Raw genomic sequence first — 57,349 nt, 5'->3', positions numbered from 1 at the left:
AATCGAAACGATGAAAGACATTGGTGTGGAAATTGTTCCTTTTGAGGAGAAGATTGTCAACCTTGATGGGAAGATATTAGACGTTGAAGTGACGGAAATCACTATCAATCATGAAGGGGCTCCTGCGTTTTTAATGATATTTCGAGATATTACCAGTCGAAAAAAAGCTGAGGAAGCACTTCAACAAAGTGAAGAGCAGTATCGATTAATTGCCGAAAATATGTCGGATTTAGTAGGAGTTGTAGACACGAAGGGTGTTATACTATATGCCTCTCCCTCACATGAGCATGTGTTAGGTTATTCTCCAAAAGAAATTGAAGGTAATCCTGGTATTGAATTAATGCATCCTGATGATATGGAAAAAATGAAAAGTAAATATAAAAAAAGAGTGACGGAAATGGAGGATCACTCTATAGAATTTCGAATGAAACATAAAAAGGGTCATTGGGTATGGATTGAAGCGCACATCAAGCAGCTTTTAGATGAGCGTAATTACGTGCTCAGAATCCAATTTGTCGGAAGAGATATTACAGAGAGAAAGATTTTTGAAGAGAAATTAAATTATATGGCCTTCTATGATGCATTAACAGGAATTCCGAATCGTAGACTTTTTCAAGAAAAGCTAATGCAAATTATAAAAGAGACAAACCGTTATGAACGGAAGTTTGCCATTATATATATGGATATAGATGATTTTAAGGGAATAAATGATATGTTAGGCCATGATGCTGGCGATGAATTGTTAAAGCAGTTTGCTAAAAGAGTTCAATTTTGTCTTCGAGAAAGTGATACATTTGCCAGACAGGGTGGAGATGAATTTACTATTCTTCTTTGTGAAATCAAGGAAGAGCAGGATGCGGTAATTATTGCAGAGCGAATACTTGCTGCTCTACAGAATCCCTGGACGATCAGTAATTATGAATTTACTACAACATCAAGTCTAGGTGTAGCGTTTTACCCTAAAGACGGTACCTCCTTTGCGGAACTAATGAAGTATGCAGATAAAGCAATGTATGAGGCCAAGGAAACGGGAAAAAATATGGTTAGGGTTTATGATAATAAGTAAAAATGAGTATTCACTTAAGACAAACACCATTCTGAGGAAAATCAAAAACGTGAAAATATGGAAACACAGAAATGTACGATTATTAAGTTGCACAGCTACATCCCTTTTGGATATGATTGTCCAAAAGGGTGTTTTATTTTGGGAGGGATTCATATAGAAGCAACTATAGAGTTTATGGAGAAAATTGATGACCCACAACATCGCGCGCGGGTGGAAGAGATTTTTGGCTGGATTACTGAGGAATTTCCTAATTTACAACTAGAAATAAAGTGGAATCAGCCTATGTTTACAGACCATGGGACCTATATCATTGGCTTTTCTACAGCGAAGCAGCATTTAAGCGTTTCACCAGAGGAATTTGGTATGGATCACTTTGCAGAAGATATTGCTCAAGCCGGATACAGTGCTACCAAGGGTCTGTTTCGCATTAAGTGGAATGAGCCCGTCAATTACGAGCTGCTAGAGAAAATGATTGCCTTTAACATCATCGATAAGGCAGAATGTACAACGTTTTGGCGGAAGTAAGATGTAGAATCTAAGTGTAGAAAGTTGGGCCTCCACAATTAGAGGAGCCAACTTTTTTTATTTATCCCAAATTATAAAACTTTATATTTATGAGCCTCGTCTAATTGTCGAAATGGAGGGGAGTATGTGGAAGAAATAATGAGTCCTTTAGTAACAGCAGTCAATCACGAAGAATTGATTGATGAACTAATGCGTACATATGGTCAGGAAATTCAACAGCTTGTTTATTCTTATGTTCATAATGAAACAATTGCTGAGGATTTGACGCAAGAAATATTTGTGAAATGTTTTAAATCATTAGACTCCTTTAAAGGAAAATCCTCCATCAAAACATGGCTTTGGAGAATCGCCATTAATCATTCCAAGGATTACTTGAAAAGCTGGTATAGCAGGAGTGTGAAGGCTGCAGATGATTTTAGTTATATTGCCAATGAAAGTAGCGATAGTATCGAGCAAACAATTATTCAGCAAGATGAGGATGTACAGCTTGCTTATGCTGTCATGCAGTTGCCTATTAAATATCGTGAGGTAATCTATTTATTTTACTACGAGGAATGCTCGATTAAAGAAATTGCAGCTGTACTCGAAGTAAATCAAAATACGATAAAATCTCGATTGCGTAAAGGGAAGTCGGTATTAAAAGAACGATTGGAGGGGTCCAGATGGAAGAACGATTAAAAGGGTTGAAAAAAGCAATGAACACGCATACATTTCGTCAAGTGAAATTTACAGATGAACATCGTCAAAAAGTAAACCAACAAATTGAAGAAATAGATCTTTCAGGGATTATATTTCCTTTATTGACTCAATCGAAAACTGGATTTGAATTAACACAGCTTCTGCATGTTAGGGGGATTAAAAGCATTCTCAATAATGAAGGTGCAATCTATACAACATTGCATGAAGAAGAGTTGCAAGGAATGTTGGAGTCTTACTGGTCCGATGAGGGTGAAAAGCATTATACATTAACTAAAAAAGGACTGAAGGTATTACAAAAGCAACAGCTTGCAAAAAGACGTGAAAATTCTTTAAAGCAATTATTCAATGAGGTGACGCCAAATGAAAATTAGTTACTTTCTGGAAAAGGTATCAGCTCAAATGCACTCTAAGGAAGCAAAGGAATACGTGAAAAGTGAGTTAAGCCAACATATGCAACAATCCAAACAATCCTGGGTAAAAAGAGGATATAGTGAAGTTGAAGCCGAGAAAAAGGCTGTAAAAGAAATGGGTAGTCCATTAACACTTGGGAAATCTCTAAATAAGCTACATAAACCCAAAATAGACTGGATGCTTGTTATCTTGTTAAGTGTTACTCTACTACTCAGTTTTTTACCTATACTGGCACTGGATAAAGGAATGTATTTGGAAATCACAAACTTCACTTTACCAACCATGTTACAAAATAAAACGATTTCTATAATCATTGGCTTTAGTATAGCAATAGGGTTCATGTTTATTGATTATCGAAAACTAAAGAGATACGGTTATTTGTTTTACGGTGTGGGGGTAGGACTGTTAATTGCAATTTCTCAATTTGCGAATAAGATTATAAACGGAGAGTCAATAATTTCTTTAGGGATTATTGATGTCCAGGCATGGGTGGCAATCCCGTTCTTATTAATGGCCTGGGCATCCTTTTTTAGTAATTCAGCCTTTAAATTATGGAAAGGTATAGCCCTATATGTATTTTCAATTTACTTTTTACTTTTTATTCCGAGTTTATCTATGATTTTTATCTATTCGGTCTTTGTGGCTGTTTTATTCCTGAAAAGTCGTTTTTCTCTTAAAGAGAAAATATGTACAGTGGGAGCAGTTATTCTAATTGTAATTGGAGTAGTATTTTACCATATTATAGCTTTTAGAAATGGTAGTCTTGCCAATTATCAGATCAGTAGAATATTGGGTTTTATAAGCCCGAACAAGTATGCTGATGAAAGCGGCTATATCTATGTAACTTTAGAAAATGCCATGAAAAGTGCAGGTTTATTTGGAGCAGAAAATTTGATGAATCTCCCTGATCCGCATACAAATCTTGTCCTTGGAAACATAATTCAAACATATGGTTTTTTAGCTGGAATAGTTTTATTTGCTATATTATCAATATTTCTCATAAGGTTTTGGTTGATATCAAGGGCTATCAAAGACCCTTTTGGAAAATTACTCACTATTGGAGGCGTAACGCTATTTGCTACCCAATTCCTTTATAGTGTAGCCATGAATTTTGGGTTAGTCCCTGTTAGCACAATGTCCTTGCCATTTATGAGCTATGGCATTATGCCGACTGTGTTAAATGCGTTTATCGTTGGGATAGTATTAAGCGTATATAGAAGAAAACATTTTATCCCCTTAAAAGAGGATTATCAGGCAAGTTAATCTAAATAAATAATAGTAACGCTAATCGGACAAAGACCGATTGGCGTTTTTTTGGAAGGAGGGTAATTATGAGACAAATCATAGCGATGGGCGGAGGAGGCTTCTCTATGGAACCCGACAATCTAGCCCTAGATGAGTATATTTTGAAGCAGGTAAACAAAGAGATTCCAAAGGTTTGTTTTGTTCCGACGGCTGGAGGAGATCAGGACAATTATATTGAGAGATTTTACAGAGCATTTCATAGCTTAAATTGTGAAACAAACCATTTATCTTTATTTGATGCAAACTTTGAGAAGCTTGAAGAATTTGTATTTGAACAGGATATCATTTATGTTGGTGGCGGGAGCACTAGAAATATGCTTGTGCTATGGAAGGAATGGGGCTTAGATGATATTTTGAGAAGGGCATATGAAAAAGGAATCGTTCTTGCTGGTTTAAGTGCAGGCTCAATTTGTTGGTTTGAGGAAGGCTTAACAGACCCATTGAATGGACCTTTATATAAAATAGATTGCTTGGGATTGTTAAAAGGGAGCAATTGCCCACATTACGATGGGGAAAATAAGCGCAGGCCATCCTATCAGCAATTAATCTTAGCCGATGAAATAAAAGCAGGCTATGGAGTGGATGATGGAGTAGCGTTACATTTTATCGATGAAGCTTTAACAAAAACAGTTAGCTCAAGACCAGAAGCAAGGGCATATTATGTGAAACATGAGGGCAGTGAAGTTGTAGAAAGTGAAATTACACCAATCTATTTAGGTGGGAATGGATAAGGTTAAATCTGTAATGTGAGATTTCTGAAATTTTAGTTTATAAAAATAGCTATATATGATATAGTGAAAAACAATTACATAACGTGTAAGAATAGGTGCTTATGAGAATAAGCTTAAAAGGGAAGCTTGGTGCAAATCCAACACTGTCCCGCAACTGTAATTCGGAGCGAATCTGTTAGCCACTGTGAAAACGGGAAGGCATGAGGAGCGTTGATGATAAGTCAGGAGACCTGCCTAATTCTAGTACACACCCAATGCCTACGTGGAAATAGGTGGTGTTCTGTGCGAAATAATCGTAAATTTCTTTTACGCTTTTTTAGTCATGCATAGATAAATCCGAAGCTATTTCTGAACATAGAAATAGCTTTTTTCTTTTGGGTTATGTAGAAAAAAGGAGGCGTATATATGAATGTCGTAAGTACAGTAGTTGGTTACCCTTATATAGGTGAAAACCGTGAATGGAAAAGGATTGTTGAAGGATTTTGGAAAAAAGAACTAACAGAGCAACAATTTGAACAGCAGATGAAAGCAATACGTTTGGAGCATATCCAGCGCCAGCAAGCTTTAGGCTTAGATTTAATACCTATCGGTGATTTTACCTATTACGATCGTATGCTTGATCTAGCGATGATGTTTAATATTATTCCAAACCGCTATAATAACTTGCTAGAAAAAGAATCTGCACTCACTTGTTATTATGCAATGGCAAGAGGAACAGAACAGGCTGTAGCTTGTGAAATGACTAAATGGTTTAATACCAATTATCACTATATTGTGCCTGAGTATGAAGGCCAGCATTTATATGTAACCGAAAATAGATTGTTAGCTTACTTTTTAGAGGCAAAAGAAGAGCTAGGCCTTCTAACAAAACCGACTTTAATTGGACCCTATACCTTTGTTGATTTATCAAAGGGATATGATGAGAAAACACGTGCAGCGTTTATATTAGCTCTCATTCCTCTTTATGCTCAGGTTTTAAAAGAGCTGGTAGACGCTGGAGCGGAGTGGATTCAACTAGAGGAGCCCTCACTAACGAAGAGTCTGTCATCTAAGGAAGCGCGGTTAGTAGAAGAAATCTATAAACAACTAACAGAGGCAGTCCCAGAGGCAAACATAATGCTGCAAACTTATTTTGAAGCGTTGACAAACTATGAAAATCTTATTCAATTGCCTGTTGCAGGGATTGGTCTTGACTTTGTTCATGGAAAAAAAGAAAACCTGGAGGCGCTTCGAAAATCAGGCTTCCCGAAAGACAAAGTATTAAATATCGGTATAGTAAATGGTCGAGATATTTGGTCTGCCAATTTAGCTGAAGTGGCAAGTGATGTCCAAGCCATCCTTAATTTAAGTAATGCTAACGATTTATGGGTTAGTAGTTCTTGTAGTTTGCAGCATGTACCTGTTACAACGGCTAATGAGCGAAAGCTGGATTCCGTTTTACTTAACGCCCTATCATTTGCCGATGAAAAGATAAACGAAATCGTTCATGTCGCACATTTCTTGAGCACTCAGCACTGGGCAAAAGAGGGGATTGTATCAGAAAGTATGGAATGCATTAGAGCCCTTGCTACACATCCGGTTAGAAACAATGCTCGTGTAAATGATTTAGTTAAATCAATTTCAAATCAGGATTTCGTAAGGTTAGAAAGCTTTGAAGAACGCCGTGAAATTCAAAAAACAGCATTAGGATTGCCTGATTTTCCAACGACGACAATTGGTAGTTTTCCGCAATCACCAGCAGTAAAGAAAACACGTGCAGCCTGGCGGAAAAATGAGCTTACAAATGAGGAATATGCAGCCTTTATAAAAGAGGAAACTGCGCGTTGGATTGCTATTCAGGAAGAAATCGGTCTAGATGTATTAGTCCATGGAGAATTTGAGAGAACAGATATGGTCGAGTATTTTGGGGAGCAGCTAACTGGATTCGCCTTTACTGAAAAAGCCTGGGTAGTTTCCTACGGGTCACGCTGTGTGAAGCCACCAATTATTTATGGGGATGTTGAGTGGTCAGAGGCAATGACCGTGAAGGAAGTAGTGGATGCTCAAAGCCTAACGTCTAAATATGTAAAAGGGATGTTAACGGGACCTGTTACGATTTTGAATTGGTCATTTGTTCGAAATGATATTCCTCGAGAAGCAGTTGCTAACCAAATTGCGCTAGCGCTACGCAAAGAAGTAGAGGCCTTGGAACAAGCGGGCATTCAAATTATTCAGGTAGATGAGCCAGCCCTGCGTGAAGGCCTGCCACTTCGAAGAGAAGATTGGTCAACTTATTTAGAGTGGGCGGTTAATGCGTTTAAACTGGCAACATCCAGTGTGAAAAATGAAACCCAGATTCATACACATATGTGCTATTGCGAGTTCAACGATTTTTTAGATCCGATTCGAGCTCTTGATGCAGATGTGATTTCATTGGAAACATCAAGAAGTCATGGAGAATTGATTGCCTCACTAAAAGAAAATCCATACGAGCTAGGAATAGGTCTAGGTGTTTATGATATTCACAGTCCACGTATACCTCAGGTTGAAGAGATGGAAACTATTTTAAAGGAAAGTCTGGAAGTCTTATCGAAGGAGCAGTTTTGGGTAAACCCTGATTGTGGTCTGAAAACTAGACAGGAATCGGAAACAATAGCGGCACTAAAAAGAATGGTTCAAGCAGCAAAACTACTACGAGATAGTTCTCGGAAAACGTTGGTAAACTAATCTAGGAGCTAAAATTCATGTCAATCCAAGCAATTCGGTATTATGAGGAAAAATTTAAAGAGTATATTATGAGCTCATTAGTAGTTGAACAATTTAGCTCCGTAAATCAATTACTGGAAGATTTAATAAACGAAAACCCAGAAGATCACAAAATCATCCATTATGCATATATCAATGTAAAAAAAGAATTAACAGGTTTTATAGAGGATAGTGGTAACGGGGAGGATTTATGCGAACAATCCAAGCACATTTAATTTTACCGCCAGATACAAATCACCATGGCACTATTTTTGGTGGTAAAGTACTTGCTTATATAGATGAGGTAGCGGCAATTACGTCTATGAAGTATTCAGGTGGCAATACAGTCACGGTATCCATCGACTCTGTGGATTTTCTATCTCCAGCTAGAGTAGGCGATATTTTGGAATTGGAAGGAACTGTCGTTTATACAGGTAAAACTTCTCTTACTGTATTTGTTAGAGTTACTGCTTTTCAAGTAGAAACCGGGGAAAGCACTTTAACAACCGAATCCTTTGTCACAATGGTGGCTGTTGATGAAGGCGGAAAACCTCGGGAGGTTCCACAGATTGTAATAGAAACAGAGGAACAAAGACTTCTTTACGAACAAGTAAAGCTTCGCCGAGAGCTAAAAGGGAAATAAAAGGGCATTAACTGTTTTAGCAAAAAGCGAATATAGAATCACTAGTAGAGCCAACATTAACTATAGGTTGGCTCTGTTTTTAATCAGCGATCAAGCCATGTCTCACAGCATACGCAGCAAGCTGAACACGGTTATCAAGCTGAAGTTTCTCGAGCAAATTTTTTATATGGTTTTTCACTGTATTCTCGGCTATGAAAAACGCTTGTGCAATTTGTTTGTTCGTGTCCCCGTTTGCTACCTTTGAAAGAATCTCACACTCTCTCGGCGTCAAAGTATTAGGGCTGGGTTCATCATCATAGCTACTGCCCGTGCGAAATCGATACAATAATCGACTGGCAATCTCTCGTGAAATTTCTGTTTGATTCCCTAGAAGTGCATGAAGATACTCAATCCAGTCATCAGGCTCCATATTTTTTAATAGATACCCCTGTGCACCAAACTGTATTGCTGTAAATAAGTCCTTTACATCATCAGATACCGTTAACATAACAACGTGGATTTGAGGATACGATAAGCGAATTTTCCTTACTGCTTCAAGTCCGTTCAATCTAGGCATATTGATATCTAATAGAAGTAAATCAGGCTGAAGCTCCCCACATAGCTCATAGGCCTCCAGTCCATCTGTCGCTTCGCCTACGATCGAAAATGATTCGTCAGCTTCCAGTACACTTCGAATTCCTTCCCTTGCTAGAGGATGGTCGTCCGCGATTATTAAACGATAGCACTCCATAATTATCACTCCTTTTTTACAATTATTTCCGTCCCATATGGGTGTCTATTTCTAATTTCAAGTACTCCACCAAGCTGCTTTGTGCGTTCTTCCATCATTGATAGACCGTATTGCTTGTTGGATTTCTTAGAGAAATTAATGCCACGACCATCATCAGAAATCTTTAATTGCCATCCATCTTTCATCTCCTCAATAATTACCTTCGCTTTTGAAGCATCTGCATGCTTTCGGATATTGGCAAAGGCTTCTTGAATAATGGCGAAGATTTGGATTTCCTCCTTGGTGGTAAAGAATCCTTGAGGAATTTGTATAGCTTCCTCTACCTCAACACCAGTCAACGAGCTCCATTCAGCTAGCCATTTATTTATCCTGGAATTTAGAGAATCATCAATTTCAGGCTCTGATCGCAAATTGAAAATTGCTTGGCGTACATGATTATCAATAGTGGAAAGGGCACGAGATGCAGCTTCTGTATCCCCTTTTTTTAGCTTGATATTCATAAAGAAAATAGATTGAGCAATCCCATCGTGAAGCTCTCGAGCCAGTCTTTCCCGTTCCTCATATACGGCACGTTTGGATTGTTCGTTAGCAAGTTTGTCATTCATGGCTTTAATCGTCCGGAACATCCAGATTGAAAATAACAGGGAGAGCACAAAGGTAAGAATCGTGATATATAAATTTCCGGTTTCCATTGATAGTGAATGTAGAAGGAAATCATGACGAATATATTCAAACCCACCAATTAACAAAGTAGGCAAAAGCACGCAAAGAAATTGTAAAAGGCGATAAGACAAGTGGGTTCTCTCCTTAATAAATATATCTCTTATAAGTATAACTAAAATGCCATTGTTTCTAATAGCCCATGTGAGCTATTTCAAAAAAAGAGCAGGGAATTTACAATAAGCATGAAAACAAGTCTAAAGGATTTTTCAAAATATATGGTTTATGGAGGTTTTTAACATGAAGAAAATATTCATTGCAGCGTTTTTATTTATATTTGCATCCACAACAAATGCATTTGCACATACGCACTTAGCTGGCTCAACACCAGAGAATGGGGAAGTCGTAACTGAGGAGCTTAGTGAAATTACTTTAACTTTTGAAGGCAAGATCGAACAAAGCAGCTCCTTTAAGTTAAGTGATAGTGAAGGGCAGGAAATTCCGATTGAAACGATTTCTATAAATGAAGAAATCATGACAGGAACTCTAGCAGCTCCATTAGAAAACGGGGAATACGTTGTTAATTCAAGCATTATTGGAGCAGATGGTCACCTGATAGAAGAAGAAATCTCTTTTACAGTAAATCTCGCTGAAACAGCAACATCCACAGAAGCAACTAACGACACTCAACAATCAGAGCAGGATACTACTGAAGAAGTAGAGCAAAATAGTGACCAAGCTGCTTCTGAAACAGTAGCAGAGGAAACGGAGAGCAATGAAGAATCATCAACATTCATTCCGGTTATCATCATTGTTTTATTGGTAGTAGTTATTGGGGCTTTCTTAATGATGAGAAGAAAGAAATAATAAGTTAAGCGAAACTTCTTTTAGATATAAAAAATCCCCATAAAGGGGACTGTGCAGTATTATTGTTTCCTTTTTAAATCCTGCAAATGGGGAGGAAGCTCAAAGGTCTTTTGGTGTTTAAATTGTTCAAGGGTAACATCAGATGGCGTAATCTTATAGGTAAGTTGATCTCTTCCTACAGGGTTGTGTGCACCCAGAACTGGAGTAATTTCAATCGTTACTGAAAAGATATATCCCCTATAATGGTTTGTTCTTTCCATTTTTAATATTTTAATTTCATATGGATATACCATAGGACACTCGATAAGTGAATCTGAATAGTATTTGCAAACTTCGTCTTGTACAGTCGGCAATAATAGTGAAAAAAACAAGTCCATCACAAGCTCCTCATCAGATTCCTTTGCAGGCTGATAATAACCTGATTTGGCAGATGTTAATAACGGAGACATAAACAGCAGCATTAAAAGAGCGGGAATTATAATAAATTTTTTCATTTTCATTCCACCTTTTAATGTTTAATTTGTTCACAAACGCTTAAACTATCTCAAGTAAATATTTCATGATGACATAAAAAAACGCATTTTACCTAATAACCGTAAAATGCGTTTTGCTTTTAGACCTTCGTTAAATCCAACATCATTTCAAGCTCATGGTGAGAAAGCTTATAAGATAGCGCTGTTGATGTATTCACTCCTTTATCGAACAAGATTTCTTCAACTAATACATTTGCCCGGATCAGGGGGGCAAATTTTTTGATTAAATTCTCGCATTCCTGGCTGCAGTCAATGTGAAGCGTAATATATTTCTCGATAGGGTAATTTAGTCTCTTACGATTATCCTGGATAAAGCGGATAAAATCGCGGATATGCCCCTCGGCAATTAGCTCTTCATTCAATGCTGTATAGAGCAGCACCTTTAACGATCCATCCTTAGCCAATTCATACCCGTCTTTTAACTGGGATTCAGTTAAAATATGCTCCTTAGTTAGTACAACACATTGTTCAGCTACATTCAGTTCTAGTAGGCCATCAGCTAGTAGCTTTTGTTTTTCAAGCTCTGTTAGGCTTTCAACAGACATTTTCACTTCGTTTACTTGCTTCCCAAATGCAGCTCCTGCAGTTTTAAAGTTTAGCTTCAGGTGAACTTCCTCCAGCCCATCTAAATTAGTTACCCAGCGAACATTCTTTACATTTAGCTCTTCCTGAATGATATTTTGATACTGTACTAAAGAGGTGTTTGAGCAAATAACCATTTCATAAAGAGGCTGTTTTACTTTTAGACTTTTGGCATTTCTTATACTTCGACCTAGCTCAACAATTTTCAGTACCGACTGCATCTCTTCTTCCAAGGTAGTATCAATCAGCACTTCTTTCGCCTTTGGATAGTCCTGTAAATGAACACTACCTCCATGTAACTGCTGGTAGATATCCTCTGAAATAAAAGGTGTGAAGGGGGCTAATAATTTGCAGACCTCACTTAGAATCTTATGCAGTGTATTGAAAGCGGCACGTTTGTCTTCCGAAAAGCCAGATGCCCAAAAGCGCTGCCTACTTCTTCGTACATACCAGTTACTAACGTCATCGACTAAATTAGCAATTTCGCGACTGGCCTGTGTTAGCTGATAATCATTCATAAAGCTAGTGACTTTATCGATTGTACTATGCAGTCTTGAAAGTACCCATGCATCCAGCTGAGTTGGTTGACCAGCTTGTTGTGAATCAAATGTAAATCCATCTATTGAGGCGTATAGCTCATAAAAATTGAATGTATTTTCGAGTGTATCAAGTAATTTGGATTTTGCTTCTTGCACAATTTTCGTGGAGAAGCGTTTTGGATTCCAGGGTGAGCTATCAACCAATAAGGAAAAGCGTAAAGCATCTGCACCAAAGGTTTGCATAAGTTCAAGGGGGTCTAATGCATTCCCTTTACTTTTGGACATTTTTTGCCCGTGCTCATCTAAAACATGACCTAAGGATAAGACATTTTTATACGGCGCCTTACCCGTGTAAAGAGTTGAAACAGCAAGCAAGCTATAGAAAAATCCTCTGGTTTGATCGATTCCCTCAATAACGACATCAGCAGGAAACTGTTTTTGGAAAGTTTCTTGCTTAAATGGATAATGATGCTGAGCGAATGGCATGGAGCCGCTGTCGAACCAGACATCAATAACTTCAGGTGTTCGCTGCATCTCGTCATGACATTTTGGACAAGTACATGTGACATCATCGATATAAGGCTTGTGAAGCTCAAGGCTTTCAGGAAGGGGCTTCGCTGCACGCATTCTTAATTCTTCAATACTAGCTGGTACAAATTCGTGATTACAGGAATTGCAAATCCAAACGTTTAATGGCGTACCCCAATAACGATTACGGCTAATATTCCAATCCACAACGTTTTCAAGGAAATTGCCAAAACGGCCATCTTTAATATGCGCGGGATACCAGGTTACGGTCTCGTTATTTTCAAGCAATTGTTTTTTTAGTGATGACATCTTGATAAACCAGCTATCTGTCGCGTAGTAGAGCAGAGGAGAATCACATCGCCAGCAGTGCGGGTAGCTATGTGTGTATTTCTCCTTATGGAAAAGGCAATTTGATGTAGCTAATAATTTAATGATTTCTACATCACACTCCTTCACAAATTTCCCTGCTAGCTCTGTAACTTCCTTCGTGTATCGACCTTGCTGGTTTACGACATTTACAAAGGAAAGTCCATTTTGCTGAATAGTCCTGTAATCATCTTCCCCATAAGCAGGTGCGATATGGACAATTCCCGTACCACTCGTTTCAGTAACATAATCAGCCATGACAACGAAATGCCCTTTTTCAACCGTTACATAGTCGAAAGGAGGGTGGTAGGCGAATCCTTCAAATTCTGTTCCCTTATGTTCACTGATCACAGCTGCCTGTGAGCCGAGAACTGTTGATAAAAGAGATTTTGCAACGATATAGATTTCTCCCTGAAATTCAGCCTTTACATAAGTGAGGCTAGGATTCATAGCGAGCGCCACATTTGCCGGTAATGTCCAAGGTGTTGTCGTCCATCCTAGGAAGAATTCATCTGCGTCTACGAGCTTGAATTTCACTGTGGCCGATAAATCCTTCACGTCTTTATAGCCTTGAGCAACTTCATGCGAGCTTAAAGAAGTTTGGCAGCTCGGGCAATACGGTGAAACGCGGTGTCCCTTATAAAGCAATTGATCCTGATGAACCTTGCTAAGAATATTCCAGACACTTTCGATATACTCATTACTTAGTGTGAGATAGGGATTGTCAAGGTCCACCCAATAAGCGAGCTCCTCCGTAAAGGAACGCCAAATCTTTTCATAGGTGAATACACTCCCCTTACATTTTTCGATAAAGTGGGAAATGCCATATCGTTCGATTTCCTGTTTGCCAGAAATGCCAAGCTGTTTTTCAACACCTAATTCAACAGGCAAGCCATGAGTATCCCAGCCTGCTTTTCGTTCAACTAAATAACCCTGCATGGTTTTGTAGCGGGCCACCACATCCTTAACCGTTCTCCCTAAAGCGTGACCAACATGGGGTAAGCCATTGGCAGTCGGCGGTCCCTCGTAAAATACAAAGGGTGTATTTTCTTTACGGTTTTGAATGGACTTCTCAAAAATCTTCTCTTTTTCCCAAAACTGTCGAATTCTTTGTTCTCGGTCTTGCAGCGATTCTTTACCCATAAAAGTCATTCCTCCTATACATTTTGTATAAAAGGCATACAAAAAACCCCGTCCCAAGTAAGGGACGGGGTTAACCGCGATACCACCCTAATTCTATTGAAGCCGGTCCAATAGCACTTAGCAACGTACAATCATACGTGTTCTTTTTAACGGTAGACACCCGGGCTCGCTTACTGATTTCAGCTAACCTTCTCAGAGAGGATTTTCATGCTACACTTGAACACTGACTTTCACCAAAATGTCAGCTCTCTGGGGAACAAGACGAAACACTACTCTTTCTCATCAACGAATTTGTATGCTTTTATTGAAACATATTGTATGCAAGTAATTGAATTTTGTCAATATTAAATTAATTTTATTTTGAGGAGATTGCGGGGGGATTTGTGGCAGGATTGCGGCGAAATAGCTTGGGCTCGGCGAGGATTGTGAGATTCGGTATCACGAAGAGGCGGTGTGACGAGTGGTATTGCTACAGGATGGTGGGGGAAATACTTCAGAAGGTAGTAAAGTGGGGGGAGATTACGACGATTGGACGAGGAAGTAGCTCGAAGGTTGTAGCAAAGCGAGCGGTATTGCGACGATGGAGAAGGGAGAACGCGGTGGAAGGTAGCAAAGAGGGTGAGATTGCGACGATGGGGCAGAGGAACCGCAATGGAAGGTAGCAAAGCGAGCGAGATTGCGCCGATGAGGCAGAGGAAACGCGGTGGAAGGTAGCAAAGAGGGTGGTATTGCGCCGATGGGGCAGAGGAACCGCGGCGGAAGGTAGCAAAGCGAGCGGTATTGCGACGACGAGGCAGGGGAACAGCGGCGGAAGGTAGCAAAGCGAGTGGTATTGCGACGATAGAGAAGGGAGAACGCGGTGGAAGGTAGCAAAGCGAGCGAGATTGCGCCGATGAGGCAGAGGAAACGCGGTGGAAGGTAGCAAAGAGGGTGGTATTGCGCCGATGGGGCAGAGGAACCGCAATGGAAGGTAGCAAAGCGAGTGGTATTGCGACGATTAGGCAGAGGAACCGCAAAGGAAGGTAGCAAAGTGAGCGGTATTGCGACGATGCGGCAGAGAAACCGCGCTCAAAGGTAGCAAAGTGAGCGGTATTACGACGATACAGCAACGCTACTACAAGTCATAAGTCAAATGAAAGTCAAAAAAATCAAACAAATAAAGCAAAATGAAGTTCATCCACCAAATGAAAACCTCCCCACCCAGAAGCCATCTTAAAAGTGGTATTCATTCCAAGAGTAAACGCTAAAAATATCTTACATACGGAAAATTCACGAGATTTCACGTCGCCAACACGCGATCGACTATAACGCAATAAGTTCATTAAAAAACGACACGTCAAATATCGTTTCCCTCCTGGATATTTATGTTAAAATTATCTATAAAATTTACGAGATTAGGGTGATGATTGTGAGGGATATACAGGCTTTTTTAAGTAGCTTTCAACGAGAGATGAATTGGGAAATTTCAGATGAAAATTATAGAGATTCCAAGGATTCAATTTTACATAACTATATGCTCCTAACTACAGAGGTCAGTGAGGTAGCTGAAGAGTTTAGAGGTATTTTCAATAAAACATACAAACTAGTAAATGATGAAGGAATGCATGAAAATGAGGCATTCAAAATAGCGAAAGACCTTCATAAGGAGGATATCGGTAAAGAGCTTTCGGATTGCATCGCATATTTACTGAAGTTCGCAAACTACCTGGATATTGATTTAGAAGATAGCTTCTATAAAAAAATGGACGAAATCAAAGCGAGAGTAAACAAAGATCATAGCTAGTCTATTGGGGAATGAAAAATTCCTCAATTATAGGTGGCTATTCCTAGTACATCAACTGTTACAAAGGAGAAGGGAGGTAGCTTTTACATGATTAAATCAGTGGTTTTTGATTTAGATGGCACTCTATTAAACAGAGATGCCTCTGTACAAAAATTTATAGAATACCAATATGAACGTTTAATACAATGGGTTGGTCATATTCCGAAAGAAAAATACATATCAAGATTTATTGAGCTGGATTGCCGAGGATATGTTTGGAAGGATAAAGTGTACCGACAGATGGTTGATGAATTTGAAATAATCGAAGTATCTTGGGAGAAGTTACTTCATGATTATTTAACTGAGTTCCACCATTGTTGTATCCCCTTTGGAAATTTAATAAGTATATTAGAAAGCTTAAAGGCTCATTCCATTAGGCTAGGTATGATAACAAATGGAAAAGGGCAGTTTCAAATGGATAACATAAAAGCTTTAGGGATAGAACATTATTTTGAAACAATTCTTATTTCAGAATGGGAAGGCATGAAAAAACCAAATCCCGAAATTTTTCTAAAAGCACTCAACCAAATAAATGTGGCACCTCACGAAACTATTTTCGTAGGTGATCATCCAGAGAATGATGTTAGGGCTTCAAAATCTGCAGGCATGGTAAGTGTATGGAAAAAAGATAAGCAATGGAACCAGAATCAGGTGAATGCTGATTTTATCATTGATGATTTGAAAGAACTGATATTAATTATTGAAGAGATAAATAGAGAAAAAAACTAGACGGAGGTAAAAAATGAGCATAAGAAATTCAGCAAAAGCAATTATTGTACAGGATAATAAACTGCTAGCTATTAAGAAAGAAGATAAAGATGGCTACTATTATATCTTACCAGGTGGTGGACAGGTGCATGGTGAAAATCTTCATGAAACATTAAAAAGAGAGTGCATTGAAGAAATAAATGCAGAAGTAGAAATAGGTGACCTACTCTTTTTAAGAGAATACATTGGGAAAAATCATGAGCATTTCGAATTTGATTCAAAGGTTCATCAGACTGAATATATGTTTTTATGTAGTCTGAGTGAAAAAAGCAATGATATCGGTAATGGAATTGTCCCAGATGAAGGACAAATTGGAGTGGAATGGTTACCTTTAAAAGAACTATTAAACTTTAGACTATATCCTCAGACTATGCGAAAGTACATTATTGAGCATATGGAGGGAAAAATCTTTCCTGTTTATTTAGGGGATATTAATTAAAAAGTGACTTACTTATAGTTAATGAAATTTCATAAAGGGGGACATTAAATGTTTATCGTAAATGTTGAAGGTGCAATTTATAGGGATGGAAATTGGCTATTAATTGAGCGTAGTAAGAAAGAAGAGCATGCAGGGGGAACACTTTCTTTGGTAGGCGGAAAGGTCGAAAAAGAAGGAGATTCAACTGATATCTTAGAAAGAACTCTTGAGCGTGAAATATTTGAAGAGGTGGGCATAAAGGTAAAAAATCTTGAATATGTAAATAGCACTTCTTTTGTGACTGATACAGGACTGCATGTAGTAGATGTAGTTTTTCTTTGTGAATATGAAACTGGTGAAGCCTTTGCAAAAAGTACTGAAGAGGTTGATGGAGTCATTTGGATGAGCACTAATCAAATATTATCTCATCCTGAAGTCCCGGATTATTTAAAAAGAAATCTTGAGCTTGCTCGGAAAGTCCTGAGTAAACGGATTTAGATTATTTCAAGTAAGGAGGGCTTCTATGAAAAGAATTGCAATAATCGGTTCAGGTGGTGCTGGTAAGTCGACTTTAGCAAGAAAGCTTGGGAAGCTCTTGAAGATTGAGGTTTTTCATTTGGATGCGTTGTTCTGGAAACCAGGCTGGGTGGGGGCTTCTAGAGAAGAGCAAAAAATGGTGCAAAGTGAATTAGTAGAAAATGAATATTGGATTTTTGATGGCAATTATGGTGGTACAATGGACATACGTTTAAACAAAGCCGATACTGTTATTTTTCTAGATTTCCCTCGAACACTTTGTGCGTATCGCATCATTAAAAGGAGATTCCAGTATCGAAATAAGACGCGACCTGATATGGGAGAAGGGTGCGATGAAAGACTAGATCTTGAATTCTTAAAGTGGGTCTGGAATTTTCCCAAAACAAAAAGGCTTGAGATATTGAGAAAGTTAGAATCATTTTCAAGTAATAAAGAGATTATTATCTTAACTTCCCCAAAAGAAATAAAAAGATTTTTACATACTATTGAAACAGCCGGAAATTTGAACGGCTGATGGTTTGATTATCCTTCTAATAGAATAGGTTATACCATTTATATTTATATTTATATTTATATTCTAGACTAAGCCATAAGACAAAAAGAAAGCAGCAACTATATGTGAATTAGTGATTGAAATAGCATGGGAGTGTACATTTCCCATGCTATTTTTTCATTTTAAAAGCAGTTTTACTTCCGCATAAAGTATTTCAATGCCCCGTTTTAGCTCAGCCTCGGAGCTATAGGCAAAGGAGAGGCGGATATGATGAGCGTCATTTGGTGCATAAATATAGCCGGGGTTAATAAGTACTTTTTTCTTGAGCAAGCGCATAAATAGCTCGGTCGTTACAAGAGGCTTATGGAATTTTAACCAAATATAAAATCCGCCCTTAGGTGATTCCCAAGAAGCAAGATTACTAAAATGCTGTTTTAGTAATTTCTCCGTATACGCTGCCCGCTTTTTAAGCTCAGCTTTTAAGTGGCCAATATGTTCTTCATATTTCCCTGTACGTAGCCAGTATTCGACGATTTGCTGTGAAATCGCACTTGAGCCATAATCCATTTGCATTTTTATATCAGCTAATCGTTTAATGACTGCTTTAGAAGCAATCACCCAACCAATTCGTAACCCAGGACTCAATGTTTTTGAAACGCTGCCAATGTATAGGACTTGTCCTGTCTGATCAAAGGATTTTATAGCTGGGGTAGGATTATCAAAAAGTAATTCAAAGTAAACATCATCTTCTATCATGGGTAATTGAAGTGCTTCGCTTAAATTATATAATCTTTTTTTCTCTTTTAAAGTCATACTTACACCAGTTGGGTTATGAAGACTAGGTATAGTATATAAAATGGCTTGGCGCTTTTTACGAATCCGTTCGATTGCTTCGGTAGTAAATTGGCTGTCAGTTAAAGAATAGAGATTCATGCCAAAGGATTGAAAGGTGTGAATCGAATTTAAATAAGAGAATTGATTTTGAAAAACGAATGATCCTGTTTCGAGTAACCCAAGAGCAATTAGCTGTAGTGCTTGAAGCCCTCCTGAGACAATACAAATGTTTTCAGGTGTTGTCTCAATACCACGCCTTTTAACGTATTGGCAAATCGACTGACGCAAACTAAGGCTTCCTTGGGGGGATGAATAGCCAATCGACTTCCCATCCAAATTCACCTCGCTAAGAGAGTTCTGTAGCTCAGCGGTAGGCAATAGAGAAGGACTTAGCTCACCTGTACCTAATCGTATTACGGTGTCATCTTGTTCAAATTCATTTATTAATTGAATGGTTTGGTAGTTTGCTTTGTGGATGCTAGTTTCTATGTAGTGCTGCCAATTTGTTTGTTTTTGCTTCACGAGTAAATTCCAGGAATCATTCGCTACATAAGTAGCCGAGCCAGCCTTAGAAGATAGAAGTCCATTAGCCTTCAGCTCGTCAATTGCTTCTTGAAGTGTACTGCGATTAACACCAAAAGATAGTGCGAGCTGGCGTTGGGGAGGTAATTTAGTTCCAAGTGGCCACTCACCGCTTTGTATTTGTTCTGTTATCCATTGAACGATTTGATTTGATAAGCTGGTTGCTAAGGAGCGATTTGGTTGCCAGTTCATTTGTTATCTCCTTTGAAATTGGGTGGGTAAAAATCCATCCAATTGGACCTTTTTTCTATTTATAGCACATGTATGATAGAGAGGAAAGGGGTTAGAGAGATGGAACCTTTGTTACATGGAATTTTACTTGCATTTGGACTTATTTTACCTTTAGGGGTGCAAAATATCTTCGTATTTACTCAGGGCGTTACCCAACCCAGCATAGTTAAAGCATTGCCTGCAACAATTACCGCTGCAATTTGCGATACTGTATTGATTGTACTTGCCATTTTGGGACTATCGCTCATTGTTTTGCAATTTGAATGGCTGCGTCTTGTTTTGTTAGTGGGAGGAATCCTTTTTCTTTTATATATGGGGAAGGTGACTTGGACTTCTCCCGCTGCTAATGTCGAAGGTGAAGAAGCCCTGCCGTTAAAAAAGCAAATCCTTTTTGCACTTTCTGTTTCATTGCTTAACCCTCATGCCTTATTAGATACAATTGGTGTAATAGGAACCAGTGCTATTAAGTACAGTGGGCAAGAGCAATTCTTGTTTACATTGGCTTGTGTAGTCGTGTCTTGGATTTGGTTTTTGGGCTTAGTAACTTTAGGAGCAATTTTGAAAAAATTCCACATTCCAAACAAAATTTTTATTTTATTTAATAAATGCTCAGCTCTTTTTATTTGGGGAACTGCTCTGTACTTGCTTATGGGTATTTTTAGTTAAACCCTAAAAAGGAAATCATAAAAATAAAAATGTATTTGAGCCTTTTAAAATCCTGTGTAAAAGCTACGCCTATAGGGTTTTCCACTACAAACTAGGCATTCTCACCAATACATTCGTCTAGAACACAATATCAAAGGTGCATATATTGATACTGAGTTCGACGAAATGAGGAGGTGTTTTAGAATGGGTAAAAGTGTTGGCGGTGATTTCGGTTACGGAACTGGTGAAAACGGTTCATGGTTCGCTTTATTAGTAGTACTATTCATTCTTCTAATTATTGTTGGTGCTTACTACTTCGGTGGTAGCGGTGGATACGGCTTCTAATATTTAACAAAGTAGAAAAAGCTAGCCCTCCAAATTTTTTGGAGGGCTTTAGTAATTAGTACCGTACTTTAAAGTGTCCATGATTCGGAACAGCTTTAGGGAAGCAAGCTTGTAAATAGCCCTTAAATAAAAAAGGAACTGTTTGAGTTGCTTCATAAAGGATTTCTCGATTTTTTAATAAAGGAAAATCAACCCCGGTTAAACGATAGCTGTTGAATACTACCTGATAATGTTGATGCATTCCAAGTGGCTTACCCTCGAAAACTATCTCCTGTACACGTTGCCCCACTGGCTCCTTCACATCAAATACATAAGAAATTCCGCCCCAGAAATCATATTGATAGGCTTGTTGGGTACCAGGGAAAACATTTGTACTAAAATCAATTTCGCCAGCTTTATTGAGTGCTAAAACGGCGGCACTTAACTCCATTAATTCTTTTATTTCAGCCCCTGAAAGTGAAATGACCTGTAACTTATGCTCTCGTGGAGAATTCTTAAGTAAAACCCGATTGGTTATGCTACCTTTGAACCCACCTTTCTCCAAATACAAAAGATCACAAACAGAAATTTCGGCATTTGTAGCTTTGAGCTGCATGTCATGAGTTAGCTGTATAAAAGGATGGCTAGAAAGCCTGGAGGACAATAAACCCTTATATGAATAGTCATCCTGTATGTATGTGAGCTCTTGATCTAACCATTCTTCAACTTCTGCTGGATAAGAAAATTGACTATCCTCTAGTTGATGGAAGATTGCATGACTATGTCCCTCTTCAAAATCGATTTGAACCTCGAAAAAACCATTGCTGTGAGAAGTCGGTTGAATAATCAAAGTGTTCTGCAGCCTTGTATTTATATATAAATGCTGGTGACCAGTGATAAGTAAATCAATATCCTGAATCGTTTCTAGAATTTCATTTGCTTGATTTTCACCGGTTCTCGCTTGGAATACAGCCTCTGTTGAAGGGTCCTCGGAAAAGCCTCCATGATAGGAAACGATGAGATAATCAGGTTTTTCATGCTCTTTTACATAATCTACCCAGAAATGCAGTGCTTTTAAAGCGTCCTCAAATATTAGCTCCTTCACATATCCATGCTCGTCCCACATAGGTGTAAAGTGAGTAGTAGCACCTACAATGACAAACTTTTTTTCGTTAATGTTTTGCACGTAATACGGTTTAGCGAAGTCTTTGATATTGCAGCTAATCCAAGGAAAACGACAATCAGAGCGTAATTTTTCTAGAGCTAGAAGACTGTTATGAAATTCATGATTTCCTAAAATCGCAATATCATAGATTTGATTTGCTAGCTCAATCATTGGATGCTGGCTTTTTTGGATGTGCTGATAATAAAAAGTGGCTGGACTACCATCAAGAAAATCTCCGTTATCAATTACTAAATCAGCATTTAAGGATTTCATTTGCTTGACTAATTTCTCAAAACGATCGAGTCGTCCATGGATATCACTCGTAACTAAGATGGAAAAGGACATATTTTTCACCACTAATTCTCTGTCTTTTTTTATCATATTTTTAGTATAGCAAATGAAGATTTACTCATTTACATAATATTAGAATTTATGCTACACTTATCTTCGTAAATTAAAACTATATATTGTGTTTGTTTTAACTAGGTACTACTACATGTAGTTTAATAGGGAAGTTCGGTGTAATTCCGACGCTGTCCCCGCAACTGTGATGCTGACAATGATTCGATACCACTGTGTTTTCATGGGAAGGGAATCAAAGGGTGAAGCTAAGCCAGGAGACCTGCCTAGTAAAACAGATCATTCATTTCTTCGGGGATTGAGAAATGGGGACGTACCCTTTTTCAATTCACTTAGGACGTTTCCATTTTTAGGCTATCTCTTTTCGAAGAGATAGCCTTTTTATTTTGAAAAATTACCACAAGGAGAGAGATTCGATGAAATTATATACAAAAACGGTATGTCCAAAATGCATGTGGGTAAAATCAGAGCTGGAAAAAGCGAAAGTTATAGTCGAAGAGGTCAATATCGATCATGAACCACATGAAAAAGAATTTCTTATTCAGTCAGGGTTACTAACAGTTCCAGTTTTAGAAATTGAAGGGCGCTTGATAGGGGACGTTAAAGAGATCATTTCGCAAATCGAGTTGGTTGCACAATGATTGCTTACGCAAGCAGAACTGGGAATGTACGTTATGTCGTTTCCAAAATACAGGGTGAAGCCGTGGAGATTAAAGAAGGACTTCAGCTGGACAAGCCTTATTTATTAATTACTTATACAGATGGGTTTGGAGATATTCCGACAAAGGTTGCCCAATTTTTAGAACATAATGGCTCTCTCTGTAAAGGTGTTGTAGTCAGTGGCAATAGCAACTTTGGTCATCACGTATTTGGTGGAGCAGGAGACAAAATAGTCTCACGCTATCAGGTGCCATTGGTACGGAAAATAGAATTGCGTGGATATCAAAAGGATTATGAAATGATTCAACAGTTTTATGAAACGAGGGTGATGTAATGAAGACGTATTTAAAGTTAAATAATGATGTGCTCAATCGCTATAACACAACGGGACAATTAGAGCTAGAAAAGGATCGTGAGGCTACACGACGTTACTTTTTAGAATATGTGAACGTTCGCTTGCGGTACTTTATCGATATTGAAGAAAAGCTTCGTTATTTAGTAGAGGAAGGTTATTACGAGAAAGAGTTTATTGAACTGTATGACTTAGAATTTATTAAACATTTATATAAAAAAGCATATGATTACAACTTTCGCTTTCCCTCTTTTATGAGTGCAAGTAAATTTTACGATAGTTATGCTATGAAGAGTCGTGATGGTGAAGAGATTCTTGAAAAATATGAGGATCGTATTGTGATAATTGCGTTGTATCTGGCTCAAGGAGATGCAGAATTAGCAGAACGAGCTGTGGAGGCGATGATGGAAGCCTATCAACCTGCTACACCAACAGCTTTAAATAGCGGGAAGAAGGCACGTGGGGAACTAGTAAGCTGCTTTAAGCTATCGATGGACGACTCTATGAATAGTATTGCTGAAAATATTGGCTATTGTTTGGAGCTTTCACGCCTTGGTGGTGGGGTGGGTGTTAACTTAACGGACTTGCGCCCATTAGGAGATCCAATTAAGGAAATCCAAAATCGGGCAAGTGGTGTAATACCGGTTGCTAAGCTTCTAGAAAATTCCTTTAGTTATTCTAATCAGCTCGGCCAACGTAACGGTTCGGGCGTTGTATACTTAAATATTTTCCATGCTGATATTGAGAATTTTATTTCTTCCAAAAAACCAAATGCAGATGACAAAATCCGTTTAGCGACATTGTCTACTGGGATAATTATTCCGAGTATTTTCTTTGAACTGATGAAGCGGGATAAGGATATTGTGCTCTTTAGTCCATACGATATTTACAAAGAATATGGAAAAAGAATGTCTGAAATTTCAATTTCGGAAATGTATCACGAGCTACTGGATAATCCAAGGGTTCGAAAAATTAAACGATTAAATGCGCGAAAGCTTTATACAGAAGTGAAAAAAGCGCAATTTGAATCTGGTTACCCTTTTGAAATTTTTGATGATAACGTGAATGAAGTGCACCCACTGAAAAATATTGGGCGCGTTCAAATGTCAAATCTATGTACGGAAATATTACAGGTGCAGCAAAAGAGTATTATCACAGATCAAGATGAACCGAATGACTATGGTTTGGATGTATCCTGTAATCTAGGCTCAATTGATATGCATGAGGCAAGTAAGGTAGCTGATTTTGGGAAGTTAGTTGATACGGCAATGAGGCTGTTAACGAATGTATCCCAAATGACTTATATCAAAAATGTACCATCTGTTGCTAAGGCAAATAAACTCATGCATTCAGTTGGTCTCGGTGTGATGAATTTGCACGGGCATTTAGTGACGCAAGGCATCATGTATGGCTCAAAGGAATCTATTGAATTTATAGATGGCTTTATGGAAGCTTTAAACTATTATTCTCTAAAAAGCTCGATGGAGATTGCGAAAGAGCGCGGAGAGACTTTTTATGGATTTGAAGAGAGTGAATATGCAAATGGAAACTATTTTGACTCGTATATCAATAAAGAGGAAAAGCCTTTCCAGACTGTTACAATACGAGCCCTAGGGAATGTGCCGATTATAACAGCAGCAATGTGGAAGGAGCTAGCTAAAGGTGTGAAAAAGTATGGTTTGTTCAATAGCTATAGAATGGCTGTTGCTCCTACTGGATCCATAAGTTATATAAGATCCTGCACGGCTTCCATCGCCCCCTCTACAGAACGCGTGGAGGTACGCGATTATGCCGATAGCCGCACCATTTACCCAATGCCATTCTTAAATAATGATAATGCTCACCTCTATGTTGAAGCATATGATGTCAATGCTTATGACCTAATCGATTTATATGCTGCTGCCCAAAAGCATGTGGACCAAGGGATTTCGATGACGCTCTATGTAACGGATGCGTGGACAACTGAACAGCTAGCCAAAATCTATATCTATGCTTGGATGCGCGGCATTAAATCAGTTTACTATGTACGTCAACGATTACAAACATTAGAGGAGTGTATAGCATGTCAAATATAATTTATGAGGCCGTCAATTGGAATAAACCGACAAGCGAGCTTGCACAAGTTTTTTGGGACCAACAATGGAAGCAGATTTGGTTCCCAGAAGAAATTGCAGTTAGTAAGGATGTGAAACAGTGGCAAAGCTTTGAGCATCAGGAAACATACAAAAAGGTATTTGCTGGGCTTACACTCCTTGATACCGTACAAACTAATATTGGCATGAACCAAATTGCTACCTATGCAACAGATTTACAGGAAAAAGCTGTTTTCACTGTTTTCGGGGCTTTTGAAGCCATCCATGCAAAATCTTACTCTTATATTTTCACTACTCTATGTACAAACACAGAAATTGACGAATTATTTGAGTGGGTAAAGAAAAACGAATATCTTCAGTACAAGGCAACTAAAATTGCGGATATCTACAACAATATAGAGGAAGGAAATTCAGAAAGCTTATGGAAGGCGATGTTCTCTTCCGTTATGCTAGAGTCCTTCTTATTCTATTCCGGCTTTTTCTATCCTCTCTATTTGGGCGGTCAAGGAATCCTGCGTAATTCAGCAGAGGTCATTTCGCTCATTTTACGAGATGAATCTATCCATGGAGTTGCAGTGGGCTTCTTTGCTCAGAATTTATTCAAGCAATTTTCGAAGCAGAAGCAAGAGGAGCTAACGGTTTGGGGATATGACCTTTTACTGGATTTATATCAAAATGAAATGGACTATACTGATGATTTATATGCAGAAACGGGCCTTTCCCCAGATGTAAAGGCATACGTACGCTATAACGCCAATAAGGCCTTGATGAATGTTGGCTTTGAAGCGATGTTCCCAGAGGAGGAAGTAAATCCAATTGTGATGAATGGGATTCGCAATGAAGGGTCTACTAATGACTTTTTTAGTCAAAAAGGCTCTTCCTATGCCAAAGCCAAAGTAGCATCTATTACTGATGAAACCTTTAATTTTAAAAATAGAATTTAAATATGAAACTCATAAAGGCTAAACTCTTGCTTTTGTGAGTTTTTCTTGCAATACATGTCTATATTTGTAGAACGATTTTTAAAGGAATGTAGTAATTTTTTGCGAACTGTATAGAGTAAGGGGTGATATGTATGTCAGATATAGCGGTAGTATCGGATACATCAACTGGTGAAGACCTTATTTATAATACGGTGGCAGTTAGTAAAATAGTAGGTGTTCAGGAAAGAACTCTAAGGAATTATTGCAGGCTAATGCAAAAGCATCATTACGACTTCCAAAAGAACAAAAATGGACATTTCATTTACTATAAAAAAGACATTGAAATGATTAAAAAAGTAGTCGATCTTAAAAACTCTAGCTCCCTGACGATCAAACAAGCTATAAGTGAAATCCTTGGTACAACTCCAGACGAACTAAAAGACAGTCTACAAAAAAAATTCACAGAAATGCACGACATAAACAATCTTCTAGAGGAATTTTCAGTATTTAAAAATGAGCAAATGGAATTCAATAAGAAGCTTCTTGAACAGTTAATTCAACAAGAGCAAACCTTCAAAACGAGTATTGAAGAGAGAGATAAGAAATTAATGTTTGCCATGAAGGAATCTATGGAAACAAGAAGGCAGCTTGCAGTAGCAACTGCTGAAGTAGAAGCGGTAAAGGAAAGGGAGAGAAAGAAAAAACGATGGTGGCAATTTTGGAAATGACAGAAAATCAATTTAATAGCGATTAGCGGTAGCTTGCGAATGATGATGACGCAGGCTATTTTTGTTTTTAAAGAACTATTTACCAACTACTGTAAATTGGAGTATAGTAAAGTTTATAGAATTTTTAGAAAGAAGGGCTTCGATGTTAGCTGATATTAATAAACGCCTCCAAAAACTCATGCCGATCCTAACACCCCTTAGCTTGATAATTGGTGTATTACTCGAGGATATAGGTGGGCAATTAGCATTTCTTGTTCCTGTGTTATTCGCTTTTATGACCTTTGCTGGTAGTTTAAGCATGAATTTTCAAGGCCTGCGAAGCTTCATGAAATACCCCTGGGTTATCCTCACTACCATTGCATTTTTACATATTCTTATGCCTGTTTGGGCGTATTTTATCTCAACCCTCTTATTTGATGATCATTTATTAATCATAGGCTTTATTCTTTCCGTTGCCGTTCCTACTGGAGTAACGAGCTTTATTTGGGCGAGTATTTGTAAGGGGCACCTACCGCTATGTTTATCAATCATTTTAATTGATACAATTCTTTCACCAATTATCCTACCAACCTTAGTTCATTTTGTAGTAGGGGAAAAAGTTGAAATTAACACAATGTCCATTATGCTAGATTTAATGTGGATGATTGTATTACCCTCGATTGCAGCTGTTTTACTGAATGAGTGGACTAAAGGAGAGATCAATCAAACACTGGGGAAAACACTAGCCCCTTTTCAGAAGCTGAGTTTGTTTTTAATCGTAGGTATCAATAGTAGCGCCATTGCACCTTATTTGAAAAATATAACATGGGAAATCATTTGGATTATAGTAGTAGTTTTATTACTAGCCATCTCAGGCTATATAATGTGTTTGCTATTGGGTCACTTCTTATTTAAAGACTTTGAGGTCATTACAACTATTGTATTTACAGGGGGGATGCGTAATATTGCCGTCGGAGTAGTAATCGCTAGTACTTACTTTCCACCAAAAGTGGTTATGCCGGTGGTCTTCGGAATGCTCTTCCAGCAAATACTCGCCTCACAATTTAGTAGAGTGCTAGAGAGGTATAAGGAAAAATATAATGAAAGATGTCTTTCAAAGGAAGAGCTGCTAAAACATGAGAGCTCCTCTGTCTAAGATTAGAGATTTATTAATTTAATAGTAAAGAGTGGGAGGTATGAACTAATATATCTCTCATTTTTGTTCAACAAAAGTCCTTGTTCGGCTACTTTTGTTCTATGGCTAAGTATTCAGAAAAATGTTACTTTTGTTATAGGAATAAATTTAGAAGGAGTTGTAAATCACATGGGCATAAAAGCAACAAGAGGACTTTATGTAGGAAATTTATTGGTAATTGTTCTTTTGATAGCTAATATTTTATTCACGGCATCAATGGAAATAGTGATCATAAGTGCGGTAGGAATCGGTATATTAGTAGTAGGTACACTCTATACATATAAATCTATTACAAGACCTTTAAAAGAAACGTTAAAGATAGCAAGACAAATTACAGCAAGAGAACTTGAAATAGATAAAGCACCAAAAGTGAAAAATGAATTTGGGGAGCTGTCTCAATTTTTACATGAGATGGGGGAAAATCTTAAATCAATCTTCGTTCAGTTAAATAGTGTGTCAGATCAATTAGTGACATCATCAAGTAGTTTAAAATCCTCAACTGAGCAAACGAATGTATCAACTAACCAAATGGCTGCATCTATTCAAGAGGTTGCTAGCAGTGTAGACATACAAGGTAAAAACATTCAGGAAAGTGCTACGGCAATGAGTGAAATCACTATCGGGATTGGTCGTGTTGCCCAAACTACAAATAATGTGGCTGAATCTGCTTCTGAAACGACAACACAAGCAAATCTAGGAAATAATTATATCCAAAAAATCGATGAACAAATGAACTCAATCTATAAGGTGAATCATGAAACGAATTCAGTTATGAAGGAGTTAGAGGATAAATCTACGAAGATTGGTAGTATTATCGGCGTTATTACTGGAATTGCTGACCAAACTAATTTATTAGCATTAAATGCAGCCATTGAATCGGCACGTGCAGGTGAGCATGGAAAGGGATTTGCGGTTGTTGCAAACGAAGTAAGGCTTTTAGCTGAACAATCAAAAGAGGCTTCAAAACAAATTGAAGAAATTATCAAGTTGATTCAAGAAGATACAAACCAGGCTTATGAAATGACGAACAAAGCAACAATAGAGACAAAAAATGGATTAGAGCTAGTGCAGATTACAGGGAAAACATTTACTCAAATCTTAACATCAATTGAAAATGTAAGTGCTCAAACTCAAGAATTATCTGCAGTAGTGGAAGAAATGTCTGCAAGTACGGAACAAGTGAATGCATCGTTCGAGGATGTGTCACAGCTAGCTCAAAACTCTACATCTAAAATGGCAGAAATTGCAGCAGCATCTGAACAAAATTCGTATGCATTAAATGAAGTATTCTCTTCGACTGGTGCCTTAGCAGAAGTTGCAGAGCAGTTGCAAGGAATGGTAAAGAAGTAAGAGGCTGATTAACTTAAAGGAGTGTCAAAGCCGGTACGTTCGGATGACACTCTTTTTTGTTTTAACTAAAAGGAATAGCAAAGTCATGATAATTCTAAAAATTCAAATAGTACTAAATACACTTTATTTTTAGATAGTTATTAGCTACAGTAGTGGAATAAATTGAGGTGTATATTTTGAAGGGGTTAAACTATTTCCATCCATTAGTATGGAGTATTTTACTTGGTACTATTTTTACAAGGGCAGCAAGCTTTATGACCATTCCATTTCTTGCTTTATATCTGCATAATGAGTTACATGCTACGCCATTAGTGATAGGAGTAACATTAGGTGCAGCCCAATTATTTGCCACCTTTGGAGGAATCTTTGGGGGATATTTAACAGATAAATTAGGCAGAAAGCTTGTCATTATTTTCACTATTTTTGTTTGGAGTGGCGTATTCATAGGCTTTGCTCTAGTTCAAAATGTGTTGTTGTTTATAATTCTTAGTAGTTTAAATGGCTTGTGTCGCTCCTTTTTTGAACCGGCCACACAAGCACTAATGATTGATTTCACAGAAAAAGAGAAACGTAGAAGACTATTCTCAATTCGATACACTAGTATCAATATTGCTGGTGTAATCGGTCCGGTTTTAGGAGTATGGATTTCAAGTTTGTCAAGCGCAGTGATGCCTTTTGTTATTACGGGAGTGATGTATGCTGCGTATGGATTTGTTCTTATCGGCTTATTGAATCATTTTGAAATGCGTCAACAACTTGCGTCTGGAAGGCAGACTCTTCCCCAAATGCTAAAAGTGGTAGGTAAAGATACGAAGCTTCTTCTATTACTTGCTGGCGGTGTGCTAATCAGTCTTGGTTACTCCCAATATGATTCTACCTTGCCACAGCTAGTTAATCTTTCGGTAGAAGAGGGAGTGAAATTATATTCTATTTTACTCGTTATCAATGCTGCCATCGTTTTATTGTTACAGCTACCAATAAGCGTGTATACGGAAAAAATCTCGTCCTTCAAAAGCTTGAGTTTTGGTATGTGTTTCTTCGCTGCAGGTTTTATCTTATTTAATATGGCATCGAGCTGGGCATTGTTTATTATTGCAATGATTGTTTTTTCGATAGGTGAGATTTTTGCCTTCCCTATGATGAATGCAATGATTGAAGAAATCGCACCAGATACACAAAAGGCTACATATTTAGGCGCATCCCAACTTAAAAATCTCGGCGGCTTTATCGGACCGATTTTTGGCGGGTGGCTTCTAACTCATTACATTGGAGAAATATACTATGTTATGGCAGTCATCGTATTGTTAAGTCTCGTATTTTATAAAAAGGCACTATCTATGAATAAAGCAATTTGATTGTGGAGGGGTTTAAGCGTGAATGACAGGTATCCAATTGGAAAGTTTTCGTGCAGTGAAAGTATTTCTTCTGAAGAGGTACAAGGATGGGTTGACGATATAAAAAGTTTGCCAGCTAAATTAAACGAAGCCTTAAAGGAATTAGATGTGAAAGTGCTTGAAAATACTTATCGTGAGGGTGGGTGGAGCATCCGCCAGCTTGTCCATCATATCGCGGATAGTCATTTGAACTCCTATATACGCTTTAAATTAGCTTTAACCGAGGATAATCCAACCATAAAACCTTATTCAGAAGAGAAATGGGCAGAGCTTTCAGATTCCACTCTCCCTTTAGAAGTATCCTTATCTTTGATTCAAGGCTTACACGAAAGGTGGGGATTCCTGCTTGAAAATCTCACACCAGCTGAACTGGAAAAAACCTTCACTCATCCAGAATCTGGTGTTATTACCTTAAAGGAAAACATCTGCCTCTACGCATGGCACGGGAATCACCATCTAGCTCATATCAAAATCGCACTTGAAAAATAAAAGTGTCACTCCTTATCGAAAGAGACAGGAGTGACACTTTTTTTGAATGAACTGAGTATGGAGCAGTTTATACGGGAGATGAAGTGGGTTACAAGTAGTGAATGCTGATGCGATGCAGTTCATATAGGAGATTATAAGTAGAAAATGCCGGTGTGATGCAGTTCATATGGGAGATGAAATGCATTGCGAGTAGAAAAAACAGCCACGATGCAGTTCAACCAGAGAATGAACTGCATCACAAGCAGAAAATCCCCCTGTACATTATTTATTACTCGGGTAAATTCTTTTTTGCTTTCGTTGCTGCTTTAACACCTGTGATAGGAGAAGCTGGACTAATTTTATTTCAGGGGTCTCGTGTAAAGGGTGCACTAAGTTACATTTTTCTAAAGGGTCCCTAGTTAGATTATATAATTCATATTCCTCTTCTACTGGTTCGGTTTTGGTTGAATTGACGAACATGCTTGCTTCTTTTGTATCTGAAAGCTTCGTTGTGAAAATTTTCGTTGTTTCAATATCCTCACAATTTGGAGAGCTCCAAAATTGTGGGTTATCAAAATAACGTACATATTTCCAAATCTCTTCTGTATCATTTTCACCGGTAGGCAGCTTTATAATGACACTCTCTATATGATTTGGCTGACATACAGGTGTATAGGGCTCACCATCTACTGTTGTTTGGTTTAAGCCTTTTGTCACCTCGTCATCTGTCATAAAGTAAAGGGGCTCATTTACCTGAATTAAAGGCTCTTCTCGCTTAATGAAAGGAGTAAGATTTTTGCCGACAAAAGGGTGTACCTCAGAGTGAGTTTTACGTAATTCATCCTGCACCTTATCTATATCGATGCCAGCTAGCCCTAACAATGTTGGAATAACATCTACATGACTAGTTAACATTTCTGCTTCACGAGGCTCGGCAAATAGCTTTGGACTATGGATGACGAAAGGTACATGCAGCGCTTCTTCATATGCGCTATGCCATTTTTGGAACTGGCCACCATGAGCCCCAAGTAAACTGCCGTGATCAGATGTGAAAATAATGATAGTATCTTCGTAGAAAATGGAATTTGCCAGGGCTGTATAAATTTTGAATAGTTCTTCGTCCACCCGTTTGTGAAGTGAATAGTATAGCTGTCTATAAAATTCTGAGTCAATTGTTGGCTGAAAGGCGTTCTGATAAACATCTCTATAGCTCATTTGAGCCTTTGGTTTTGTACGTAAATCCTCCTTTGATGTAGGAGAAGGTGGAATCTCTGGTATCGAAGGGTCAATTTCAAAATTATAGTGCGGGCTTAGTCTAGAAAGTGATCCGTAAAGAGTGATATCGTGCGGGTTTACCAAAGATGAGACTATGAGCCAAGGCTGGCTTGACTTCGGGTTCTGTTCCAATGATTGAATTAATTCCACAACCTCTTCTGCGTAAATTTCATCGCGTCCATTTAACCCGACTTTGGCTGAGGATCCAGAATTTCGAGGATCTGCTCCATGAGGTTCAGGTCCAATCCAATCATCAAAGCCATATGCATTCAATCGATTTGCCATTCCATAGAGCTTTACTTTTGAAGAATCAGAAATGCCACTTGAATCATAGCTTGGTAAGGCATTATGTGTACCAGGAATCAAAATGCCCTCGCTTGAAAGATGCCATTTTCCCTTCCAAAATGTTTGATAGCCTGCTGTACGAAAATAATTGCCTAAAGTCGGAACTGTATTTGCTCCAAGCCCAAATACGTTTGGGTCAAATGCTCCTTTGGCTGCCCCCGTAGTTTGCGTTACACCATGGAGAGAAGGGTATTGCCCGGTAAAAAGTGTCGTTCTGCTCGGAGAACACGCAGTACTGCCAATATAGTGGTTTAAAAAGGATAGTCCTTTTTCCCGTAAAATTTCTTGTGTAATTAAATTTTCCTTTCTCCATTCCTTTATAGCTTCGGTTTCATAACAGGGCGGGTAACGTTGCTCATCGACGATTAAAAAAAGAATATTAGGTCGTTTAAATTCTATAGGATCATTTGTCGAATACAAAATTTTCACCCCTTTAATGTATTATTATATGTAGCACTGCTTATAAGGGTTAGAATAATTGTATAGATTACTGTATGTCGAATCCTTTCAGTGCATGAACGCGTTAGTAATTAAATAGAAGAAAGGGAGGTTCTTATGTTTAATATTTACAGAATTATACATATTGTTTGGACAGCTATTTTTGCTTTTTTCATTTCCATACCAATTTTGGAAGGCGGCTTTGAAAGAGCTGTATATGATGATGCCTTTTTTGTAGGGCTTTGGATTATTGGAATCGTGTTCTTATTTATTAAGAAGCTGACGAAAATCGGTTTTATATTAACGATAATTCCATTACTATTTGCTATATTTATTTTCATTTTTTAAATACCAATTCCTGTTGAAGTTTGACATAACACCTTTAGGTTATATATAATCGGCAAATAACACCTAATAGTTATATATTGATTTAAAGGAGCACTTATCACATGTCAAATGAACATAAAAATCTACCGGATATTGTTCAAACAATAGCCATAAACGCACCGATTCAAAAGGTATGGGAATATGTATCAACAGCCCAAGGAATTGCTGAATGGTTTATGCCAAGTGATTTCAAATTGGAGGTTGGACACGAATTTACAGTTCAATCCCCATTTGGTCCTTCTCCTTGTAAAGTAATAGAAGTTGAAGAGCCGAACAAAATTTCGATTCAATGGGATACAGATGGCTGGGAGTTATCTTTCCTTCTAAAGGATTTGGGCAGTGAAACAGAATTTACTGTAATCCATGGCGGATGGAAAGAAGGAGATGCGATTGTTCCTAAAGCGCAGCGTCCACAATCAGCAATCCGCGAAACAATGAATCTAGGTTGGGCAGGTATTGTTCAAAAATTAAAACAAGTGGCTGAGGCTTAATGGGTTCTGAACTACAAAAAGGGGATATATTTCAGGCAATAGCCGATCCAACTAGGAGAGAAGTAATTCGACTACTTTCGGTAAAAAACCAATCTATTGCCGAACTCTCTTCTCATTTTGAAGTAAGTCGAAATGCAGTTGTGAAGCATCTCAATGTTTTAACGGAAGCAGGATTAGTACGTGGTGAAAAAAGCGGCAGAGAAAAAATCTATCAACTGCAACCCGAGCCCTTGAAGGAATTACAGGAGTGGCTCTCTTACTATGAGAAATTCTGGTATAACAAATTAACGAAATTAAAGTATGTAGTTGAAAATGATACTTTAAATAAGTAGAAAAGAATCTATTTTAGATGTGTGTGTCTAAAATAGATTCTTTTTTGACGGTTAAGGAATAACATTAACTCGTTTTATTCTAGCCGAGTTTTGTACTTCTACCTAGATTACCACCAAAATGCGTTTGCTAAAAAGATTCCCGCAATGGCACCGATTGCAATGCCAATCCCTAATCCGCCACCACCGAAGCCCCAAAAACCAAGTCCCAATCCACCAAAACCACTCTCTGGCATAATCCAAACCATGTTTCTTTCAACTCTAGTAATTGTTCCGACATGTCGACGGCCGGACGTTTCAACAATGCGAACTTTTTTTCCCATATGACGGCAGCAAAGCGCATATGCTTCTCTTGGATGCATCCTATTCCCTCCTTTTTAGTAGACTAATAATCAATATATGAAACTTATTTTTGCTGACACATGTTAGGAGTCTAATGGATATTTCTATTAAGCAATAAATTATAGAAATAATAGTTTTAAGAGGGAGAGAAATAGATGTCAGTAGAAGATACGGTTTCAATACTAAAAAACTTGAGTGAATTATCTAAAAACCTCCAGGGGAACTTAGAAGAAGTTCATCGAAAATTGATAGCCAGTCCGTTAAAGGATTTCTTTCCACAAGCTACACCAGAAGATATCCAGAGAGAGTTATTAACAAGGGGATTGTTTAATCCAGATGAGAGTCCGGCAATCGATGAGATATTGAGGGATCTTGAAAATGAGCAAGTATGGGAAACCATTAGGAGTGAATATAAGTACTTACAACAGGAATGGGGTGGACCGGATGTGCCTATTTTCATTTACCCTCTCACAAAACATCGACCGATAATGGAAGGTGTGGAAGTTAGGAAGAACGGTGTTTCCTATAATGGACTACTATTTTTATTTGTAGGTGCAAAACTAGAATCAGAAGAATTAAAGGCGTTGCTGGCACATGAGTATCATCATATTTGTAGAATGTCCTATTTAAATAAGTCCCCATATAAAACGGAGTTGCTTGATACATTAATTATGGAAGGGATGGCTGAATATGCTGTGGAAAACTTATATGGGGAGCAATGGCTATCCCCGTGGACAAAGAGATATTCACAGGAAAACTGTCTGGACCTGTGGACAAAATTCTTTGTGCCAGCATTAAAGGTGAAGGGTGTGGATAACCACTTCTCATTTTTATATGGTAATTTGGCAGAAGGAATCCCCCATTGGAGTGGCTATTGTATCGGCTACAGAATCGTCTGCTCATATATAGAGAATCAGGATATCAACGACATAACTGAATTGTTTAAAATGAGTGCAGCTGAAATTTTGAAGGGCTCAGCTTTTAAATTGAGTTAACCCGTCGTTATTTGCAAAGAAGTGCAATTTGCTAAGCTATATCAATCAAATCACCAGCATTTCAAACCCAAACTGCATCATCAACAGCCAAACGCTTTCAGATGAGCTTTATAAATTGATTTTCCCCCCTCAAAATTTGGAGCTTTACTCAGTGAGTTAGCGATAAGCGACTTCCTTTTAATTCGCGAAAGTGAAATAAATCTCTCCTTTTTTAATATTCGCGTTTTAACCTTCACTTTTAAGGGTATCTAATAAAAAAGTCGTATGGCTTTTTGTCAAGCCTCTAAAATTTTTTTATCCAAATAGCTTATTTTTAGCTTACTTGTATTTGAAATTTTTTGGAGGGGTTCTAAATGGCTTTGTATCAGTAGATTGAGAGGTTGTTTAATCTAATATATTTGTAGATAAATTGTCACAAAAATTACCTAAAAAGTTCGTTAATTTGTCACAATTATATATTGCAATTAATCTAGTTCTTTGTTTTGTTGTGAATTCCGTGTAACATTAATAGTGAGGAAGGTGATTGAGAATGTTAAAAATTGAAAATTTAACGAAGGTATATCGAGGTGGCAAGGTTGCTGTCGATAAGTTAAACCTTGATATCCAAGAGGGAGAGTTTATTGCTTTTATCGGTACAAGTGGAAGTGGTAAAACGACTGCACTGAGGATGCTTAACCGAATGGTTGAACCGTCAAGTGGGAAGATGACCTTGAACGGAAAAGATCTGACCAAGATGAATGCCGTTACTTTAAGGAGAAGTATTGGCTACGTAATTCAGCAAATTGGTTTAATGCCACATATGACGATACGGGATAATATCACGTTAGTTCCACAGCTTTTAAAATGGTCAAAAGAGAAGAAGGATGAGACGGCTCGCCGTTTGATTGAACTTGTCAATTTACCCCAATCCTACTTAGATTATTACCCAGCCCAACTATCAGGTGGTCAGCAACAGCGTATAGGTGTATTGCGTGCCCTTGCTGCAAACCAAGACATTATCTTAATGGATGAACCATTTGGAGCACTTGACCCGATAACCCGAGATACACTTCAAGATTTGATTAAGGATATTCAACAGCGACTGAAAAAGACGATTATTTTCGTTACGCATGATATGGATGAAGCTATTAAACTAGCAGACCGAATTGCAATTATGCATGAAGGGAAATTGATTCAATTTGATACCCCCGATAATATATTAGCAGCCCCAGCTAATGATTTTGTAAAAGAATTTATCGGTTCACATCGCCTCATTCAACAAAAACCAAATGTTAAAACCGTTGATGAAGTAATGATCAAACCTATCTCCATAACAATCGAAAAAAGTCTTGATGAAGCAATTCGTTTAATGGTGGAAAAACGAGTAGATACGCTATTTGTGACTGATGGCGACAATCGACTACAAGGATATTTAGATGTAGAGAGCTTTACCGGTGCACGTAAGACGAAAAAAAGTGTTTCAGAATGCTATGAAAAAGAAGTCTTCTACGTAAAAACTGGTTCTAAATTACAAGATTCTGTTCGCAGAATTTTAAAGCGAAACTTAAAAAATATCCCTGTCGTCGATGAGGAGCACCGCTTGGTCGGGTTAGTTACTCGTGCAAATATAGTTGATATCGTATATGACACAATCTGGGGAGATGAAGAGCAAGAAGTCTCAGTTGAAGGTCAGATTGGTTCGGAAGACTTGAAGGAGTTGATTAGTGGATGATTTCCTTTTTCACTGAAAACAGCTCAGATATCTTATTGAAAACATGGGAGCATTTTTATATTTCGATGATTGCTTTAGCCTTAGGTGTCATTATTGCAGTTCCAGTTGGAATTATTTTATCGAAATCAAAATTTCTCTCTAAAATCGTTTTAAGCATCACGAGTGTTTTGCAAACTGTCCCATCCCTTGCACTACTAGCTATAATGATTCCGTTATTCGGCGTGGGGAAGGTGCCGGCAGTTGTGGCATTATGTATTTATTCGTTATTGCCAATCTTGAATAACACATTTATCGGTATGCGCTCTGTGAATGGAAATACAAAGGGTGCAGGAATTGCCATGGGGATGACAACATTGCAGTCGGTATTGTTAGTTGAGCTTCCGTTAGCAATCCCTGTCATTATGTCTGGGATACGACTATCAGCAGTGTATGTTATCTCATGGGCAACGCTAGCTTCCTATATTGGTGCAGGTGGCCTAGGGGATTATATATTTAATGGTTTAAATTTATATCAAGCCGAATTGATCATTGGTGGAGCAGTGATTGTTACTCTTTTAGCATTGCTAGCTGACTTCCTATTATCAAAATTAGAAAAAGTAGTAACACCTAAGGGCTTAAGAATTGAAGGGAGTCGTGCTTCATGAGAATAAAACTCCTACTAGTTGGTGTCATTATTTTGTCTTTAGTAATAGGTGGTTGCTCGCTAACAGGAAATAAAAGCAATGGCACAATTAAAATCGCTTCTGTTGTAACAACAGAGAGCCAGATATTGGCCTATATGTTGAAGTATATGATTGAGCATTATACAGAGGAAGAAGCAGAGGTTATAAATAATCTCGGTACGAGTACGGTAGTCCATCAGGCAATGGTTAATAGGGATGCCAATGTATCAGCAGTCAGATATACAGGTACAGATTTGACTGGGGCATTACAGGCAGAGCCTATTAAAGATGCAGATGAAGCCTTGGCTTACGTACAAAAGGAATTTACAAGCCAATACAACCAAACCTTCTTTGATTCGTATGGGTTTGAAAATACCTATGCCTTTATGGTGACGAAAGAAACGGCAGAAAAATACAAATTAAAAACCGTAAGTGATTTAGCTTCTGTAGCAGGTGAACTCGAAGCTGGAGTAGATACTTCATGGATGAATCGTGAAGGGGATGGCTATAAGGGGTTCGTTGAAGAGTACGGATTCGATTTCTCTCGTACCTACCCTATGCAGATTGGTTTAGTTTACGATGCAGTCGATTCTGGAGAATTGGATGTTGTATTAGGCTATACAACAGATGGCCGTATCGCTTCCTATGATTTAGTCGTATTGGAGGATGATTTGAACTTCTTCCCACCATATGATGCGAGTCCGTTTGCAGATAATGAATTACTTGAGAAAAATCCAGAAGTCAAAGCTGCAATGGAAAGATTAGTTGGAAAAATTTCAACAAAAACAATGCAGGAGTTAAACTTCCTAGCAGATAATAATTTAATCGAACCAGCTGTTGTAGCAGAGGACTTCTTGAATGAGCATGATTACTTTTCAGGAGGTGATGAGTAATGCAGGATATGACACAGATGTCTACAACAGAGCAATTTTTGTTTTATATACAGGAGAATGGCTGGTATGTATTTAATCAGTTTTTAGATCACTTTTTAATTTCTATTTATGGTGTATTACTTGCTGCACTTATAGGAATTCCACTAGGAGTCCTTATTTCAAAATATGGAAAGCTCTCTAATGTGGTCATCACCTTAGCAAATATTATTCAAACAATACCGGCACTAGCTTTAATGGCTATTTTAATGCTTGTGCTGGGGCTAGGCAAAACTACTGTTATCGTGACGGTATTCTTTTACTCATTACTGCCTATCATTAAAAACACATATGTCGGTATTACAACCATTAATAAAAGTGTTACAGATGCAGGGCGTGGTATGGGGATGACTAAGATTCAGGTGCTTTATATGGTTGAATTGCCATTGTCACTCTCCGTTATTATCACAGGTATTCGAATTGCGCTTGTAGTAGCCATAGGTATTACGGCAATCGGTGCATTCATTGGTGCTGGTGGATTAGGGGATATTATTATCCGAGGTACAAACGCAACGGACGGTACAGCCATTATTTTAGCGGGTGCCTTGCCAACAGCCTTAATGGCAATTTTGTCTGACATCATACTTGGAATTATAGAACGCAGATTAGACCCGGTGAAGCGTCAGCAAAAGAGAATAAGTGCAACGGTTTAATATAAAAATGCCTGGTCTCATATAAATAGAGACTAGGCATTTTTTAGACCTTAAAGCTAAGTTTTCTAATCCGATGAAGATTAACCACTTTCACTCAGTCACATACTATTACTTATAAAAGTTTCTCCTTCTTGTTTGTTCAAAAGAGTACATGTCCAGTTCTTAAGTTTATTTTCTCGTCAAAAAGGGAATATCCTTTTACTATTGAATGTTTTGAAAGGGTTTAATCCAATGATAAATTTTATAGGCATTACAAATGACAATCATTTAGAAAAAAATATCGCCATTAATCAAGCGGTTCTATCGGATTATAAATGGTTTTGGGTAGACTTTAGTGAGCCTACAGAGGATGAAATAAAACATCTTTCCGAAACATTTCACTTCCATCCACTTGCCATTGAAGACTGTGTACATGATTTTCAGCGTCCTAAATTAGACTATTATAAAAGCTATACATTTTATGTAACTCACATTCTCAGAGAACAAGACGAGCGTATTATCAAGGATGAATTAGATTTTTTTGTTGGTGAAAGCTGTATCGTTACCTTTCATAAGGTACCTTCTGAAGAGGTATCGAAAGTATGGAGCAGGTTTTTATCACAAGAATCCTTAACAGGCTGGGATCCGTATTATATTTTTTATGAGATATTAGATAAACTCGTCGATAATTATTTCCCACTTATTTATAAGATAGAAGATGAATTAGAAAAAATGATTGAGAATACAAACAAGAAATCAATGAATCATCTCATGGATGAGCTGTTTGAAACAAGAAATATGCTATTAAATCTATTGCATTCCGTGAATCCAATGCGGGATTTACTTTACCGGATATTAAATTCTCATCATTTAAATGTTAATCGGATTGGGGAAAGAAGAGAATACTTTTCCGATATATACGATCATCTACTTAAGCTTTCGGAAATGGTTATGTCAAACCGAGAAGTCACGGCCGATATTCGGGATAGTTATTTATCATTAAACTCTCATCAAACCAATAATGTCATGAAGCTACTTACCATTATTACATCTATATTTGCACCATTGACCTTTATAGCGGGTATTTATGGAATGAACTTTGAGAATATGCCGGAGCTGTCGTGGAGATATGGGTATATATTTTCACTATTCTTAATGCTGTTAATCGGTGCTGCTATGTTACTTTGGTTTAGAAAAAAAGGCTGGTTTAAATAAGGGGATAATTAAATTATTTCATTTTTAAGCTCAGTAAAATTAACAAAACACCGCTAAATATGCAAATGATTTTAGGGAAAGAAATCTTATCTCCTAATCCAGCAACGCCTAGTCCAGTCGTAAGAATTAGAACGCAGGGTCCCACTAAAGCCAGCATGGAATTTAGTGCTAAAGCTTTTTCCAAATCATGAGTTTTATACATTAGTCCAGCAACTGTAAGCTCTAAACTTCCAGATATTACGCGAATCAATACCATATAAAGTAATGCAGACGCCACATACACCATCCTTTCGCTTTGATAAGGAAAGTCTATGCTTGTCCGGAAGTGAATATTTGTTAATTTATTTTAAAATATAGAGCTAAGAACATATAAAAGAGTCGCTCCTTTTAAATAAGCGACTCTTTTATATGTGGGAATTATAATTTATTAATTGTAGCGTGAAGAGTTTCTGTAAGCTCTTCATCATATTTAGCAAGTTCGATAAGGTTTGCTAAACGTTCACGTAAAATATGACGTTCGATAACTAATTGTTCATCTAATACACTAACTAATAGTTCAATAATTAAGTTATTACGAATAGCCAATGCTTCACTTTCGCGTTCTGGACTAATTTTAGCATTTGGTTTTATAACTGAGTTACCCATTGAATATTCTCCCCCTAATGTGGTTTCGCTTTATCGATTTGATTTTAACACATTATTGATGAATTATAAATGTTGGACATGGAGATAAAAAGGATATAGTGAGTTTTAAGAAATAAAAATAGAGACGTCAATTCATAAGAACGTCTCTATTTAATTAAGAAGCTTTTTCGGAGGATGTTTTGATTTCGTTATACTTTCTTGTACGGTAAGGGTTTTTTCGTTCTGGATACATAATTTTATCGATAAAGTTCATGGTTTCATCCACATTGGTTACATTTCTTATATCATTATCTCCGTGTGTTGCATTAATGTGAAGTTTTAACGATGCTTGTTTTTTTTCGGTTACTTGATTGATTTTCTTTGCGAAGTCAACAGATTGCTCGAAGGGGACGATTCGGTCGTTTGTGCCATGTATCATATATATTGGCGGGAAGTCCTTTGTTACATGATAAATAGGGCTAGCAACCTTTGCTTCATCTGTTTTTTCTCGAACATTGAACCCCATAAGCCTGTTTGCAATATTGATACTGGCATCTGGAAGGGTTGTAATGTCTGAAATTCCGTACCAGGATACAACTCCTTGTACCTCAGAGGAAGCTTTAGGATTGCCCATTGAAAGATCCTCCATCTCTTCCATCCCATTGGTTGCAGCGAGCATACTCGCCAAATGTCCTCCGGCTGAATTCCCCCATACGACGATATTCCGTGTGTCAAATCGATATTGCTTTGCATTGGCCCGTATATATCGGATGGCAGCTTTTACATCATAAAGCTGAGCTGGCCATTTTGCTTGGTCTGATAGACGATAACCAACATTTACTACTACATAACCTTGTTGTGCAGCCATTTGAATATTCCTAAGAGATGCGGATTTACGGTCTCCGCTTGACCATCCACCTCCATGAAGTGCCACGATTACTTTATAAGGCGGATTCCCGAATGGCGGAAATACAATGTCTAATTGTTGTCTGTCGTTATCTGATTCAGTATAAGGAATGTCAAGATATCTTTTTCTAAATTGGTCCATATCGATGTATTGATTTGACCCTCTAATGGATTCCTCTGCATCGATTTCCTCTTCGCTTTCAGCTTTTAAATTTGTAGTAAGTTGATCGAGGAGCTGTTCATCTGCCTCACCTGTAATGGTTATATCTACATTGGGGGATTTGGATTCAACGGCGTCGGTTTCTTGATTTTCTTGTGCAAGAATTAGAACGGTACTTCCTAAACTAAAAAAAAGTATGAAACTAATTATGATTTTAGGAAATTTTTTCATAGTTTCACCCCTGTTAACCTAATTTTGAGATTGGATTTATTTTAACCGTTAAAATTTTGGCTATACGGTGAGAAATATCTTGTTATAGCTTATTTTTTTCAATATGAAGAACGAAAAAGACCCGAGAATATAATTTTCTCAGGTCTTTTTGTTAAATCATCATTTTTAATGCGTCTTCACCGACTGTACCTTTTACAATACCTAATTTTTCTGCTTCATGAGTAACGGACTCTAGTGGCGCTTTTAATAACTCATCGATTGTTTTTACTCCGACAGCACGACCAGCAATAATTTTACGATCGGCCAGCTTGCTATTTAGCAAACCAACATCCAATGCCCCGCACATAATGTAGCCGTTTTCGTTTGAAACAGTTAAAAGTGTCGTTTTTGGTAACCGTACAGTAACAGCAGTAAACATGTGTCCGTCTATTTCAAGTGGTTCTATCGAAACCATATTTATCGCCCCTTTCCTTTATAAAATATGGAAGGGGGAAAAAAGTGTTCCCCTACGATTGAGATTTTCTAAAGAAAGTGGGCAAAGAAGTATTATTTTTTTAGAGGAATAAAAAATAAAAAACATTCCATACTAATTACAGCTTCACAAAGATATAAAACATGATGAACAGGGGTGTTACCGTTGCAGCATTAGGATGCAAGTCCAAATGTCTCTAGAACACTAAAGCTAATTTAGCGTAAAGGCTTTTTTAGTTTTATGCATCATGGAAGTTTTGTGAACATGCCCGGAATTTATATTCCGGGTTTTTTCTTTTATTAAAATAAATAGTTCCCATGAAAAAATAAAAATAACGCATGATTTACGGTGACTGCATCATACTAATTTTGATTTCACGTTAGAAATCTACTATCTTAAAACAGGGGTGTGACCGATGGGAAAAAAGGGCATTTTAGATCCTAATTCTTCAAAGAATCACCGTAACTGGGAAAAGCCGAAGTTTCATAAATCTCAGATGAATGGTGAAACGAAGATATCTCTTCATAACCAATTATTGAGAACGGCGGCGAAAGTTAGCAGATTTACGTAAAATCGAAAGCCCGGATTATTCCGGGTTTTTTCATTTATCTACATATATCTAAAAATCCTCGATATTAATGTGCTATTTATAATGTTTACTTCTGAAGCAATAGGGGAATATAAGTTAAGTTATCCGTTATGAGGAGTTGTTTTTTTGTGAAGGAAATTATAAAAAATCCTGTATTTACTATCGCCGCCTTAGTTATTTTATTATTAGTTATTTTAGGTGCGTTGTTTCCAGTCCGTTTTGGTGAAGTTGCTAGTAATATATTTGATATGACAACACGTAATTTCTCATGGTTCTATTTACTGGCAGTTTTTGTCATTATTCTCTTCTTACTATTCCTAGCAATCAGTAGATTTGGATCAATCCGTCTAGGGGGAAACGATGCAAAGCCTGATTTCTCCTATATGACTTGGATTTCAATGCTGTTTTCAGCAGGTCTAGGAGTAGGGCTAGTCTTTTGGGGAGTAGCTGAACCAATGAGTCACTTTTTCACGACACCAAATGATAATGTGGAGCCTTTAACAACAGATGCAGCAAGACTTGCTATGGGCTATTCGTTCTTCCACTGGGGGATCAGTCAATGGTCTGTTTATGCATTGATGGGACTTATCATGTGCTATATGCAATTTAACAGAAAGAAGGATTTGCTTATCTCGACGTCTTTAGAGCCGATAGTAGGCTCAAAAAAGGGGATAAAGAATCTTATCGATATTTTTGCAGTAATAGCAACAGTTATGGGAGTAGCAACCTCTATAGGATTAGGGGTTTTACAGACGAATGGTGGGTTGAATGCGGTATTTGGTGTGCCTATTAATTTTTTAGTACAGGTCGGAATCATTGGGCTGATGTTTATTGGCTATATGCTATCCTCCACAACTGGTTTACAAAAGGGTATTAAAATTTTAAGTAACGTCAATATGGGATTAGCCATACTTTTACTCGCCTTTGTATTTATTATGGGACCAACAGTGTTTATCATGGAAACCTTTACGTTAGCGGTAGGAGATTATATATCGCATTTCGTTGAATACAGTTTGCGCCTGCAGCCTTATAAAGAGGATACTTGGGTTAAGGATTGGACAGTGTTTTATTGGGCTTGGGCTATTTCTTGGTCACCGTTCGTGGGAGCCTTTATTGCGAGGGTTTCAAGAGGGAGAACAATACGAGAATTTATATTCGGTGTACTAATTGTACCTCCAGTAATTTCTTGTTTTTGGATTGCAACATTTGGTGGGACAGCGCTGTGGTACGATTTACATGAAAATACGGGTATTGCGACATTGGTAAATGAAGATGTTACTGTTGCTCTATTTCAAACCTTAAATAATCTACCCTTATCGATGATTGCATCTGTTATTGGAATCATTCTTATTTTCACATTCCTAATAACATCAGCCGATTCAGCAACTTTTATCATGGCTAGCATGACCTCGAATGGTGCTATTAATCCGGCAGTTATTACGAAATTAACATGGGGAGTATTAATGGCGGCAATTTCTGGTGTTTTACTATATGCGGGTGGATTAGATGCCCTGCAAACAGCTTCCTTGATAGCTGCTTTGCCATTTATCTTTATCATTTTATTACTTGGTATCACCCTATGGAAAATGCTAAGCAAGGAAATGATCCCGATTAAAAAACACGAAATTAAACGATTAAAGAAAATGCGCGAACATATTGAGCGCGAGAACGAACAGCAGAAATTCCGTAAGTAATAAATATAGAATTATGTCCCGGAGATATATGCTCCGGGATTATTTTTTTAGCTTTCTTTAGTAGGAGGGGCGATTAATGCCTTAGCATCTGAACTTAAAGCATCATAAATTTTAGGATTTGATAATAACTCCTTCTGTAAAAAAGAGAAGCGTTTTATCTCAGCAAATCTAAAATCTCTTGCAAGCTTATTGATATGCTGAATGATCAGCAGTGTTTCTCTTGAGTACACATCTTTGTTATCCGCATCGCCATGAAAATTCAAAACAACATTTACCAAGGCTAGTGCTTCCATACTTAATGTTGAACGGACAAACTGTTTTTTAAATTTATCGATATGTAGTTCGATAATTTTGCGAGCTTGTGGATAATCGCTTTGTGAAATTGCTCGTTCTAACAATTGGACTTCTCGGTCTATTTTCATATAGTCTTCTCCTTAAAAATAAAAGGTAAATATAATTAGTCTTAAGATATTATATAGTAACTAAAGTTCTGAATCAGCAGATATGTTTTTGGATTAAAAATTTCTTTTAAAAGGGTTCTATTATCAGAACTCTTTTCATAAAAACAACTATGCTATTGTTTAGCTTTTATGCACGGTTATTATAGGACTCTTATCAATGAAAACAGTGAAACTACGTCTTAGGTCTTATACTTAACTATTTCCTCAGTCGGTTAACAGAACAAAGTCGGTATTCTATTATTAATAGTGAGATATAAACGAAGGGGTAATAGGATGGAAAGGAAGAAGGTATATTTATTACTGACTGATACAGGTACGATGTTTACAAGGATGGTTAAGCTATATACAAAAAAGCCTTATAACCATGCATCGATTGTATTTGATGAAAATTTCAACGAAGTCTACAGTTTTGGACGTAAAAGACCTCGGAATCCTTTTATTGGTGGATTTGTAAATGAGGATGTAAGACAAGGATTATTTAAAAATGCGAGATGTGCTATTTATAGTTTTGACGTATCGGAAATTCAAATTAATAGAATGAAATCTTTTATCTATAAAATTGAGATGGAAAAACATCTTTATCGTTATAATCTTATAGGACTTATTACTTTTATAATCAATAAACCGTATCAAAGAAAACATGCTTTCTTTTGCTCAGAATTTGTTGCTCAGGTTTTAAATGAAGGCGGAATTAGTCAAATCCATAAGCCCATTTCCCTTGTGTCACCAAATGATTTGCGAAATATGAAGAACCTTCGATTAGAATTTGAAGGACAATTAGCAGACCTGCTTGAAAATGATGCTTCAAATCAGGTTTATCCTATTATTTATTAATTTCGCTAACACCAAATTGCTGTATCAGAAGCATTTTGGTGTTTTTTAGTAGATAAAAAAGGCTTGGCGATAAGTCATGTTTTCTAATATTGTGTGAGGGTAAGTATAAACAATAATGGTTTACAAAGACTAAAAGAAGCGAACGGAAAAAGAGGTGACAAATATGGAAAATCAAATGCCAAAAGATGAAGGAATCGATCATAGTATTGCGCTTTTAAAAGAAGGATATCACTTCATCCTAAATAGAAGTGAAAAGCTTAGTTCTAATGTATTTGAGACAAGGCTTTTAGGAAGAAAAGCGATTTGTATGATCGGAGAAGAGGCTGCACAAATTTTTTACGACCCGCAAAAATTTCAAAGGAAAGATGCTGCCCCTAATCGAGTAGTCCAAACCTTATTTGGAAAGAATGCTGTGCAAACCTTAGATGATGAGGAACACCAAAACCGTAAAAAAATGCTGATGTCGGTAATGACTGAAGAGCATTTGAATCATTTACTTGAGCTAACAGAGATGCAATGGGAGCAATCTATTGTTAAATGGAGCAAGATGAAATCCATCGTCTTTTATGAAGAAGTAAAAGAGTTGCTTTGTAATGTAGCGTTCAAATGGATAGGGTATCCCATACATGAAAATGATGTTAAAAAAATGACGAAAGAGCTCGCCTCCATGTTTGAAACAGCTGCAGCAATCGGTCCAAACCATTGGGCTGGAAGAACCTATAGAAACCAAGCAGAAAAAATGATTCAACAGCTTATACAAGATACGCGTGATGGAAAAATAAAGTTTCCTCAGAATACAGTTCTACATCAATTTGCATTTTATAAGGATACAAAAGGAAATCTTTTAGATATTGAAACGGTTGCAGTTGAAGTCATCAATATGCTAAGACCAATCGTTGCTATTTCAATCTATATTAATTTTTCTCTTCTCGCACTCCACGAATTCCCAGAGGAAAAAGAGAAATTGCAATCCTTTAATGACTACTCCAAACTTTTTGTGCAAGAGGTAAGAAGGTTTTATCCATTCTTCCCGTTTGTAGTGGCAAAAGTTAAATCTGATTTTGTTTGGAATAGCTATGAGTTTAAAAAAGGCACATTAACACTATTGGATCTTTATGGGACAAATCACGATCCAGTGAAATGGGAAGACCCACACAAATTTAACCCTGAACGATTTGCACATTGGCCAGGAAGTCCATTTGGCTTTATTCCACAGGGTGGTGGTGATTACTATTTAGGTCATCGCTGTGCAGGGGAACAAATTACACTTGATGTAATGAAGGTAAGCCTTGATTACTTAGTAAACCGAATGGAATTCACATTACCTGAACAGGATTTGAGCTTTGAAATTGATGATATCCCTAGCATACCAAAAAGCAAGATTATCCTTGAGCATATTGTAAGAAGCCGAAGTCATTAGTGATTTCGGTCTTTTGTTTTTCTTTTTACTGAAAAATGTCGAATAAGGAAGGAGTTTTTTAAATCTTCCACGAATAATAGAAAGTAAAAGAAAACCTATAGGAGCTGAAATTCTTGCACCAAAACAAAGAGGAAATCTTAATGCATTATGAGAATTCTGTCGAGTGGGTAAGGAATTTGGATAATTTAAGTGAGGAGCAGTGGAGAACCCCGATTGCAGAAGGGAAATGGACAATCGCAGAAGTTATTGGTCATTTACCAGCATGGGACCAATTTATTTTAGATAGTCGCCTACCTTATTTATTTAAGAATAGGGCACTTCCAGAAGGACCAGAAGTAGATGAATTAAATCAACAGTGTTCCTTGGAAAGTCAATCAAAGACAAAGGAAGAAATCATTTCAAAATTCATTAAAGTAAGAAGAAGTCTAATCATTGCAGTAAATAATATTGAAGATGACTTATGGGAAACGAAAGTTAACATTGGTTCAACGGCTTTAATATTGACAGACTACTTAAAGGGTTCGATTGAGCATGATCATCATCATTTCAAGCAAATTGAGAATATATTAGAGGGTTCTAAGAAAGTTACATGAGCTAAAAGCAGATAGAAGAAACTTATCTAAGTAAAGAGACTTTAGCAGCTAGAACTACATAAAATGATAGCCCCCATTCGAAAAATAGTTCTTTTTCAAATGGGGGTAAATAATATTAGGAGGATAGAAAAATGAACTCAAGGCTAGTAAGGGTAGGGACTATCTATTTACCAGTAAAGGAAGTTGAAGTATCAGCCAGGTGGTATAAGGAAAAGCTAGGAGCTGAAATTTCCTATATTGATAATACCAAAGCAATTCTAAACTTTGCTGATCAAAGCTTCTTTCTAGTGCAGGCTCCACCGAGTGAAAGTGCTAACTTTAAAGATAGTGATGGTGAAGAACGATTTTCAATAACCTTTGAAGTGGACGGGATAGAAGAGCTGCAGCAAATTTATGAGGAGTTCAATAGAAAACAAATTAAAGTGGGTAAGATAGAGGATCGTGGACATGCGGGAAGGAACTTTATATTTCAAGATTTAGATGACAATAAATTCGATGTATGGAGTGAGCTAAGTCCGAAGTATAAAGAGCGTCTAGTTTCTAAGAACGTATAGGAGGATAACGATGAATCGACTAAATTTACTAACATTAGGTGTAAAAGATATGAAGGAATCTCTTCAATTTTACAGGGATGGCTTAGGGTTTGAGGTAGTTGTGTATGGGGAGGAATCAAACCCAGATGTAATATTCTTTAATAATAACGGGACAAAAATATCTTTATTCCCACTTGAAAGATTAGCCAAGGATATAAGTGAACAGCAACCACCAGAAATAGGTACTGGCTTCAGTGGGATTACTTTAGCTTACAACGGGAAATCGAAGGAAGAGGTCGACGAAGTATTCACTTTGGCTGAAAAAGCAGGAGCTAAAATAGTTAAAAAGCCAGAAACAGTGTTTTGGGGTGGATATAGTGGCTATTTTCAGGATCCGAATGGTTTCTACTGGGAAGTGGCTTACGGCGAAATGTGGGAATTTGATGAAAATGAAATGCTTATTATAAAGAAATCATAATAGTAATTTTTCATAAAACGATAGCTATGCTATAATTTAGATTAACTTACAACGAAGGGAAGATGGGTGGCCGATGATTAAATAATCTTATTTTTATTTTTGAAATTTAAATTCAAGAATCTAAAATAGGATTAGTCTGCCCATTTTTCAAAGAACGTTCAACTACTATTGCTCTCAATAGCTTTTTTGATATTGGTAAAAGCTGAGTTTTTTACTAATATAGTAGTTGCACTTTATGTATAGGAAAGCATGAAGCTTCTCTATCTGTCAAAATGAGACTAATCCTTCCACGAAATTTGGGAGGATTTTTATTTTTTTAAATTATCAATTCTCCCTATAACGAAGGGATGCGTATATAAATGCAAGAGCTACTAAAGCTAAAGGACATTACATTTGAAATTTTAGATAATATTATTTTTAAGAATGTTAACGGGACAGTCCATGATGGAGATGTAATTGGGATTATAGGTAAGAATGGGGTGGGTAAGACAACACTGCTACAGATAATTTCAGGAAATCTTTCATTGTCTAATGGAAAGATAAATTGGCTTAAGCCACAAGTATCAGTCGAAATGGTCGAACAGGAAACAGAAGATTTTGCAAGCGAGCATACCGGAACAAAAGAAGCACAAATGTTAGCTAAGTGGAACGTGCTTACCAATAGCTATAGTAAGCTTAGTGGTGGAGAGAAGCTTAAGGTAAGACTAGCAAAGGGCTTCTCAAGAAATGCACAGCTTTTACTATTAGATGAACCGACGAATCATCTAGATGAACAATCAACTGAAATTTTGATAGAGCATATTAAACAATACAAAGGAACAATCATTCTCATATCCCATGATCGCTATTTCTTAGACAAAGTAGTCACGAAAATTTGGTCATTAGAAGACCAGCAATTAATAGAGCACAAAGGAAATTATACGAGCTACATGAAAGCGAGAGAGCAAAGACGGTTGACGCAGAAGAGGGATTATGAAAAACAGCAGCAAATGATTCAAACCATTGAAGGACAATTAAAAGAGTTGACTTCATGGTCTCAAAAAGCTCATGCAGATTCAACGAAACAAGAAGGAATGAAAGAGTACCATCGCGTAAAAGCGAAACGTACAGATGCCCAAATAAAGTCAAAAAGAAAACGCCTTGAAAAAGAATTAGAGAAGTCAAAGGTAGAACAAGTAAAACCAGAATATGAGGTGCAGTTTACTCTTAAAGCAAATGACAAACGAGGGAAACGATTTTTAGAGGTGAAAACCCTGCAAAAATCGTTAAACAAGCGTGTACTATTTAAAGACGTTAGCTTTACCATTCAGCATGGTGAAAAGCTTGCATTAGTTGGACCAAATGGTAGTGGGAAAACTACTTTTTTAAAAATTGTAATGGGTGAAGTAATGGCAGATGCCGGCGAAGTTTGGATTTCTCCAGCAGCTAAAATCGGATATTTAACACAAGAAGTGTTTGATCTACCACTTTTAAAAACGCCAGAAGAGCTGTTTTATAGAGAAACCTTTGAGGAGCGTGGAAAAGTACAAAATCTAATGAAGCACTTAGGTTTTTCAACTGCTGCCTGGAAAGAACCGATAGGGAATATGAGCATGGGAGAAAGAGTGAAGTGTAAGCTAATGGTTTACATTCTAGAAGAGAAGGACGTGCTAATGTTAGATGAACCAACGAATCATTTAGACCTGCCTTCACGTGAACAGCTAGAAGAGACTTTATCAACCTACAATGGAACGTTACTCATCGTTTCCCATGATCGCTATTTCCTCGAAAAAACAACGAATAGTAGCTTGGAGATAAAAAATAAGAGCATTCATAAACAGTTAAAAGAAATGCCAGCTCAAAAGGATACACAAAAAGAGGCACTATTAAAGCTAGAAACAGAGAGACAGGAGGTTTTAGGAAAACTAAGCTTTATGACTGTTAAAGATTCACAATACCCCGAGCTTGACGCCAAATTTAGTGAAATAACAAAGCAAATTAATCAGTTAAAGAAAAATATGTGAGAAATGAGCCCTAAAGGATTCTGTAAAGATTCTTTAGGGTTTTTATGTTGTAAAAATTATGTATGGCAATTCTTGAGCATCACATACTAACTTTACGATTGCCTAAAATTATAGGAAGAAGGTGATTCGATGTCACCGTTCTTTAAAAAGAGAACGAAAAGTGAACAACCAACAGAAACAGTAACAATACCAGATAGCGAAATCTTAAAAGACAAAGAGGGAGAGAGGGTTTCGTCTGATTTAGAAGAGAACATTGAAGGGTTTAATAAGATTTTTAAAAATGATATTGATTTTCTTATTCGGCGATTTGCTCTTTTTGGTACACAGCCGGCAGCACTTCTATGTTTGAAGACATTAGTTGGAAAAGAAGACATCGAAAGAGATATAGTGAAGCCTTTGCAAGAAAGTAACTACCCAATTGATCAATCGATGAATGAAATTGATTATATTTTAAACAATGTTCTCTATTATTCAGATGTGAAAACAATTACTGATAGTGCGGAATTAATTCAATCACTTACTTTAGGCAAAGCAGTCATTTTCGTAGACGGAATTGAAAAAAGTCTTGAATTAGATGCAAAGAAACCTGAAAAACGTGCAATTGAACAGCCTGAAACAGAACGAGTGGTTCGCGGAGCTAGAGATGGGTTCATTGAACAAATCGGTACAAATGTAGCATTACTAAGATATCGGCTACCTGTTCCGGAATTTCGAATAGAATCCACAGAGGTTGGAACAAGAACGAGGACGAAAGTGGTCGTTTGTTATATGGAGGATATAGTAAACGAAAACTTACTTGTAGAAGTTAAGAAGCGAATCGATGCTATTAAAATGGATGGCATTTTAGATGCTGGCTAAATTGAGCAGTTTATACAAGAAAATCCTTGGTCTCCCTTTCCTCAAATTCAAAATACAGAACGGCCAGATAAAGTAATAGGAAATATATTAGAGGGGAGAGTAGCAATTTTAGTAGAAGGAAGCCCTTTTGCCTTAATAGCACCAGCAACATTTAATCAATTTTATCAAACAAGTGAAGATTACAATGATCGTTGGATAATCGCCTCTATTATTAGATTAATTAGGATTATTGCACTGGTATTTTCACTACTCTTTTCATCTTTTTACGTGACAGTCCTTTCGTTCCATCCTGAATTAATACCAGCCAAATTTGTTGTGGCCGCATCAAGTGGTAGACAGGGCGTACCGTTTCCTGTTTTTATAGAAGTTTTAATAATGGAGATAGCGATGGAAATCTTGAGAGAGGCGACCGTCAGAATGCCACAGCAAGTTGGTGGTGCTTTATCTATTGTTGGTGTGTTAGTAGTGGGACAAGCGGCTGTACAAGCTGGTTTTGTAAGTCCGATTACGGTGGTAATCATTGCAATGTCAACAATTGGATCCTTTGCAACACCTTCTTACAATGCGGCAACGGCATTCAGAATGCTACGCTTTATACTGATTATTTTAGCAGGTACTTTGGGATTATTAGGAATGGCTGTAGGAATAATTATTATTCTGAACCATATGATTGGGTTGCGTTCTTTTGGAGTGCCTTATATGTACCCGTTTTCTCCAGGAAATGCGCATGCCTTAAGAGATTCCGTGATACGTTCGCCTTTTAATTGGTTAAAAAATCGCTCGGATAGTATTAAGCCAAAAGATACGAAGAGAGTAGGGAAGCGGGTCAAAGATAAAACGACCTATAATTTCTTGGAAGAGGATGGAGGAAATCGTGATGAAACATAGTGATTCTATTTCCTCAATTCAATTAGCAGTAATCCTCATTAGTACGATGCTTGGTGTATCTTTATTAATCCTGCCTAAGATGGTAACAGAGTTTGTAGGGGTTGCTGCTCCACTCGCTACTTTAATGGGTCTTTTCATTTCATTTTTGGGAATGATGGCTTTTGCATTATTAGGTAAAAGATTCCCTAAAGAAACGTTAATTGGCTACAATAAAACCATTTTGGGAAAAGTCTTCGGAAATATATTCAATATAATTTTTATGGTAATAACTCTTGTTTTATTTGGTTTGGAAGCAAGGCAATTTGCTGAAGTGCTAGCAGGAGCACTTCTTCCCAATACACCAATCTATGTTTCCATATTCTTAATGATTGTGATTTGTGCATCTATAAATTTTAGTAATGTATCCACTTTTGCATATATTCATTTTTTTATCTTCCATTTATGATTATTCCGTTATTCATCGTGATTGGACCATCCTTTGCGGATGCAGAAATGTACCATGTATTTCCGATTGTTGGCCATGATGTATCAGGGAAAGAGTTTTATGAAGGGGCAAAGATAATCTGTCAGGGGATTACAAATTATATTATCATCTCGATGATAATTCCTTATATGAAAAATGCGAAAAGCGTTGTGAGAAGTAGTATATGGGGATTTTTGGTTGCTAGTATGTTTGTTTTTAGTACGGTTACTATTTGTTTAGCTGTTTTTGGAGAAATAAAAATTCTTGATATGTATTGGCCAACATTGGTTTTAGCACGAATGGTTCATGTACCAAGTGAGCTTCTCTCCAGAGTGGATGCGATATTTCTTATTGCTTGGATATTTGCAGTTTTTACTACAGTGCTTTCTTATTATTTTATGTTTGTACGGGGCATGGCTGAGCTTTTTAAGACTAAAAAGTTTCAGCGCATTTCATTTATAGGGATACCGATTGCTATGTTAATCGCTCTAATTCCCCAAGATACGTATGAGTTGTATCGTTATATTAAAAATACAGCTTTTATCGATATCTTTCTTGTTATTGTTTATCCCATATTGTTGCTGGTAATTGCAAAAATCAGGCGTAAAAAAGGGAGTGCAACATGAAGAAACTATTTCTACTTACCCTTATGATAATGACCTTACTTTTTTTAACAGCATGCTGGGACCGTTATGAACTAGAAGAGCGTGCCAATATATTGGGCATTGCAATAGATTATGCAGATGAATCAACTGAAGATTTTACAATTCCAGAGGTCTCGCATCAAAAAGATAAATTTCCAGGGAATAATAAGAAATTATATAAAATAACTGCACAATTGGCGGTACCTGGAAAAATTAAATTAGGCCCAGAAGGTGATAGTAGTGGAGGATCAGGGGAGACATCTTGGGTATTGGAAACAGTAGGGTATACCATGAAAGATGCGCTACTGAATCTGCAACAGCAGTTAGCAGAAAAACTCTACTTAGGACATCTTCAAATTGTAATTGTAAATAGTGAAATAGCGAAGGACGGTCTCGAAGATATTAATGACTTTTTAAGAAGGGATTACGAAGTTAGAAGAACGGCATGGATGGCAATTACTGAACAAAAGGCATCAAAGGTACTCCAAACGGCACCGCCAATGCAAACTGTTCCAGCACTTTATTTAAGCCAAACATTAGATAATGCCATGCGTTTTGGGAAGTTGCCCAAAGGTTATTTGGGGAAGTTTTGGGTGGATTTGGATGATATGGGTATAGATGGCAATCTCCCGCTAATAAAAGTGATAGAACGGGATCGTATTATGGTAACTGGGGTTGCCTACTTTATAGACGATAACATGGTTAGCAAAATGTCTCCAATAGAATTGGGTGGATACCTAGCGATGAGAGAAAGGAATCCTGGGGGATATACAGTTGCTGTATCAACAGATGATGGTGGTGTCTATCTTGTAGAATCATTACGAAGAGATTCTAAAATCAACATTACTATTGAAGATGGAAAACCTAATGCTGTTATTAATGTTGAAATCGAAGCGCAGATAGAGGAAGAAACAAAAGCGAATGACTTAGGCTTGAAAAAGTTAGAAGAAGTAGAACTGAAAGTGAATGATTTAGCGAATCAAGTTTTCAATGAGGAGATAAAAAGTTGGCAGGAAAAAGGTGCAGATTTACTTGGCATCGGGGCAAGGGTTAGAGCCTTCCATTCTAAATATTGGCATCAGGAAGTTGAAACAGAAGAACGTTGGAGAGAAATTTACAAGGAAATGGATATCCAGGTTAAAGTAGATTTTAAAATTGAACGTACAGGAATGGATTGGAAATAAGATGTATATAAAAGAGTCTTAAAAGTTATATTTAACAAGCTTTTGGGACTTTTTCTATGTCAAAAGTATGGAAAATTTACCTCTGTTCATGGGCATTTACAAATGGTTAATAAAGGATTAATAGTACATTAACATAAGAAGCATATGATAGGTATTAATCCCCTGTTATAACAAGGAGTAATTATGAATTCAGTATCATATTCAAGAGAGCATTCTCTTAATTTATTTTCGTATTTAAAGTATTTATATAATAAAAGGCAAGAAGATATTTTGTACTATAAAAGATATAACGAATTGAAAAAAATTATGCAAAATGAGTCGCTAGAAACATTCTTTCAGCCAATTGTGAATCTACAAACGGGACAGACCTTTGGGTTTGAAGCTTTGAATAGACCAGGGCAACCAGAGTTTTTTAGTAGTGTAGATCATTTCTATGAATTTGTTGGTCAAACAGACATGGTATTTGAGTTTGAAAAATTTTGCAGAAATCTATCATTAAAAAGGTATATTGCAGGGTTAAACGAAAAGCTTCAAGACGAGGATTTTAATCTATTTATCAATATTCATCCACATGTTTTGCTGGATAAGCATTATCACAGTGGGGATACATTGCAGCTATTAATTGATATTGGAATTCGCCCCGACCAGGTCGTGTTTGAGTTAACTGAAAGAAGTGCTGTAACAGATTTCCAAGAGTTTGAACGTGTATTATCCAATTATCGTTCCCAAGGATATAGAATAGCAATTGATGATGTTGGTTCAGGCTATAATAGTTTGAAAACATTAATCTTTCTAAAGCCTGAATTTATAAAATTAGACCGCTCACTCATTCAAAATATTGACGAAAGTAAACCCAGCCAACAATTAGTATCTCTAATCTATGACTATGCCGTACAATCCGATACAAAAATCATTGCAGAAGGTATAGAGCGAAAAGAAGAGATTATGTACCTCCAAAAGCTTGGGATACACTACGCCCAAGGATATGCGTTAGGGAGACCAGGTAGAACAATTGAATGTGGTGAATTACCAAGTTTAACTTGAAAACTAAATGTAAAAACGATGCAAATAGGTGAGAATATGATGACGAAAACAGGTGAAGCAGTATCGAATATCGGACGAATAGTTAATACCGTACCCTCTATTTCTCCAACTTTAAAAAATAAAGAGGTAGACAAATTATTTACTGA

61 protein-coding genes, 1 pseudogene, 2 riboswitches and 1 other annotated feature (2 of these 65 running past the window's edge) are annotated in these 57,349 nt (G+C 37.2%); of the genes and pseudogenes, 49 read left to right on the top strand and 13 right to left on the bottom strand.

The features are described 5' to 3' along the window. The 9 genes from LG296_RS18290 to LG296_RS18250 form a co-directional block, all read left to right on the top strand. Window positions 1-1,066, top strand: the 3' portion of a protein-coding gene (locus LG296_RS18290) for a diguanylate cyclase domain-containing protein (RefSeq protein ID WP_404427997.1). It extends 143 nt beyond the left edge of the window; 1,066 of the gene's 1,209 nt are visible here — the last part of the coding sequence; its start codon lies off the left edge, out of view; it ends in the stop codon at window positions 1,064-1,066. A gap of 174 nt (window positions 1,067-1,240) precedes the next feature. Beyond that, a complete protein-coding gene (locus LG296_RS18285; protein WP_285842544.1) occupies window positions 1,241-1,591 on the top strand; it encodes an iron chaperone in 351 nt (116 codons plus the stop codon). 126 nt (window positions 1,592-1,717) lie between these two features. Beyond that, window positions 1,718-2,269 (top strand): sigma-70 family RNA polymerase sigma factor, encoded by a 552-nt coding sequence (locus LG296_RS18280; RefSeq protein ID WP_404427244.1) that lies wholly within the window; start codon window positions 1,718-1,720, stop codon window positions 2,267-2,269. Continuing rightward, window positions 2,254-2,661: a helix-turn-helix transcriptional regulator gene (locus LG296_RS18275; RefSeq protein ID WP_107937739.1), complete on the top strand. Its 408-nt coding sequence runs from the start codon at window positions 2,254-2,256 to the stop codon at window positions 2,659-2,661. Before LG296_RS18280 ends, LG296_RS18275 begins: the two co-directional genes overlap by 16 nt. Next, window positions 2,651-3,964 (top strand): FtsW/RodA/SpoVE family cell cycle protein, encoded by a 1,314-nt coding sequence (locus LG296_RS18270; RefSeq protein ID WP_107937737.1) that lies wholly within the window; start codon window positions 2,651-2,653, stop codon window positions 3,962-3,964. The genes LG296_RS18275 and LG296_RS18270 overlap by 11 nt, the downstream gene beginning before the upstream one ends. A 68-nt stretch (window positions 3,965-4,032) precedes the next feature. After that, window positions 4,033-4,737 carry a peptidase E gene (locus tag LG296_RS18265; RefSeq protein WP_107937735.1) on the top strand — a complete coding sequence of 235 codons (705 nt, stop codon included), beginning with the start codon at window positions 4,033-4,035 and terminating at the stop codon, window positions 4,735-4,737. 76 nt (window positions 4,738-4,813) lie between these two features. Then, window positions 4,814-4,990: riboswitch (cobalamin riboswitch) on the top strand. Window positions 4,991-5,142: 152 nt separating this feature from the next. Next, complete coding sequence (metE, locus tag LG296_RS18260) at window positions 5,143-7,443, top strand: 5-methyltetrahydropteroyltriglutamate--homocysteine S-methyltransferase (RefSeq protein ID WP_107937733.1); 2,301 nt, start codon at window positions 5,143-5,145, stop codon at window positions 7,441-7,443. Between the two features lie 17 nt (window positions 7,444-7,460). Further along, window positions 7,461-7,697 (top strand): hypothetical protein, encoded by a 237-nt coding sequence (locus tag LG296_RS18255; RefSeq protein ID WP_107937731.1) that lies wholly within the window; start codon window positions 7,461-7,463, stop codon window positions 7,695-7,697. Then, window positions 7,673-8,104, top strand: coding sequence for an acyl-CoA thioesterase (locus LG296_RS18250; protein ID WP_107937729.1), 432 nt, complete (start codon window positions 7,673-7,675; stop codon window positions 8,102-8,104). The genes LG296_RS18255 and LG296_RS18250 overlap by 25 nt, the downstream gene beginning before the upstream one ends. A 79-nt stretch (window positions 8,105-8,183) precedes the next feature. Here the strand turns inward: LG296_RS18250 and LG296_RS18245 are convergent, their stop codons facing one another. Then, window positions 8,184-8,834, bottom strand: a complete 651-nt coding sequence (locus LG296_RS18245; RefSeq protein ID WP_107937727.1) for a response regulator transcription factor — start codon at window positions 8,832-8,834, stop codon at window positions 8,184-8,186. 5 nt (window positions 8,835-8,839) lie between these two features. Beyond that, the gene (locus LG296_RS18240; protein WP_107937725.1) at window positions 8,840-9,628 is read right to left on the bottom strand and encodes a sensor histidine kinase; all 789 of its coding nucleotides are present in this window, start codon (window positions 9,626-9,628) and stop codon (window positions 8,840-8,842) included. A gap of 166 nt (window positions 9,629-9,794) precedes the next feature. On the opposite strand from LG296_RS18240, the gene LG296_RS18235 reads away from it, so the two are divergent. After that, window positions 9,795-10,361, top strand: a complete 567-nt coding sequence (locus LG296_RS18235; RefSeq protein ID WP_181418005.1) for a copper resistance CopC family protein — start codon at window positions 9,795-9,797, stop codon at window positions 10,359-10,361. Window positions 10,362-10,420: 59 nt separating this feature from the next. Here LG296_RS18235 and LG296_RS18230 read toward each other — a convergent pair whose 3' ends face one another. Together LG296_RS18230 and ileS are read right to left on the bottom strand one after the other, a co-directional pair. Next, window positions 10,421-10,855: a DUF3888 domain-containing protein gene (locus tag LG296_RS18230; RefSeq protein ID WP_181418004.1), complete on the bottom strand. Its 435-nt coding sequence runs from the start codon at window positions 10,853-10,855 to the stop codon at window positions 10,421-10,423. A gap of 119 nt (window positions 10,856-10,974) precedes the next feature. Beyond that, window positions 10,975-14,052 (bottom strand): isoleucine--tRNA ligase, encoded by a 3,078-nt coding sequence (gene ileS, locus LG296_RS18225; protein ID WP_235867616.1) that lies wholly within the window; start codon window positions 14,050-14,052, stop codon window positions 10,975-10,977. A 57-nt stretch (window positions 14,053-14,109) separates the two neighbouring features. Next, window positions 14,110-14,347 (bottom strand) — a binding site (T-box leader). A gap of 1,155 nt (window positions 14,348-15,502) precedes the next feature. Here ileS and LG296_RS18220 point away from each other — a divergent pair. From LG296_RS18220 to LG296_RS18200, 5 genes are all read left to right on the top strand, one after another. Further along, window positions 15,503-15,835, top strand: coding sequence for a MazG nucleotide pyrophosphohydrolase domain-containing protein (locus LG296_RS18220; protein WP_235867615.1), 333 nt, complete (start codon window positions 15,503-15,505; stop codon window positions 15,833-15,835). 87 nt (window positions 15,836-15,922) lie between these two features. Next, window positions 15,923-16,603 (top strand): HAD family hydrolase, encoded by a 681-nt coding sequence (locus tag LG296_RS18215; RefSeq protein ID WP_107934671.1) that lies wholly within the window; start codon window positions 15,923-15,925, stop codon window positions 16,601-16,603. 13 nt (window positions 16,604-16,616) lie between these two features. Further along, window positions 16,617-17,081 (top strand): NUDIX domain-containing protein, encoded by a 465-nt coding sequence (locus LG296_RS18210; RefSeq protein WP_107934672.1) that lies wholly within the window; start codon window positions 16,617-16,619, stop codon window positions 17,079-17,081. A 48-nt stretch (window positions 17,082-17,129) separates the two neighbouring features. After that, window positions 17,130-17,558 (top strand): NUDIX domain-containing protein, encoded by a 429-nt coding sequence (locus LG296_RS18205; protein ID WP_107934673.1) that lies wholly within the window; start codon window positions 17,130-17,132, stop codon window positions 17,556-17,558. Window positions 17,559-17,583: 25 nt separating this feature from the next. Continuing rightward, complete coding sequence (locus tag LG296_RS18200; RefSeq protein ID WP_107934674.1) at window positions 17,584-18,111, top strand: DNA topology modulation protein; 528 nt, start codon at window positions 17,584-17,586, stop codon at window positions 18,109-18,111. Window positions 18,112-18,267: 156 nt separating this feature from the next. On the opposite strand, the gene LG296_RS18195 is transcribed toward LG296_RS18200, so the two are convergent. After that, window positions 18,268-19,698 carry a PLP-dependent aminotransferase family protein gene (locus LG296_RS18195; RefSeq protein ID WP_107934675.1) on the bottom strand — a complete coding sequence of 477 codons (1,431 nt, stop codon included), beginning with the start codon at window positions 19,696-19,698 and terminating at the stop codon, window positions 18,268-18,270. 99 nt (window positions 19,699-19,797) lie between these two features. On the opposite strand from LG296_RS18195, the gene LG296_RS18190 reads away from it, so the two are divergent. Further along, window positions 19,798-20,403 carry a LysE/ArgO family amino acid transporter gene (locus tag LG296_RS18190; RefSeq protein WP_107934676.1) on the top strand — a complete coding sequence of 202 codons (606 nt, stop codon included), beginning with the start codon at window positions 19,798-19,800 and terminating at the stop codon, window positions 20,401-20,403. Between the two features lie 183 nt (window positions 20,404-20,586). Beyond that, window positions 20,587-20,727, top strand: coding sequence for a YjcZ family sporulation protein (locus LG296_RS18185; RefSeq protein WP_107934677.1), 141 nt, complete (start codon window positions 20,587-20,589; stop codon window positions 20,725-20,727). 55 nt (window positions 20,728-20,782) lie between these two features. On the opposite strand, the gene LG296_RS18180 is transcribed toward LG296_RS18185, so the two are convergent. Further along, window positions 20,783-22,252 carry a bifunctional UDP-sugar hydrolase/5'-nucleotidase gene (locus LG296_RS18180; protein WP_107934678.1) on the bottom strand — a complete coding sequence of 490 codons (1,470 nt, stop codon included), beginning with the start codon at window positions 22,250-22,252 and terminating at the stop codon, window positions 20,783-20,785. 86 nt (window positions 22,253-22,338) lie between these two features. After that, window positions 22,339-22,516: riboswitch (cobalamin riboswitch) on the top strand. Window positions 22,517-22,647: 131 nt separating this feature from the next. On the opposite strand from LG296_RS18180, the gene LG296_RS18175 reads away from it, so the two are divergent. From LG296_RS18175 to LG296_RS18135, 9 genes are all read left to right on the top strand, one after another. After that, on the top strand, window positions 22,648-22,872 hold the full coding sequence (locus LG296_RS18175) for a glutaredoxin (RefSeq protein ID WP_107934679.1): 225 nt from the start codon (window positions 22,648-22,650) through the stop codon (window positions 22,870-22,872). Further along, entirely contained in the window at window positions 22,869-23,225 is a 357-nt protein-coding gene (nrdI, locus tag LG296_RS18170; protein WP_107934680.1) for a class Ib ribonucleoside-diphosphate reductase assembly flavoprotein NrdI, read from the top strand. The genes LG296_RS18175 and nrdI overlap by 4 nt, the downstream gene beginning before the upstream one ends. Next, window positions 23,225-25,318 (top strand): class 1b ribonucleoside-diphosphate reductase subunit alpha, encoded by a 2,094-nt coding sequence (nrdE, locus tag LG296_RS18165; protein WP_107934681.1) that lies wholly within the window; start codon window positions 23,225-23,227, stop codon window positions 25,316-25,318. Before nrdI ends, nrdE begins: the two co-directional genes overlap by 1 nt. After that, window positions 25,306-26,280, top strand: a complete 975-nt coding sequence (nrdF, locus tag LG296_RS18160; RefSeq protein ID WP_107934682.1) for a class 1b ribonucleoside-diphosphate reductase subunit beta — start codon at window positions 25,306-25,308, stop codon at window positions 26,278-26,280. Before nrdE ends, nrdF begins: the two co-directional genes overlap by 13 nt. Window positions 26,281-26,411: 131 nt before the next feature. Next, window positions 26,412-26,987: a MerR family transcriptional regulator gene (locus LG296_RS18155; RefSeq protein ID WP_107934683.1), complete on the top strand. Its 576-nt coding sequence runs from the start codon at window positions 26,412-26,414 to the stop codon at window positions 26,985-26,987. A 142-nt stretch (window positions 26,988-27,129) separates the two neighbouring features. Further along, the gene (locus tag LG296_RS18150) at window positions 27,130-28,122 is read left to right on the top strand and encodes a bile acid:sodium symporter family protein (protein ID WP_107934684.1); all 993 of its coding nucleotides are present in this window, start codon (window positions 27,130-27,132) and stop codon (window positions 28,120-28,122) included. A gap of 168 nt (window positions 28,123-28,290) precedes the next feature. After that, the gene (locus LG296_RS18145; protein WP_107934685.1) at window positions 28,291-29,511 is read left to right on the top strand and encodes a methyl-accepting chemotaxis protein; all 1,221 of its coding nucleotides are present in this window, start codon (window positions 28,291-28,293) and stop codon (window positions 29,509-29,511) included. A gap of 176 nt (window positions 29,512-29,687) precedes the next feature. Beyond that, the gene (locus LG296_RS18140) at window positions 29,688-30,866 is read left to right on the top strand and encodes an MFS transporter (RefSeq protein WP_404427243.1); all 1,179 of its coding nucleotides are present in this window, start codon (window positions 29,688-29,690) and stop codon (window positions 30,864-30,866) included. 18 nt (window positions 30,867-30,884) lie between these two features. Further along, the gene (locus tag LG296_RS18135) at window positions 30,885-31,394 is read left to right on the top strand and encodes a YfiT family bacillithiol transferase (protein WP_107934686.1); all 510 of its coding nucleotides are present in this window, start codon (window positions 30,885-30,887) and stop codon (window positions 31,392-31,394) included. Between the two features lie 261 nt (window positions 31,395-31,655). Here LG296_RS18135 and LG296_RS18130 read toward each other — a convergent pair whose 3' ends face one another. Then, window positions 31,656-33,413, bottom strand: a complete 1,758-nt coding sequence (locus LG296_RS18130; RefSeq protein ID WP_235867614.1) for a sulfatase-like hydrolase/transferase — start codon at window positions 33,411-33,413, stop codon at window positions 31,656-31,658. Between the two features lie 135 nt (window positions 33,414-33,548). On the opposite strand from LG296_RS18130, the gene LG296_RS18125 reads away from it, so the two are divergent. The 3 genes from LG296_RS18125 (at window position 33,549) to LG296_RS18115 (ending at window position 34,641) form a co-directional block, all read left to right on the top strand. Then, the gene (locus LG296_RS18125) at window positions 33,549-33,779 is read left to right on the top strand and encodes a hypothetical protein (protein ID WP_107934687.1); all 231 of its coding nucleotides are present in this window, start codon (window positions 33,549-33,551) and stop codon (window positions 33,777-33,779) included. 101 nt (window positions 33,780-33,880) lie between these two features. Continuing rightward, the gene (locus tag LG296_RS18120; protein WP_107934688.1) at window positions 33,881-34,309 is read left to right on the top strand and encodes an SRPBCC domain-containing protein; all 429 of its coding nucleotides are present in this window, start codon (window positions 33,881-33,883) and stop codon (window positions 34,307-34,309) included. Further along, the gene (locus LG296_RS18115) at window positions 34,309-34,641 is read left to right on the top strand and encodes a helix-turn-helix transcriptional regulator (RefSeq protein ID WP_107934689.1); all 333 of its coding nucleotides are present in this window, start codon (window positions 34,309-34,311) and stop codon (window positions 34,639-34,641) included. The genes LG296_RS18120 and LG296_RS18115 overlap by 1 nt, the downstream gene beginning before the upstream one ends. Window positions 34,642-34,748: 107 nt before the next feature. Here LG296_RS18115 and LG296_RS18110 read toward each other — a convergent pair whose 3' ends face one another. Next, complete coding sequence (locus LG296_RS18110; protein ID WP_107934690.1) at window positions 34,749-35,000, bottom strand: hypothetical protein; 252 nt, start codon at window positions 34,998-35,000, stop codon at window positions 34,749-34,751. Window positions 35,001-35,135: 135 nt separating this feature from the next. On the opposite strand from LG296_RS18110, the gene LG296_RS18105 reads away from it, so the two are divergent. From LG296_RS18105 to corA, 6 genes are all read left to right on the top strand, one after another. Beyond that, window positions 35,136-35,975 carry a DUF2268 domain-containing protein gene (locus tag LG296_RS18105; protein ID WP_107934691.1) on the top strand — a complete coding sequence of 280 codons (840 nt, stop codon included), beginning with the start codon at window positions 35,136-35,138 and terminating at the stop codon, window positions 35,973-35,975. Between the two features lie 529 nt (window positions 35,976-36,504). Further along, entirely contained in the window at window positions 36,505-37,686 is a 1,182-nt protein-coding gene (locus tag LG296_RS18100) for a betaine/proline/choline family ABC transporter ATP-binding protein (RefSeq protein ID WP_107934692.1), read from the top strand. Further along, window positions 37,683-38,330 (top strand): ABC transporter permease, encoded by a 648-nt coding sequence (locus LG296_RS18095; RefSeq protein ID WP_107934693.1) that lies wholly within the window; start codon window positions 37,683-37,685, stop codon window positions 38,328-38,330. The genes LG296_RS18100 and LG296_RS18095 overlap by 4 nt, the downstream gene beginning before the upstream one ends. Beyond that, window positions 38,327-39,241, top strand: coding sequence for an osmoprotectant ABC transporter substrate-binding protein (locus LG296_RS18090; RefSeq protein ID WP_107934694.1), 915 nt, complete (start codon window positions 38,327-38,329; stop codon window positions 39,239-39,241). Before LG296_RS18095 ends, LG296_RS18090 begins: the two co-directional genes overlap by 4 nt. Next, window positions 39,241-39,930 carry an ABC transporter permease gene (locus LG296_RS18085; protein ID WP_107934695.1) on the top strand — a complete coding sequence of 230 codons (690 nt, stop codon included), beginning with the start codon at window positions 39,241-39,243 and terminating at the stop codon, window positions 39,928-39,930. The genes LG296_RS18090 and LG296_RS18085 overlap by 1 nt, the downstream gene beginning before the upstream one ends. A gap of 231 nt (window positions 39,931-40,161) precedes the next feature. After that, window positions 40,162-41,124, top strand: a complete 963-nt coding sequence (gene corA, locus LG296_RS18080; RefSeq protein WP_107934696.1) for a magnesium/cobalt transporter CorA — start codon at window positions 40,162-40,164, stop codon at window positions 41,122-41,124. A 13-nt stretch (window positions 41,125-41,137) separates the two neighbouring features. Here corA and LG296_RS18075 read toward each other — a convergent pair whose 3' ends face one another. From LG296_RS18075 to LG296_RS18060, 4 genes are all read right to left on the bottom strand, one after another. Further along, the gene (locus LG296_RS18075) at window positions 41,138-41,410 is read right to left on the bottom strand and encodes a YqhV family protein (protein ID WP_235867613.1); all 273 of its coding nucleotides are present in this window, start codon (window positions 41,408-41,410) and stop codon (window positions 41,138-41,140) included. Window positions 41,411-41,541: 131 nt separating this feature from the next. Beyond that, window positions 41,542-41,769: a phosphate-starvation-inducible protein PsiE gene (locus tag LG296_RS18070; RefSeq protein WP_107934697.1), complete on the bottom strand. Its 228-nt coding sequence runs from the start codon at window positions 41,767-41,769 to the stop codon at window positions 41,542-41,544. Window positions 41,770-41,923: 154 nt separating this feature from the next. Beyond that, entirely contained in the window at window positions 41,924-43,045 is a 1,122-nt protein-coding gene (locus LG296_RS18065; RefSeq protein ID WP_107934698.1) for an alpha/beta hydrolase, read from the bottom strand. A gap of 151 nt (window positions 43,046-43,196) precedes the next feature. Next, entirely contained in the window at window positions 43,197-43,499 is a 303-nt protein-coding gene (locus LG296_RS18060) for a YunC family protein (RefSeq protein ID WP_107934699.1), read from the bottom strand. A gap of 433 nt (window positions 43,500-43,932) precedes the next feature. On the opposite strand from LG296_RS18060, the gene LG296_RS18055 reads away from it, so the two are divergent. Beyond that, complete coding sequence (locus tag LG296_RS18055) at window positions 43,933-44,088, top strand: YpzG family protein (RefSeq protein WP_107934700.1); 156 nt, start codon at window positions 43,933-43,935, stop codon at window positions 44,086-44,088. Between the two features lie 146 nt (window positions 44,089-44,234). Further along, window positions 44,235-45,800: a BCCT family transporter gene (locus LG296_RS18050; protein ID WP_235867612.1), complete on the top strand. Its 1,566-nt coding sequence runs from the start codon at window positions 44,235-44,237 to the stop codon at window positions 45,798-45,800. A gap of 47 nt (window positions 45,801-45,847) precedes the next feature. Here the strand turns inward: LG296_RS18050 and LG296_RS18045 are convergent, their stop codons facing one another. Further along, window positions 45,848-46,222 carry a hypothetical protein gene (locus LG296_RS18045; protein WP_107934702.1) on the bottom strand — a complete coding sequence of 125 codons (375 nt, stop codon included), beginning with the start codon at window positions 46,220-46,222 and terminating at the stop codon, window positions 45,848-45,850. A 312-nt stretch (window positions 46,223-46,534) separates the two neighbouring features. Between LG296_RS18045 and LG296_RS18040 the strand changes: the two genes are divergently transcribed. The 12 genes and pseudogenes from LG296_RS18040 to LG296_RS17985 all read left to right on the top strand — a co-directional run. Then, window positions 46,535-47,095, top strand: a complete 561-nt coding sequence (locus LG296_RS18040; RefSeq protein WP_107934703.1) for a hypothetical protein — start codon at window positions 46,535-46,537, stop codon at window positions 47,093-47,095. 163 nt (window positions 47,096-47,258) lie between these two features. Then, entirely contained in the window at window positions 47,259-48,515 is a 1,257-nt protein-coding gene (locus tag LG296_RS18035) for a cytochrome P450 (protein ID WP_107934704.1), read from the top strand. A 113-nt stretch (window positions 48,516-48,628) separates the two neighbouring features. Then, on the top strand, window positions 48,629-49,108 hold the full coding sequence (locus LG296_RS18030; protein WP_107934705.1) for a DinB family protein: 480 nt from the start codon (window positions 48,629-48,631) through the stop codon (window positions 49,106-49,108). A 131-nt stretch (window positions 49,109-49,239) separates the two neighbouring features. Continuing rightward, a complete protein-coding gene (locus LG296_RS18025; protein ID WP_107934706.1) occupies window positions 49,240-49,662 on the top strand; it encodes a VOC family protein in 423 nt (140 codons plus the stop codon). Window positions 49,663-49,672: 10 nt separating this feature from the next. After that, window positions 49,673-50,119 carry a VOC family protein gene (locus LG296_RS18020; protein WP_107934707.1) on the top strand — a complete coding sequence of 149 codons (447 nt, stop codon included), beginning with the start codon at window positions 49,673-49,675 and terminating at the stop codon, window positions 50,117-50,119. Window positions 50,120-50,478: 359 nt separating this feature from the next. Further along, window positions 50,479-52,122 (top strand): ribosomal protection-like ABC-F family protein, encoded by a 1,644-nt coding sequence (abc-f, locus tag LG296_RS18015; protein WP_107934708.1) that lies wholly within the window; start codon window positions 50,479-50,481, stop codon window positions 52,120-52,122. A 129-nt stretch (window positions 52,123-52,251) separates the two neighbouring features. Continuing rightward, window positions 52,252-53,868 (top strand): annotated as a pseudogene (locus tag LG296_RS18010) (spore germination protein). Then, window positions 53,858-54,313, top strand: a complete 456-nt coding sequence (locus tag LG296_RS18005) for a GerAB/ArcD/ProY family transporter (protein WP_235867611.1) — start codon at window positions 53,858-53,860, stop codon at window positions 54,311-54,313. Before LG296_RS18010 ends, LG296_RS18005 begins: the two are co-directional and overlap by 11 nt. Further along, window positions 54,310-54,957 carry a GerAB/ArcD/ProY family transporter gene (locus LG296_RS18000; protein ID WP_235867610.1) on the top strand — a complete coding sequence of 216 codons (648 nt, stop codon included), beginning with the start codon at window positions 54,310-54,312 and terminating at the stop codon, window positions 54,955-54,957. The genes LG296_RS18005 and LG296_RS18000 overlap by 4 nt, the downstream gene beginning before the upstream one ends. Continuing rightward, a complete protein-coding gene (locus LG296_RS17995) occupies window positions 54,954-56,159 on the top strand; it encodes a Ger(x)C family spore germination protein (protein WP_107934709.1) in 1,206 nt (401 codons plus the stop codon). Before LG296_RS18000 ends, LG296_RS17995 begins: the two co-directional genes overlap by 4 nt. A gap of 183 nt (window positions 56,160-56,342) precedes the next feature. Then, a complete protein-coding gene (locus tag LG296_RS17990) occupies window positions 56,343-57,203 on the top strand; it encodes an EAL domain-containing protein (RefSeq protein ID WP_404427242.1) in 861 nt (286 codons plus the stop codon). 18 nt (window positions 57,204-57,221) lie between these two features. Then, window positions 57,222-57,349: the beginning of a GGDEF domain-containing protein gene (locus tag LG296_RS17985; protein ID WP_404427241.1), read on the top strand. It continues 877 nt past the right edge of the window; 128 of the gene's 1,005 nt are visible here — the first part of the coding sequence; it begins with the start codon at window positions 57,222-57,224; the stop codon falls past the right edge of the window.

This window comes from Ureibacillus chungkukjangi (genome assembly GCF_044795995.1).
GTDB lineage: Bacteria > Bacillota > Bacilli > Bacillales_A > Planococcaceae > Ureibacillus > Ureibacillus chungkukjangi.
Note: the sequence above shows the minus strand (reverse complement) of the source record. Positions and strands in the feature narration are given on the sequence as shown.

What these genes read in the sequence shown, in the direction of transcription:
- LG296_RS18045 (WP_107934702.1), bottom strand. Translation starts at nt 46,222, where the DNA reads ATGAAAATAGACCGAGAAGTCCAATTGTTAGAACGAGCAATTTCACAA.
- LG296_RS18110 (WP_107934690.1), bottom strand. Translation starts at nt 35,000, where the DNA reads ATGCATCCAAGAGAAGCATATGCGCTTTGCTGCCGTCATATGGGAAAA.
- nrdE (WP_107934681.1), top strand. Translation starts at nt 23,225, where the DNA reads ATGAAGACGTATTTAAAGTTAAATAATGATGTGCTCAATCGCTATAAC.
- LG296_RS18200 (WP_107934674.1), top strand. Translation starts at nt 17,584, where the DNA reads ATGAAAAGAATTGCAATAATCGGTTCAGGTGGTGCTGGTAAGTCGACT.
- LG296_RS18155 (WP_107934683.1), top strand. Translation starts at nt 26,412, where the DNA reads ATGTCAGATATAGCGGTAGTATCGGATACATCAACTGGTGAAGACCTT.
- LG296_RS18235 (WP_181418005.1), top strand. Translation starts at nt 9,795, where the DNA reads ATGAAGAAAATATTCATTGCAGCGTTTTTATTTATATTTGCATCCACA.
- LG296_RS18105 (WP_107934691.1), top strand. Translation starts at nt 35,136, where the DNA reads ATGTCAGTAGAAGATACGGTTTCAATACTAAAAAACTTGAGTGAATTA.
- LG296_RS18230 (WP_181418004.1), bottom strand. Translation starts at nt 10,855, where the DNA reads ATGAAAAAATTTATTATAATTCCCGCTCTTTTAATGCTGCTGTTTATG.
- LG296_RS18270 (WP_107937737.1), top strand. Translation starts at nt 2,651, where the DNA reads ATGAAAATTAGTTACTTTCTGGAAAAGGTATCAGCTCAAATGCACTCT.
- corA (WP_107934696.1), top strand. Translation starts at nt 40,162, where the DNA reads ATGATAAATTTTATAGGCATTACAAATGACAATCATTTAGAAAAAAAT.
- LG296_RS18245 (WP_107937727.1), bottom strand. Translation starts at nt 8,834, where the DNA reads ATGGAGTGCTATCGTTTAATAATCGCGGACGACCATCCTCTAGCAAGG.
- LG296_RS18210 (WP_107934672.1), top strand. Translation starts at nt 16,617, where the DNA reads ATGAGCATAAGAAATTCAGCAAAAGCAATTATTGTACAGGATAATAAA.
- LG296_RS18000 (WP_235867610.1), top strand. Translation starts at nt 54,310, where the DNA reads ATGATTATTCCGTTATTCATCGTGATTGGACCATCCTTTGCGGATGCA.
- LG296_RS18090 (WP_107934694.1), top strand. Translation starts at nt 38,327, where the DNA reads ATGAGAATAAAACTCCTACTAGTTGGTGTCATTATTTTGTCTTTAGTA.
- LG296_RS18065 (WP_107934698.1), bottom strand. Translation starts at nt 43,045, where the DNA reads ATGAAAAAATTTCCTAAAATCATAATTAGTTTCATACTTTTTTTTAGT.
- LG296_RS18060 (WP_107934699.1), bottom strand. Translation starts at nt 43,499, where the DNA reads ATGGTTTCGATAGAACCACTTGAAATAGACGGACACATGTTTACTGCT.
- LG296_RS18145 (WP_107934685.1), top strand. Translation starts at nt 28,291, where the DNA reads ATGGGCATAAAAGCAACAAGAGGACTTTATGTAGGAAATTTATTGGTA.
- nrdI (WP_107934680.1), top strand. Translation starts at nt 22,869, where the DNA reads ATGATTGCTTACGCAAGCAGAACTGGGAATGTACGTTATGTCGTTTCC.
- LG296_RS18220 (WP_235867615.1), top strand. Translation starts at nt 15,503, where the DNA reads ATGAATTGGGAAATTTCAGATGAAAATTATAGAGATTCCAAGGATTCA.
- LG296_RS18190 (WP_107934676.1), top strand. Translation starts at nt 19,798, where the DNA reads ATGGAACCTTTGTTACATGGAATTTTACTTGCATTTGGACTTATTTTA.
- LG296_RS18215 (WP_107934671.1), top strand. Translation starts at nt 15,923, where the DNA reads ATGATTAAATCAGTGGTTTTTGATTTAGATGGCACTCTATTAAACAGA.
- LG296_RS18100 (WP_107934692.1), top strand. Translation starts at nt 36,505, where the DNA reads ATGTTAAAAATTGAAAATTTAACGAAGGTATATCGAGGTGGCAAGGTT.
- LG296_RS18285 (WP_285842544.1), top strand. Translation starts at nt 1,241, where the DNA reads ATGGAGAAAATTGATGACCCACAACATCGCGCGCGGGTGGAAGAGATT.
- LG296_RS18175 (WP_107934679.1), top strand. Translation starts at nt 22,648, where the DNA reads ATGAAATTATATACAAAAACGGTATGTCCAAAATGCATGTGGGTAAAA.
- LG296_RS18120 (WP_107934688.1), top strand. Translation starts at nt 33,881, where the DNA reads ATGTCAAATGAACATAAAAATCTACCGGATATTGTTCAAACAATAGCC.
- LG296_RS18265 (WP_107937735.1), top strand. Translation starts at nt 4,033, where the DNA reads ATGAGACAAATCATAGCGATGGGCGGAGGAGGCTTCTCTATGGAACCC.
- LG296_RS18075 (WP_235867613.1), bottom strand. Translation starts at nt 41,410, where the DNA reads ATGGTGTATGTGGCGTCTGCATTACTTTATATGGTATTGATTCGCGTA.
- LG296_RS18255 (WP_107937731.1), top strand. Translation starts at nt 7,461, where the DNA reads ATGTCAATCCAAGCAATTCGGTATTATGAGGAAAAATTTAAAGAGTAT.
- LG296_RS18025 (WP_107934706.1), top strand. Translation starts at nt 49,240, where the DNA reads ATGAACTCAAGGCTAGTAAGGGTAGGGACTATCTATTTACCAGTAAAG.
- LG296_RS18205 (WP_107934673.1), top strand. Translation starts at nt 17,130, where the DNA reads ATGTTTATCGTAAATGTTGAAGGTGCAATTTATAGGGATGGAAATTGG.
- LG296_RS18040 (WP_107934703.1), top strand. Translation starts at nt 46,535, where the DNA reads ATGGAAAGGAAGAAGGTATATTTATTACTGACTGATACAGGTACGATG.
- LG296_RS18095 (WP_107934693.1), top strand. Translation starts at nt 37,683, where the DNA reads ATGATTTCCTTTTTCACTGAAAACAGCTCAGATATCTTATTGAAAACA.
- LG296_RS18250 (WP_107937729.1), top strand. Translation starts at nt 7,673, where the DNA reads ATGCGAACAATCCAAGCACATTTAATTTTACCGCCAGATACAAATCAC.
- LG296_RS18185 (WP_107934677.1), top strand. Translation starts at nt 20,587, where the DNA reads ATGGGTAAAAGTGTTGGCGGTGATTTCGGTTACGGAACTGGTGAAAAC.
- LG296_RS18055 (WP_107934700.1), top strand. Translation starts at nt 43,933, where the DNA reads ATGGGAAAAAAGGGCATTTTAGATCCTAATTCTTCAAAGAATCACCGT.
- abc-f (WP_107934708.1), top strand. Translation starts at nt 50,479, where the DNA reads ATGCAAGAGCTACTAAAGCTAAAGGACATTACATTTGAAATTTTAGAT.
- LG296_RS18035 (WP_107934704.1), top strand. Translation starts at nt 47,259, where the DNA reads ATGGAAAATCAAATGCCAAAAGATGAAGGAATCGATCATAGTATTGCG.
- LG296_RS18085 (WP_107934695.1), top strand. Translation starts at nt 39,241, where the DNA reads ATGCAGGATATGACACAGATGTCTACAACAGAGCAATTTTTGTTTTAT.
- LG296_RS18150 (WP_107934684.1), top strand. Translation starts at nt 27,130, where the DNA reads ATGTTAGCTGATATTAATAAACGCCTCCAAAAACTCATGCCGATCCTA.
- metE (WP_107937733.1), top strand. Translation starts at nt 5,143, where the DNA reads ATGAATGTCGTAAGTACAGTAGTTGGTTACCCTTATATAGGTGAAAAC.
- ileS (WP_235867616.1), bottom strand. Translation starts at nt 14,052, where the DNA reads ATGGGTAAAGAATCGCTGCAAGACCGAGAACAAAGAATTCGACAGTTT.
- nrdF (WP_107934682.1), top strand. Translation starts at nt 25,306, where the DNA reads ATGTCAAATATAATTTATGAGGCCGTCAATTGGAATAAACCGACAAGC.
- LG296_RS18020 (WP_107934707.1), top strand. Translation starts at nt 49,673, where the DNA reads ATGAATCGACTAAATTTACTAACATTAGGTGTAAAAGATATGAAGGAA.
- LG296_RS18125 (WP_107934687.1), top strand. Translation starts at nt 33,549, where the DNA reads ATGTTTAATATTTACAGAATTATACATATTGTTTGGACAGCTATTTTT.
- LG296_RS18180 (WP_107934678.1), bottom strand. Translation starts at nt 22,252, where the DNA reads ATGATAAAAAAAGACAGAGAATTAGTGGTGAAAAATATGTCCTTTTCC.
- LG296_RS18070 (WP_107934697.1), bottom strand. Translation starts at nt 41,769, where the DNA reads ATGGGTAACTCAGTTATAAAACCAAATGCTAAAATTAGTCCAGAACGC.
- LG296_RS17995 (WP_107934709.1), top strand. Translation starts at nt 54,954, where the DNA reads ATGAAGAAACTATTTCTACTTACCCTTATGATAATGACCTTACTTTTT.
- LG296_RS17990 (WP_404427242.1), top strand. Translation starts at nt 56,343, where the DNA reads ATGAATTCAGTATCATATTCAAGAGAGCATTCTCTTAATTTATTTTCG.
- LG296_RS18275 (WP_107937739.1), top strand. Translation starts at nt 2,254, where the DNA reads ATGGAAGAACGATTAAAAGGGTTGAAAAAAGCAATGAACACGCATACA.
- LG296_RS18115 (WP_107934689.1), top strand. Translation starts at nt 34,309, where the DNA reads ATGGGTTCTGAACTACAAAAAGGGGATATATTTCAGGCAATAGCCGAT.
- LG296_RS18195 (WP_107934675.1), bottom strand. Translation starts at nt 19,698, where the DNA reads ATGAACTGGCAACCAAATCGCTCCTTAGCAACCAGCTTATCAAATCAA.
- LG296_RS18005 (WP_235867611.1), top strand. Translation starts at nt 53,858, where the DNA reads ATGAAACATAGTGATTCTATTTCCTCAATTCAATTAGCAGTAATCCTC.